The 57,671-nt window shown below is 73.4% G+C and carries 50 protein-coding genes (2 of these 50 running past the window's edge); 30 read left to right on the plus strand and 20 right to left on the minus strand.

Annotated features, from left to right (window positions below; all coding sequences use genetic code 11):
- From ychF to HS045_RS12825, 11 genes are all read left to right on the plus strand, one after another.
- Nucleotides 1-845: the 3' portion of a redox-regulated ATPase YchF gene (gene ychF / locus HS045_RS12775; RefSeq protein ID WP_196451514.1), read on the plus strand. The gene continues 244 nt to the left of window position 1, outside the view; 845 of the gene's 1,089 nt are visible here — the last part of the coding sequence; its start codon lies off the left edge, out of view; its stop codon occupies nt 843-845.
- A 449-nt stretch (nt 846-1,294) separates the two neighbouring features.
- On the plus strand, nt 1,295-2,329 hold the full coding sequence (locus tag HS045_RS12780; protein WP_196451515.1) for a conjugal transfer protein: 1,035 nt from the start codon (nt 1,295-1,297) through the stop codon (nt 2,327-2,329).
- A gap of 163 nt (nt 2,330-2,492) precedes the next feature.
- On the plus strand, nt 2,493-2,771 hold the full coding sequence (locus HS045_RS12785; protein ID WP_307827599.1) for a hypothetical protein: 279 nt from the start codon (nt 2,493-2,495) through the stop codon (nt 2,769-2,771).
- 44 nt (nt 2,772-2,815) lie between these two features.
- Nucleotides 2,816-5,128 carry a TcpE family conjugal transfer membrane protein gene (locus HS045_RS12790; protein ID WP_196451517.1) on the plus strand — a complete coding sequence of 771 codons (2,313 nt, stop codon included), beginning with the start codon at nt 2,816-2,818 and terminating at the stop codon, nt 5,126-5,128.
- 117 nt (nt 5,129-5,245) lie between these two features.
- The gene (locus tag HS045_RS12795; protein WP_196451518.1) at nt 5,246-7,738 is read left to right on the plus strand and encodes an ATP-binding protein; all 2,493 of its coding nucleotides are present in this window, start codon (nt 5,246-5,248) and stop codon (nt 7,736-7,738) included.
- 311 nt (nt 7,739-8,049) lie between these two features.
- Nucleotides 8,050-10,359: a type IV secretion system protein gene (locus tag HS045_RS12800; protein WP_307827494.1), complete on the plus strand. Its 2,310-nt coding sequence runs from the start codon at nt 8,050-8,052 to the stop codon at nt 10,357-10,359.
- Between the two features lie 6 nt (nt 10,360-10,365).
- Complete coding sequence (locus tag HS045_RS12805; protein ID WP_196451520.1) at nt 10,366-11,049, plus strand: hypothetical protein; 684 nt, start codon at nt 10,366-10,368, stop codon at nt 11,047-11,049.
- The gene (locus HS045_RS12810; protein WP_196451521.1) at nt 11,046-12,137 is read left to right on the plus strand and encodes a C40 family peptidase; all 1,092 of its coding nucleotides are present in this window, start codon (nt 11,046-11,048) and stop codon (nt 12,135-12,137) included. Before HS045_RS12805 ends, HS045_RS12810 begins: the two co-directional genes overlap by 4 nt.
- Nucleotides 12,138-12,179: 42 nt before the next feature.
- Entirely contained in the window at nt 12,180-12,578 is a 399-nt protein-coding gene (locus tag HS045_RS12815) for a (deoxy)nucleoside triphosphate pyrophosphohydrolase (RefSeq protein WP_196451522.1), read from the plus strand.
- Nucleotides 12,579-12,687: 109 nt separating this feature from the next.
- On the plus strand, nt 12,688-13,746 hold the full coding sequence (locus HS045_RS12820) for a hypothetical protein (protein ID WP_196451523.1): 1,059 nt from the start codon (nt 12,688-12,690) through the stop codon (nt 13,744-13,746).
- Nucleotides 13,747-13,807: 61 nt separating this feature from the next.
- Nucleotides 13,808-15,247 (plus strand): hypothetical protein, encoded by a 1,440-nt coding sequence (locus HS045_RS12825; protein WP_196451525.1) that lies wholly within the window; start codon nt 13,808-13,810, stop codon nt 15,245-15,247.
- 189 nt (nt 15,248-15,436) lie between these two features.
- Here the strand turns inward: HS045_RS12825 and HS045_RS12830 are convergent, their stop codons facing one another.
- The 8 genes from HS045_RS12830 to HS045_RS12865 all read right to left on the minus strand — a co-directional run bounded on the left by HS045_RS12830 (nt 15,437) and on the right by HS045_RS12865 (nt 25,188).
- On the minus strand, nt 15,437-16,198 hold the full coding sequence (locus HS045_RS12830) for a succinate dehydrogenase/fumarate reductase iron-sulfur subunit (RefSeq protein ID WP_196451526.1): 762 nt from the start codon (nt 16,196-16,198) through the stop codon (nt 15,437-15,439).
- 4 nt (nt 16,199-16,202) lie between these two features.
- Nucleotides 16,203-18,116 (minus strand): fumarate reductase/succinate dehydrogenase flavoprotein subunit, encoded by a 1,914-nt coding sequence (locus HS045_RS12835; protein ID WP_196451527.1) that lies wholly within the window; start codon nt 18,114-18,116, stop codon nt 16,203-16,205.
- A 9-nt stretch (nt 18,117-18,125) separates the two neighbouring features.
- The gene (locus HS045_RS12840) at nt 18,126-18,911 is read right to left on the minus strand and encodes a hypothetical protein (protein ID WP_196451528.1); all 786 of its coding nucleotides are present in this window, start codon (nt 18,909-18,911) and stop codon (nt 18,126-18,128) included.
- A 228-nt stretch (nt 18,912-19,139) separates the two neighbouring features.
- Nucleotides 19,140-19,580, minus strand: coding sequence for a response regulator (locus HS045_RS12845; protein ID WP_196451529.1), 441 nt, complete (start codon nt 19,578-19,580; stop codon nt 19,140-19,142).
- A gap of 73 nt (nt 19,581-19,653) precedes the next feature.
- Nucleotides 19,654-20,811 carry a PP2C family protein-serine/threonine phosphatase gene (locus HS045_RS12850; RefSeq protein WP_196451530.1) on the minus strand — a complete coding sequence of 386 codons (1,158 nt, stop codon included), beginning with the start codon at nt 20,809-20,811 and terminating at the stop codon, nt 19,654-19,656.
- A gap of 327 nt (nt 20,812-21,138) precedes the next feature.
- Nucleotides 21,139-22,752, minus strand: coding sequence for a methyl-accepting chemotaxis protein (locus tag HS045_RS12855; RefSeq protein WP_196451531.1), 1,614 nt, complete (start codon nt 22,750-22,752; stop codon nt 21,139-21,141).
- A 261-nt stretch (nt 22,753-23,013) separates the two neighbouring features.
- Complete coding sequence (gene chvE, locus HS045_RS12860) at nt 23,014-24,108, minus strand: multiple monosaccharide ABC transporter substrate-binding protein (protein WP_307827495.1); 1,095 nt, start codon at nt 24,106-24,108, stop codon at nt 23,014-23,016.
- Nucleotides 24,109-24,255: 147 nt separating this feature from the next.
- On the minus strand, nt 24,256-25,188 hold the full coding sequence (locus HS045_RS12865; RefSeq protein WP_196451533.1) for a LysR family transcriptional regulator: 933 nt from the start codon (nt 25,186-25,188) through the stop codon (nt 24,256-24,258).
- 266 nt (nt 25,189-25,454) lie between these two features.
- Between HS045_RS12865 and HS045_RS12870 the strand changes: the two genes are divergently transcribed.
- From HS045_RS12870 to HS045_RS12895, 6 genes are all read left to right on the plus strand, one after another.
- Entirely contained in the window at nt 25,455-26,228 is a 774-nt protein-coding gene (locus HS045_RS12870) for a succinate dehydrogenase cytochrome b subunit (protein ID WP_196452756.1), read from the plus strand.
- A gap of 65 nt (nt 26,229-26,293) precedes the next feature.
- Entirely contained in the window at nt 26,294-28,222 is a 1,929-nt protein-coding gene (locus HS045_RS12875) for a fumarate reductase/succinate dehydrogenase flavoprotein subunit (RefSeq protein ID WP_196452757.1), read from the plus strand.
- 88 nt (nt 28,223-28,310) lie between these two features.
- Entirely contained in the window at nt 28,311-29,048 is a 738-nt protein-coding gene (locus HS045_RS12880; protein WP_196451534.1) for a succinate dehydrogenase/fumarate reductase iron-sulfur subunit, read from the plus strand.
- Between the two features lie 554 nt (nt 29,049-29,602).
- On the plus strand, nt 29,603-29,956 hold the full coding sequence (locus HS045_RS12885) for a winged helix-turn-helix domain-containing protein (RefSeq protein WP_196451536.1): 354 nt from the start codon (nt 29,603-29,605) through the stop codon (nt 29,954-29,956).
- Nucleotides 29,953-30,237 carry a hypothetical protein gene (locus tag HS045_RS12890; RefSeq protein ID WP_196451538.1) on the plus strand — a complete coding sequence of 95 codons (285 nt, stop codon included), beginning with the start codon at nt 29,953-29,955 and terminating at the stop codon, nt 30,235-30,237. Before HS045_RS12885 ends, HS045_RS12890 begins: the two co-directional genes overlap by 4 nt.
- On the plus strand, nt 30,234-31,262 hold the full coding sequence (locus HS045_RS12895) for an NAD(P)-dependent alcohol dehydrogenase (RefSeq protein WP_230884016.1): 1,029 nt from the start codon (nt 30,234-30,236) through the stop codon (nt 31,260-31,262). The genes HS045_RS12890 and HS045_RS12895 overlap by 4 nt, the downstream gene beginning before the upstream one ends.
- 28 nt (nt 31,263-31,290) lie before the next feature.
- On the opposite strand, the gene HS045_RS12900 is transcribed toward HS045_RS12895, so the two are convergent.
- Both HS045_RS12900 and HS045_RS12905 read right to left on the minus strand, forming a co-directional pair.
- A complete protein-coding gene (locus tag HS045_RS12900; protein WP_196451540.1) occupies nt 31,291-31,851 on the minus strand; it encodes a Clp protease N-terminal domain-containing protein in 561 nt (186 codons plus the stop codon).
- A 2-nt stretch (nt 31,852-31,853) separates the two neighbouring features.
- On the minus strand, nt 31,854-32,087 hold the full coding sequence (locus tag HS045_RS12905) for an RNA polymerase subunit sigma-70 (protein WP_068901296.1): 234 nt from the start codon (nt 32,085-32,087) through the stop codon (nt 31,854-31,856).
- Between the two features lie 137 nt (nt 32,088-32,224).
- Between HS045_RS12905 and HS045_RS12910 the strand changes: the two genes are divergently transcribed.
- Nucleotides 32,225-33,913 (plus strand): ABC transporter ATP-binding protein, encoded by a 1,689-nt coding sequence (locus tag HS045_RS12910; protein ID WP_196451541.1) that lies wholly within the window; start codon nt 32,225-32,227, stop codon nt 33,911-33,913.
- A gap of 141 nt (nt 33,914-34,054) precedes the next feature.
- The gene (locus tag HS045_RS12915) at nt 34,055-35,806 is read left to right on the plus strand and encodes an ABC transporter ATP-binding protein (protein ID WP_196451543.1); all 1,752 of its coding nucleotides are present in this window, start codon (nt 34,055-34,057) and stop codon (nt 35,804-35,806) included.
- A gap of 39 nt (nt 35,807-35,845) precedes the next feature.
- Here the strand turns inward: HS045_RS12915 and HS045_RS12920 are convergent, their stop codons facing one another.
- The gene (locus HS045_RS12920) at nt 35,846-37,915 is read right to left on the minus strand and encodes a S9 family peptidase (RefSeq protein WP_196451545.1); all 2,070 of its coding nucleotides are present in this window, start codon (nt 37,913-37,915) and stop codon (nt 35,846-35,848) included.
- 185 nt (nt 37,916-38,100) lie between these two features.
- Between HS045_RS12920 and mshB the strand changes: the two genes are divergently transcribed.
- From mshB to rraA, 5 genes are read left to right on the plus strand one after another with little or no spacing between them, the layout of a single operon-like run.
- Complete coding sequence (gene mshB / locus HS045_RS12925; protein ID WP_196451547.1) at nt 38,101-39,006, plus strand: N-acetyl-1-D-myo-inositol-2-amino-2-deoxy-alpha-D-glucopyranoside deacetylase; 906 nt, start codon at nt 38,101-38,103, stop codon at nt 39,004-39,006.
- Nucleotides 39,007-39,017: 11 nt separating this feature from the next.
- Nucleotides 39,018-39,518 (plus strand): DUF6113 family protein, encoded by a 501-nt coding sequence (locus tag HS045_RS12930; RefSeq protein ID WP_196451548.1) that lies wholly within the window; start codon nt 39,018-39,020, stop codon nt 39,516-39,518.
- A gap of 36 nt (nt 39,519-39,554) precedes the next feature.
- Nucleotides 39,555-40,031: a flavin reductase family protein gene (locus HS045_RS12935; RefSeq protein WP_196451550.1), complete on the plus strand. Its 477-nt coding sequence runs from the start codon at nt 39,555-39,557 to the stop codon at nt 40,029-40,031.
- A 17-nt stretch (nt 40,032-40,048) separates the two neighbouring features.
- Nucleotides 40,049-40,498, plus strand: coding sequence for a hypothetical protein (locus tag HS045_RS12940; RefSeq protein ID WP_196451551.1), 450 nt, complete (start codon nt 40,049-40,051; stop codon nt 40,496-40,498).
- Between the two features lie 23 nt (nt 40,499-40,521).
- Nucleotides 40,522-41,001 (plus strand): ribonuclease E activity regulator RraA, encoded by a 480-nt coding sequence (rraA, locus tag HS045_RS12945; RefSeq protein ID WP_196451553.1) that lies wholly within the window; start codon nt 40,522-40,524, stop codon nt 40,999-41,001.
- A 216-nt stretch (nt 41,002-41,217) separates the two neighbouring features.
- Here rraA and HS045_RS12950 read toward each other — a convergent pair whose 3' ends face one another.
- From HS045_RS12950 to HS045_RS12985, 8 genes are all read right to left on the minus strand, one after another.
- A complete protein-coding gene (locus tag HS045_RS12950; protein WP_196451555.1) occupies nt 41,218-41,694 on the minus strand; it encodes a GNAT family N-acetyltransferase in 477 nt (158 codons plus the stop codon).
- 108 nt (nt 41,695-41,802) lie between these two features.
- The gene (locus HS045_RS12955; RefSeq protein WP_196451556.1) at nt 41,803-42,888 is read right to left on the minus strand and encodes a hypothetical protein; all 1,086 of its coding nucleotides are present in this window, start codon (nt 42,886-42,888) and stop codon (nt 41,803-41,805) included.
- Between the two features lie 48 nt (nt 42,889-42,936).
- Complete coding sequence (locus HS045_RS12960) at nt 42,937-44,784, minus strand: sigma factor-like helix-turn-helix DNA-binding protein (protein WP_196451557.1); 1,848 nt, start codon at nt 44,782-44,784, stop codon at nt 42,937-42,939.
- Nucleotides 44,785-44,832: 48 nt separating this feature from the next.
- Entirely contained in the window at nt 44,833-46,899 is a 2,067-nt protein-coding gene (locus tag HS045_RS12965) for a UvrD-helicase domain-containing protein (protein WP_196451558.1), read from the minus strand.
- 3 nt (nt 46,900-46,902) lie between these two features.
- On the minus strand, nt 46,903-49,185 hold the full coding sequence (locus tag HS045_RS12970; RefSeq protein ID WP_196451559.1) for a hypothetical protein: 2,283 nt from the start codon (nt 49,183-49,185) through the stop codon (nt 46,903-46,905).
- A 121-nt stretch (nt 49,186-49,306) separates the two neighbouring features.
- Nucleotides 49,307-50,059 (minus strand): methyltransferase domain-containing protein, encoded by a 753-nt coding sequence (locus HS045_RS12975; RefSeq protein WP_196451560.1) that lies wholly within the window; start codon nt 50,057-50,059, stop codon nt 49,307-49,309.
- Nucleotides 50,060-50,188: 129 nt separating this feature from the next.
- Nucleotides 50,189-51,274 (minus strand): ABC transporter substrate-binding protein, encoded by a 1,086-nt coding sequence (locus tag HS045_RS12980; protein ID WP_307827496.1) that lies wholly within the window; start codon nt 51,272-51,274, stop codon nt 50,189-50,191.
- A 65-nt stretch (nt 51,275-51,339) separates the two neighbouring features.
- Nucleotides 51,340-51,513 (minus strand): hypothetical protein, encoded by a 174-nt coding sequence (locus tag HS045_RS12985; protein WP_307827497.1) that lies wholly within the window; start codon nt 51,511-51,513, stop codon nt 51,340-51,342.
- Nucleotides 51,514-51,673: 160 nt separating this feature from the next.
- Here HS045_RS12985 and fdxA point away from each other — a divergent pair, with 160 nt between their 5' ends.
- The 3 genes from fdxA to HS045_RS13000 all read left to right on the plus strand — a co-directional run bounded on the left by fdxA (nt 51,674) and on the right by HS045_RS13000 (nt 53,900).
- Nucleotides 51,674-52,000 (plus strand): ferredoxin, encoded by a 327-nt coding sequence (fdxA, locus tag HS045_RS12990; RefSeq protein ID WP_062339033.1) that lies wholly within the window; start codon nt 51,674-51,676, stop codon nt 51,998-52,000.
- A gap of 107 nt (nt 52,001-52,107) precedes the next feature.
- Complete coding sequence (gene dapC, locus HS045_RS12995) at nt 52,108-53,187, plus strand: succinyldiaminopimelate transaminase (protein ID WP_196451563.1); 1,080 nt, start codon at nt 52,108-52,110, stop codon at nt 53,185-53,187.
- 11 nt (nt 53,188-53,198) lie between these two features.
- On the plus strand, nt 53,199-53,900 hold the full coding sequence (locus HS045_RS13000) for a DUF4178 domain-containing protein (RefSeq protein WP_196451564.1): 702 nt from the start codon (nt 53,199-53,201) through the stop codon (nt 53,898-53,900).
- Here HS045_RS13000 and HS045_RS13005 read toward each other — a convergent pair.
- Entirely contained in the window at nt 53,897-54,718 is an 822-nt protein-coding gene (locus HS045_RS13005) for a hypothetical protein (protein ID WP_196451566.1), read from the minus strand. The two genes, HS045_RS13000 and HS045_RS13005, sit on opposite strands and share 4 nt — an antisense overlap.
- Before the next feature lie 123 nt (nt 54,719-54,841).
- On the opposite strand from HS045_RS13005, the gene dapE reads away from it, so the two are divergent.
- The 3 genes from dapE to HS045_RS13020 all read left to right on the plus strand — a co-directional run.
- Nucleotides 54,842-55,903, plus strand: a complete 1,062-nt coding sequence (gene dapE / locus HS045_RS13010; RefSeq protein ID WP_196451567.1) for a succinyl-diaminopimelate desuccinylase — start codon at nt 54,842-54,844, stop codon at nt 55,901-55,903.
- Between the two features lie 617 nt (nt 55,904-56,520).
- A complete protein-coding gene (locus tag HS045_RS13015; RefSeq protein WP_196451568.1) occupies nt 56,521-57,315 on the plus strand; it encodes a TIGR00730 family Rossman fold protein in 795 nt (264 codons plus the stop codon).
- 9 nt (nt 57,316-57,324) lie between these two features.
- Nucleotides 57,325-57,671, plus strand: the 5' portion of a protein-coding gene (locus tag HS045_RS13020; protein WP_196451569.1) for a TIGR00730 family Rossman fold protein. It continues 241 nt past the right edge of the window; the window shows 347 of its 588 coding nt (coding positions 1-347); it begins with the start codon at nt 57,325-57,327; its stop codon lies off the right edge, out of view.

The following is a 57,671-nucleotide window of genomic DNA, read 5'->3' on the forward strand; positions in this document are numbered from 1 at the left end:
CCGAAGGACAGGGCCGGGGTAACCAGTTCCTCGCCAACATCCGGGAGACCGACGCGATCTGCCAGGTCATCCGGGTCTTCAGCGACCCGGACGTGACCCACGTGGACGGCGCGATCGCCCCCGAGCGCGACATCGAGACCATCAACACCGAGCTGATCCTGGCCGACCTGCAGACGCTGGAGAAGGCGGTCCCGCGTCTGCAGAAGGAGTCCAGGACCAACAAGGACCGCAGGGCGGCGCTGGAGGCGGCCGAGGCCGCGGTCAAGCTCCTGGACGGGGGCACGACGCTGTACGCCGGGGCCAAGGGCGCCGGGATCGACCCGGCGGACCTGCGGGACCTGCACCTGCTGACCGCCAAGCCGTTCCTGTACGTCTTCAACCTCGACGCCGACGAACTGGTCGACACCGAGCTGCGGGACCGGCTGTCGGCGCTCGTCGCGCCGGCCGAGGCCGTCTTCCTGGACGCCAAGATCGAGTCCGAGCTGGTCGAGCTCTCCGACGAGGAGGCGCTGGAGCTGCTCCAGTCCGTCGGCCAGGAGGAGTCGGGTCTGGCGCAGCTCGCCCGGGTCGGCTTCGCGACCCTGGGCCTGCAGACCTACCTGACGGCGGGGCCCAAGGAGACGCGGGCCTGGACGATCCCCAAGGGCGCGACCGCCCCCGAGGCGGCCGGCGTCATCCACACGGACTTCCAGCGCGGCTTCATCAAGGCGGAGGTCGTCTCCTTCGACGACCTGGTGGAGACCGGCTCCATCGCCGCGGCGCGGCAGGCGGGCAAGGCCCGGATCGAGGGCAAGGACTACGTGATGCGCGACGGCGACGTCGTGGAGTTCCGCTTCAACGTCTGAAGCGTCCGGCCGGAGGCTCCTCCCGCCCTCCTCCGGGAGCGCGGACCCGCACGGGGCGGGCATAGACGGGCACGGGGCGGGCACGGGGCGGGCACGGTCCGGCGGGATCGTGCCCGCCCCGTGCCCTGTCACGCTCCGTGAAGACGGATCCGGCAAATACGCAGGTCGGGACAGTGGGCACGCTTTTTGGATAGCAATGGGTGGCGTTTGGGTAACCGATAGGGGCGCTGGCCAGGAGGAATGCGCTTTGTCCGCCATGCCGGTAGGAGACGGGGAGCCCGGACGGTTCCAGACCCGGTTTGCTCAGTCCATACGATGACTGCAGCATGGGCGTGGTTTTCCTGGAAGAATCGGCGAGGCAGTTAAGGCAGACGCTTCACCATGGCTAACGGGGTCAGGAGCAGTACGACACCGCGCCGGCCGGGGGGATCGGCGCGAGCGGAGGCGTGATGGCTCGAAGGTCAACCGTCCAGCAGGATCCTCGGACCGCTGGTGACCCTGAGCTTTCGGCGTACCCGGGGGCGCCCGACGATTTCGATCTCGATCCCGCCGCCACCCGGGGGCGGGGCGTTCCGCGCCGCGGCCGCTGGTCGGGCGGGGGCGGTCGCTGGCTGGTCTGGGCCGGCCGCGTCATCCTCTGGGCGCTGATCGTGGTCATCCTGGTGAACGGCATTCGTGCACCTTTTGAGCGATTTACCCGAGAAAATGCCAATACGGGCTCAACGCCCGTTTCTGTCGACGCCGGATTCCCGACCACGAAGGCCACGTCCTTCGCCAGTCAGTTCGCGACCGTCTACCTGAATTTCGACGCCGTGCGCACGGCGGAGCGGGCCGGGCGACTGGCTCCGTTCCTGCCCGACGGAGCCGAGCCCCAGTTCGGCTGGGACGGCCTCGGCCGGATGAGCGCCGGGGCGATCCAGCCCTACGGGATCGAGGTCGCCGACGCGGAGAACGCCGTCGTGACGCTGGCGTTCCAGTCGGGCGACCGCCGGCAGCTCCTGTCCGTCCCGGTCTTCCATGACAAGGAGACCGGCAGGTTCGTGGTCTCCGGGCGTCCGGGCATCCTGCCGGCGCCGGCGCCCGCGGTCCTGCCGCCCGTCGCCGAGCCCGACCGCGACCAGGCCGCGGAGCAGGAACTGCGCACGCCCATGGCGAACTTCTTCAAGGCCTACGCCGCCAGCGACACCGCCTCCCTGCAGCAGTACGCGGCGGAGGGGACCGTGCTCCAGGGGTTCGGCGGGTCCCTGGCCTTCCTGGAGTTCAAGGACCTGCTCGTGCCGCTGACCACGGGCGCCACCCGGGAGGTGACCGCGACGGTGGTCTGGGGGGTGCCCGCGGGCGCGGCCCCGTCCGCCGGTCCCACGCCGAGCGACCCGGGGGGCGTGAGCGGCAGGCTGGAGCAGGCCTACGTCCTCACCGTGGTCAAGCAGGGCGACAAATGGTTCGTCCAGAGCATCCGTGGCGCCGGACGGTCCGTGGGGTGACGCATGATCGAATGGTGGCAGTCCACAGTGAACAGACCCCCCTGGCCGACGAGCCGGCGGTGCGGCGGTCGGCGCGCACGCGCCGCGGCCCCGCGTCCCCCCCGGCGTGGGCGACCGTGAGCACGGAGGACGAGAAGTGACCCTGAAGACCATCCTGCTGAGTGTGATCGACTTCGCTCAGCAGCCGACCGGCCAGCCGACCGCGCCTCCGGCAGGTGTGAACACCGAGGGGCTGGCGGACTTCCTCCGCCGGTTCTTCGCCCCGCTCTTCCTCGTCATCGTCTCCGTGGTGGCCCTGTTCTTCCTGTTCACCCGTGAGATCACCAGGTTCGTCCAGTTCATCATCCTCGCGATCGCCATCGGCGTGATCTTCTACGTGCCCAACATCATCGAGGTGACGGCCAAGGCGATCGCGGGCGCTCTGGGCATCACGGGGAGCTGAGGCCGCGCGGCGGCCGGACGACGAGAGGCGGAGAGGAGGAGCGCATGGACCTGCCCACGTATACCAATATCTGGCGGATCGAGAAGCGGCTCTACAAGCTGTACGACCTACGGCTGCCGATGCCGCTTCCGATCGTCTGGATCGGTGTGTTCGTGGGGGTGACGGCTCCGTGGTCGTTCCTGCTCGCGATGCTCGGCCTGCCCTTCGACGCCCCCTGGCACGTGGTCTACCTGGTGCCGCCGGGGGTGGTGACGTGGCTGTCCACCCGCCCGGTGATCGAGGGCAAGCGGCTCACCGAGCTGCTCCAGTCGCAGTCGCGCTACCTGGGGGAGCCGCGGACCTGGTGCCGGATGGCCCCCGCGGCCGAACCCTCGGAGATCACCCTCGTCGGGCGGGTCTGGCGGACGCTTCCGCAGCAGGCCGCGCCGGTCCGGGTGAAGGCCGCACGCCGTGCCCGCCACGCCGCGCCGTCCAGGCGCGCCGCCGAGGCGTCCCGCGCGGTCCGTCCCGCGGTGGCCGCCGCGGCCGCCGCCGCGGCGACCGCCCCGGTCACCGGTGATCGCCTCACCTGGGGTGCGGTCGCTCCCCGCAGGGGCACCGCCCCGGCTCTGGGCCAGGCGGTCCCGCCCGCCGGTACGGCCTCCGCGGTGCCGGCCGGGCCCGCGCCGACCGGGTCCTCGGCGTCCCCGGCGTCCCCGGCCGCGTCTTTCGCGGCGGTCGCACCGGCCGACGCGTCCGCGCCGTCCACCCCCCCCGAGGCGTCGGTGTCCTCCCCCGAGGCACCGGCGTCCCCTGCGGTGTCGGCGGTGGTCGGCGTCTTCGGTGAGAGACCACAGGGGTCCGCACCGCTGGAGGCGCCTGCGTCCGCGCCGGAGCCGGAACAGGTCCCCGCCACCCCGATCGACAGCGAGGCGCTGCGACGCCTGCGCCGGCTCGCCGCCTCCGCGGAGGCCGGGAGGGCCGAGCCCCCGCCGCCGTCCGGCCCGGTCCCCTCCAGCGCAGCGGGCCTGCCGGCCGTCTCCGGGCAGGGCCGGGAGCGTCCGTCCGTTCCGCCCGTTCCGCGCATCATGCCGAGGTTCGTCGGTCCGGCGCAGGAGGTGCGGGCCGAGGACGTGCGGGCCGTACCGGACCAGGCCGAGGAGGTGCGGGCCGAGGGTGCGCGGGCCGTACCGGATCGGGCCGAGGGTGCGCGGGCCGTACCGGATCGGGCCGAGGAGGTGCGGGAGCGTCGCCGCGAGGGGGAGCGGCAGGAGAGCGGCCGGCGTTCCGGGGACGAGCGGAGGTCCTGGCCGCAGGAGCGGCCGACGGTCGTGCCGGGCGGATTCTCGATCCGGGCCGTGCCCGCCGGTCCCGCCGCCCAGGTCACCCCCGCGGCGCCGGTCCCCGCCGCTCCCGCGGCGCCGCCTGCCCAGGCGGAGCCCAGGGTCCGCCGGGTGGAGTCGGTCATCGGCCGCGACTCCGAGGGCGGCTGGCGGCGGCTGGCCCAGGTGGTGATGGGGCCGGGGAGCGGGAGCCGTACGGACGGCTCGGAGGTCGACGAGGCGCGCGCCCGGGGGGCCTTCGGCGGCAGCCGCCGGGTGGTGGTGCTGGGCTGCACCGGCGGTGCGGGGCAGACCACGACGGCGCTCATGCTCGGCCACACGCTCGCCCGCCTCCGCGGTGACCGGGTGCTGGCCATCGACGCCAGCACCGGCGCGCACGCCCTGTCCGGCCGGATCCGGGGAGAGTCGCCCGAGACGCTGAGCTCCCTGCTGGCGGGCCTGGACGGCGTCCAGGGGTACCTGGGCATGCGCGCCTACACCAGCCGCTGCGCCTCCGGCCTGGAGGTCCTCGGCGGCGACAGCGACGCGGGCGCCGAGCAGCGGCTGTCGGACCGGGCGCTCTTCTCCGACCGCAGGCTCGGCCAGGCGATGGACCTGCTGGACCGCCACTACAAGCTGGTCGTGGTGGATCCGGCCGCGGCCCTGGCGGCGCGCGTCCTGCCCTACGCCGACCAGTTGATCATGGTGGCCCCCGCCAGCGAGGACGGGGCCGACGCGGTCGCGATGACGTACGAATGGCTCGACGGGCACGGCTGCACGGACCTCCGGCGCAGGGCGATCATGGTGGTCAACGGGGTGAGCCGCCGCAGCATGGCCGACGTGGAGCAGGCGGAGGCGGTCGCGCGCGGCCGGTGCCGGGCGATCGTGCGGGTGCCCTGGGAGGACGAGCTGGCCCCCGGCAGGTCCGAGCGGGTGGAGCCGTCCCATCTGCGGGCGCCGGGCCGCCGGGCCTACCTGGCCCTGGCCGGGGTCGTGGTGGCCGGACTGGGAGCGATGCGGACGAACCGAACGAGCGAGGAGGAGCTGGCCCAGTGAGACCCGGCGCGGGAGAAGACGTGATGTTCCTGTGAGGGAACGGTTCGTACGGACGGCGGAGGGGGCCGCGGGCGGGTACGGCGGCCCCCGGTCCGCACGACCGGCGGAGGGGGGCGCATGAGCCGCGCGTCGCGGGCCCGCAGCCGCCTCGCCGTCCGCTACTTCGACGACCGGATCCTGCTGACCGACTCCGCGGCGTGGGCCTACTTCCGCCTGCCGACCGTGAGCTACGAGTTCATCACCTCCGAGGAGCGCGAGGCGCTGGCCACCAACATCACGATCGCACTGGCCGCGATCCGGATGCCGGACGCCGAGGTGCACCTGCGGGTGGCCCACCGCACCTACCCGGCCGCCGAGTGGGCGCTGGCGCTCAACACCACCTCCGACGAGGGCCCCGGCTGGCGCGACTACCTGGAGGAGCTGTACCGGCACGTCTGGGCCAAGGACTTCTGGACCAAGGAGGTCTACCTCGGCGTACGGCTCGGCCCGCGCGGCGCGCAGCTGGGCGACGGGGTGTTCTCCCAGCTCTTCGGCTTCTACCAGCGCGGGGAGAAGGCCCTGGGCCTGGAGGACGACCACGTCCCCAAGGCCGAGGTCGCCAAGTGGACCGGCCACGCCGAACGGCTCGGCCGGGCCCTGGCCGCCAGCGCCCTCTACGCCCGGCACGCCGCCTCCACCGAGATCGCCTGGCTCTTCCAGCACGCCGCGACCGGCTCCCTCGGGGACCCGCCGCCCTCGGCCAGCCCGAAGCGGCGCTGGGGCAGGGGCGAGATCGAGTCCCTGGTCGAGGGGCAGATCCACAACGGCAGGTCGCTGCTGAGGGTCGAGCAGCCGCACGGCGAGTCCTACGTCGCCCACCTGTCCTTCGCCCGGTTCCCGGACCTGATGGCCTTCCCCGACGGCGAGCCGTGGATGCACTTCGCCGACCAGCTGCCCTTCCCGGTGGAGATCAGCTCCCGGATGCGGCTGATCTCGCCGGTCAAGGCCAGCAAGGACGTCGCGCGCAAGCTCGCCCACGCCCGCGACATGGACATCCACATCCGGGAGGCGGGCGCGGAGGCGCCGCTGGCCCTGGCCGAGCAGATCGACGCGGCCCGGATGCTGGAGCACGGCATCACCAAGGAGCGCCTGCCCTTCGTGTACGGCTGGCACCGGCTGATCGTGTCCGCGCCGACCGAGGAGATCTGCGTGCAGCGGGTCGAGGCGGTCGTCGAGCACTACCGCGACATGGGCATCGACATCGTCAACTCCACCGGCGACCAGTTCTCGCTGTTCTGCGAGGCGCTGCCCGGTGAGCGGGTCCGGGTCAACGCCTACGCCCAGCGGCAGCCGCTGCGCACCATCGCGGGCGGCATGGCCACGGCCACCGTGGACCTCGGCGACCGGGTGGACGAGACGAACGCCGGCTGGATGGGACCGTACATCGGCGAGACCCTGGGCCGGGCCCGCAGCATCGTGCACTTCGACCCGCTGGTGGCGGCGGCGCGCAACCGGCCGACGGCCATCGCGATCACCGGCGAGCCGGGCGGCGGCAAGACGACGCTGGCGCTGCTGATGATCTACCAGATGGCGCTGCGCGGGGTCACGGTCGCGGTGATCGACCCCAAGGGCGACGCCGACTCCCTGGTCCGGCTCCTGCAGGAGCGGGGCAGGAAGGCGCGGATCATCCCGCTCGGCTCGGCCGCGCCCGGCCTGCTCGACCCGTTCTCGTTCGGCGACGACCTCGCGGCCAAGAAGACGATGGCCACCGAGACCCTGCGGCTGCTGCTCCCGCGCATGTCGGAGGAGCGCGAGTCGGCGATGATCCAGGCGGTCGCGGCGGTCTCCAACGGGCCGGACCCCTCGCTCGGCAAGGTCGTCGACTTCCTGGAGCGGGCCGGGGACGCCGCCTCGAAGAACCTGGGCGCGGTGCTCCGCTCGATGTCGGAGATGCACCTGGCCCGGCTCTGCTTCGACCCCTCCGGCGGCGACCAGATCGACACCGAGGGCTGGACCACGGTCTTCACGCTCGGCGGGCTGATCCTGCCGGACGCCGCCACCGGCCGCGACGACTACTCCTACGAGCAGCGCCTGTCGGTGGCGCTGCTCTACCTCGTCGCGCAGTTCGCCCGGGGGCTGATGAACGGTCTCGACCGGCGGGCGCCGAAGGCGATCTTCCTGGACGAGGCCTGGGCGATCACCTCCACGCCGGAGGGCGCCAAACTGGTGCCCGAGGTGAGCCGGATGGGCCGCTCGCGCAACACGGCGCTCGTGCTGGTCTCGCAGAACGCCGGCGACCTGCTGAACGAGCAGGTGACGAACTGCCTGTCGTCCGTCTTCGCCTTCCGCTCCACCGAGCGGATCGAGGTGGAGAACGTGATGGCGCTGCTCGGGGTGGACCCCTCCGAGGAGCACAAGGCGGTGCTGCGCTCCCTGGGCAACGGCGAGTGCGTCTTCCGCGACCTGGACGGCCGGGCGGGCCGGATCGGGGTGGACCTCGTCTCCGGTGAGCTGCTGAGACGACTCGACACCAATCCGACACATGACAAGCCCGACGACAACGTGCACGATCTGTCGGGGGGCGACAGAGTCGGCAGGCCGGGGACGACGGCGCTGGAGGCGAGGTCATGAAGGGCTCCGACGAGGGACTGAGGCGTTCCGGGCTGGGACGTTCCAGGTCGAGGCGTTCCGGATCGGGACGTCCTGAGCCGGGACGTTTCGGGCTGAGGCGTTCCCTGAGGGAACGGTGGACGGACCGGGCGGCGCGCGGACCGTTCCGACGGCCGGAGGGTCCGCGGCCGGAGGGTCCGCGGCCGGAGGGTCCGCGGCCGGGACTCCGGGGATCCGGCGGGCGGCGGCTGAACCGGCGATCGGGCCGGCGACTGGGCCGACGACTGGGCCGACGACTGGGCCGGCGGCTCGCCGTCGCGCTGGTGGCGGTCGTGGCGCTCACGGCGCTGCCGCTGGCGTTCCCGACCGGCGGGTCGATCGCCGCGGCGGCGGCGCCCTGCGACCTCTCCCCGGACCTGGCGCCCGAGGTGGTGGGCGGCGGGGTGGACGGCCTGGTCAAGCCGCCGCCCCCGGACGCGGCCGTGGGGGCCGCCGCGCCGCCCCCGGCCGTCCAGACGAACTACGCCACCTACGGCATGAGCGGCCTGTTCTGGCACACCCACGAACTGGGCTGCGACGACGTCGCCGCGGTGCTGGGCAACGCCTGGGCCAACACGGTCTTCTCCTGGGCCAAGGCGCTGGACCGGCTGACCATCACGACCTACCAGGCGGCGGCCAGCGAGGGCCCGCTGGAGGCGATCAAGAACGTCGTCGACGACATCGTGATCAGGCTCTCCGACGCGATGTACTGGCCGTTCCTGCGGCCGGTGGTGATCCTCGGCGCGATCTGGCTGGCGTGGTACGGGCTGATCCGCAAGCGCGCGACCACGACCGCCGAGGGCGTCATCTGGATGGTCCTCGCGGTCACCGTCGCGGTCTGGTTCTTCAGCCGCCCCGGCGACTTCACCGGATTGGGCAAGACCGTCACCGACAAGACCGGAGAGGTCGTCAACTCGGCCTTCTCCGGCCTGCCCGGCGCGGGCGGGGCCTCGTGCCTGCCCGCCAAGGGGGAGACGGCCCCGCAGGCGCAGCCCGGCGGCTACGGCCGGACCGGCACGCCGAGCATCGACCAGAACGCCGACGCGCTCTGGTCGACCCTCGTCTGCAAGCCGTGGCTGATGGGCATGTTCGGAACCGCCGACCCCGAGTCCCCCGCGGTGAAGAACTTCGGCGCCAAGGCGCTGGACATCCAGGCCCTGGACCTGGCCGAGCAGAAGGCCACCCAGACGCCGAACACGAGCGCCCACCAGGCCCGCTACGAGGAGGAGATGGCCAAGTACATCGAGAGCAGCCCGGTCTACTTCCTCTTCCAGGGCAAGGACTGGACGAACCGGCTGGGCATCGCGATCGGCGCGCTCCTGGCCGCGATGGTCGCCGGGACGCTGATCTTCCTGGTCGCGGTCTCGCTGCTGGCGCTCAAGGTCGGGTTCCTGCTCCTGCTCATCCTCGCCCCGGTCTTCCTGCTGATCGGGGTGCATCCGGGCTCCGGCCGGATCATCGCGATGCGCTGGGTGGAGATGCTGGTCGGCACGCTGCTCCGGCAGGCGGTGCTGGCCCTCGTGCTGGGCGTGCTGGTGTACGGCTACGCGCTGATCATCTCCACCGCGATGCCGTGGGGCATGCAGGTCATGTTCATGGCACTGCTGACGATCGCGGTCTTCTTCTACCGGCGGCCGTTCCAGCACCTGTTCGCCTCGATGGACGGGCACACCCTCACCACCCGCATGCTGGGCGACGCGGCCAGCGCGCCGACCCTGCAGCGCGCGGCGGGCGTGCTCCCGCCGGTCGCGGCGGCCCGGGCCGGCCGGTGGGGCATGCGCAAGGCCGAACCCCTGCTGCAGGCGGCCGCGGTCGCCGGCGGCGCGGGCGCGGGCGCGGCCGCGGCGGTCGCCCAGGGCCGGGTCCGGGGCCAGGAGGACGCGGGGGGCACCCCCTCGGGCGCCCGGGTCCCCGTCGCGGCGCAACCCGCGCCGCTGGACGCCGACGCCAAGGCCGCCGGGCGCCGGGCCGCCGCGGGCCGCCCGGTCACCACGGCCCGCCCCGGTGCGGCGCCTCCGCTCGACCTCTCCGGGAACCGTACGGCGGGCGGCGCGGCTCCCACGCGCTCGGGCGGCTCCGGCGGGGGCGGCGGCTGGTTCGGCGGGCGGGCCGGCGGCTGGGCCCCGCGCGGTGGTTCGGGGTCCGGCGGGGGAGCGGCCCCGGCTCCGTCGGGCGGGCGGTCCTCCTCCGGAGGCGGCGGCCGGTCCGGCGGGAGCGTCTTCGGCGGGTCCCGGGGGTCGTCCGGGTCGGGTTCGCGCGGCTCCTCGGCGGGCGCGCGGAACGGCGGCGGGTCCCGGAGCTCCTCGGGATCGGGCGGGAGCATCTTCGGCGGCGGGTCCCGGAGCTCGTCCGGGTCCGGGGGGAGCGTCTTCGGCGGCGGGTCCCGGAGCTCGTCGGGTTCGCGCGGCTCGTCCGGGTCCGGCGGAAGCGTCTTCGGCGGCGGGTCCCGGGGCTCTGCGGGAGGCCCGTCGAGGAGCGGCGGCGCGGACAGGCCGTCCGAGGCGCCCCCGCTCTGGCTGCCGAGCAGGTCGGACCGGGGCCGACGGGCCGACGAGGCCCCCACGCCGTTCTGGCTGCGCCCCTCCGGACCGGACGGGGACTGACGGACGATGGCCAAGATCGGTGGCCGCAGGGGGATCGTCTTCGCGGTCCTCGTCGGGCTCCTGGCGGCGGTCGGGATCTACCTGACCATGTGGGAGAGCGGGTGGGAGAAGGAGACGGACGGCGGGCGGGCGCAGGCCGGGCCGGCGGGCGTCAGCGGCACCGGGACGGAGCCGGGGGCGGGGCGGCAGGCGAGCCCGGAGCCGCCGCGCCCGTCGGCGACGGCCAGCGACGCGCCGTTCGACGTCTACTCCTACCTGCCGATGACCAAGCAGGAACTCGCCGCCGCCGCCGACTACGCCGAGCGGTTCACGGCCGAGTACGGCACCTACGCCCATGACGAGGACCCGGCGGCCTACGGGGACCGGCTGAAGGGCTACGCCACGACGGAGTTCGCCGAGGTCCTGGTGCGGGCCCGCACGTCGCCGGGGTTCGTCGAGGCGAACCGCGCCGACGAGGTGGTCTCCACCGCTTCGGCGAAGGTGCGGCAGATCCGGCAGGTCCAGGACTCCTCGGTGGTGTTCGTGGTCGCCTGCACCGAGCGGGTCGCCGCGAAGAGCGGCGCGACGGAGCGCACCGACGAGTACGCCGTCACGCTCGTCCCGGTCGGAGCCGACTGGCGGGTCCACGACCTGCAGCCCGCCGACGAGGGCCAGGAGGGGGACGAGCGGCCCTCCGGGACCGGCGGATGAGCGACGACGGCAGGAAGGTCCGGATCGGAGCGGTCCTGGCCGCGGTGGGGCTCTGCCTGGTCGGGCTGATCATGGCTCCGATGATGATGGTGAGCACCTTCCCGACGATCACCGGCGGGGGGCTGCCCGACTGCGAGGAGACCGCCGGGCGGGCGGACGGCGAGTCGCAGACGGCGGTGTCCGACATCCCGCCGGAGTACCTGGAGCTCTACCGCGAGCACGGCGAGGAGGTCGGCGTCCAGTGGAACGTGCTCGCCGGGGTCGGCAAGCGCGAGACCGACCACGGGCGCTCCACGCTCCCGGGCGTGCGCAGCGGCACCAACAGCGCCGGGGCGGCCGGGCCGATGCAGTTCCTGATCAGCACCTGGGGCGGGAAGGCGAAGATCAAGATCCCGTCGGAGTTCAACGGCTACGCCTCCGACGGCGACGGCGACGGATGGGCCGACGTCTACAACCCGGCCGACGCCATCCTCGGCGCGGCGAAGATGCTCAAGCGCAACGGCGCGCCGGAGAACGTGCGGCGCTCGCTGTTCGTCTACAACCGGGCCTGGTGGTACGTCGACCAGGTCATGGAGATCGCCGGGAGGTACGCCGAGGACGGCGCGGTCAGCGTCCCGCCCGAGGCGGAGCCGGCCTGCGACGAGCCGCTGGTCGAGGCGGCCCCGGACGACGTGGTTGCGCAGATCCTGGAGTACGCGCTGGCTCAGCGCGGCAAGCCGTACCTGTGGGGCGGAACCGGACCGGACGCGTTCGACTGCTCGGGGATCGTCTACATGGCCTACCGGAGCGCGGGCCTGTCCATCCCGCGCACCACGTTCGGCCAGTGGCCGTTCGGCGTGCAGGTCTCCGCGGGCGAGGAGCAGGCGGGCGACCTGGTCTTCTTCAACTCCGGCCCCGGTACCGGCCCGGACCGGCCCGGGCACGTCGGCATGGTGGTCTCGCCCGGCAAGATGATCGAGGCCCGGTGCCGCCTGTGCGGGCCGATCAAGGTCACCTCCTACCGCGGGCGGACCGGCATCGTCGGCTTCACCCGCCCCCTGCAGAATCCGGCGGTCCAGGAGCAGCTCAGGCTGAAGGCGCAGGGCTGAGCCGCGACGCGCAGCGTCGCCGTTGATGCAGAATCAGGGTCCATGAGAAAAGTCGTCGTGGGAGCGGCCATCGTCGACGGGGCGGGCCGGCTGCTCGCCGCGCAGCGCGCCGAACCGCCGGAGCTGGCGGGGGGCTGGGAGTTCCCCGGAGGGAAGGTCGATCCGGGGGAGGACGACCACACGGCGCTGGTCCGGGAGTGCCGCGAGGAACTGGGCGTCCTGATCGAGGTCGGGGCGGCGGTCGGCGGCGACTGGCCGCTGAGCGGGGACTCCGTGCTGCGGGTCTGGCTGGCGTCGGTGGTGGAGGGGGTACCGGAGGCGAAGGAGCACCGGGAACTGCGCTGGCTCACCCTCGACGAGGTGGACGGGGTCCCCTGGCTGCCCGCGGACCTGCCGATCGTCCGAGCCGTGCGAGAACTGCTCGGCGGGATTGAACGGTAGCTGATCGTGACATAACTGCTACAGAGCGTGTTGTCGTCATGCGTTCGCATCGGGGGATCGGAGACGCGCGGTGACCGTACTGTACAGAAGATGGTGGAAGTACGCGGCGATGGTGTCGGCGCTGGGGACGGGGGTGCTGCTCCCGGCCGGCTGGCCGGCCGGGCACGCGTTCGAGCCGGAGCCCGTCGCCCCCCCGCTCGATCTGCTCGGAGCGGCCGTGCCGGTCCCGTCCCTGGTGCCCGTCCCGCCGGTGCCGCCCATCGCGCCGGTCCCGCCCGTCCCGTTCCGGCCGCCCACCCGGCTGCCGGGCAAGCCGTCCCCCAAACCGTCCCGGCCCGCACCGCTGCCCGACCGGACGATGCCGTCCAGGAGTCCGGGGACCCTCCAGGAGGACGTCGGGGAGGGCGCGGCGGCCGTTCCCGCGCCGGGGCATCTCACCTTTCCGGTTCCCACCGGCGCGATGGTCCCGCCCGTCCCGCTGCTCACGCCGCCGGAGGCGGACGACGGGCGGCCGTGCGCGTGCGGACCCGAGGATCTGCTGCCCGTCCCGGGGGAGACGGAGGAGGGGGCCGGCGCGGAGCCGTACGAGGTCTTCTACGACTTCCAGGGCGTGGAAGGGCTGCCGGGGACGGGGCGTCCGCGCCGTCCCGGCAGGGGCGGGGCGGCGCCGAAGCGGCCGAGGGCGCAGACCGGTGCGGAGACGGCGGCGCAGGGGGAGGCCCCGGCCGCCGAGGAGCCCATGGGGGTCGCCGGGACCGCGGGCCTGGCGGCTCCCGCCCCGCTGCCCGCACCCGCACCCGCACCCGTACCCGCACCCGCTCCGGCTCAGGCTGCGGCTCCGGCGTGGGTCTGGCCGCCCCCGCCGTGGGCGTGGCCGGCTCCGGCGGGGCAGCCGCCCGTGACCTGGCCCACCCCGGAGATCCGGATGCCGACGGCCGTGCCCTCTCCGACCGAGGCCCGGTCGCAGGGTGGCGCGCCGCTACCGCTGGAGGTGAGCGGCCGGAGCCGGGAGATCGAGATCACCGCGGAGACGGAACCGGCGGTGGAGATGCGGGGACTGCCCGCCACGGGGGTCGCGATCGGCGGCCTGCTCTGCCTGCTCTGGCTGCAGGCGAAAGTGCAGCAGAAACGTGCCATGCGGGCGATGCGCGAAGAACAGCTTTGCTGATAATTTTACCCGGCTGGTATTTTCTTGACTGAGTCGCCCGGGAATCGCACGGAGGCAGCCGGTGACGAGATCCCACCGCACGGCAGCCGTCTCGGCCGTGCTCGTGTCGCTGGGGCTGAGCGCGGTGGTCGTGACCGCCGCCGCCTCGCTCGCCGGGGCCGGTGAGGCCGCCGCGGCCACCGGGACGGTCCGCGCCGAGCCCTCGCAGATCCCCGGATGTGACGTCGATCCCGCGGCCGAGTGCCAGGACCTGCCCGAGGAGCCCGAGGAACCCGCACCGGTCGTCACGGTCACGGTGACCGCCAACCCCGACGGGACCGTGCCCAAGCCCGCCACCAGCACGCCGGGACAGGTGACGGTCACCGCCACGGTGACCGCGTCGCCGAAGAAGCCCGCCAAGGCGACCGCGACCGCCGCGACCACCACCTCGGCTCCGCCGCCGGCGCCGACGCAGACCGTCCAGCAGCCGGTTCAGCCGCCGGTTCAGCCGCCCGTGAACCCCGTCGAGCCGCCGGTGACCCCAACTCCCGAGACCGAGGCGGCGGAGCCGCAGTTCCCCGTCGCCGAGCCGAGCCCGACGGGGACGCTGCCGACCGCGGCGCCCGAGCAGAGCCCCAGCACGTTCGCCGAGTCCGACCCCGCCGCGGTGCCGTACGAGATCCGCAACGCGACCTCCGGCACCAGTCCGGCGGTGCTGAGCCAGCAGCTCGGCATTCCGGCGCTGATCCTCGTGCTGCTCGTGCTGTTCGGGGTCCTGATCTTCGAAGGGAGGCTGCGCCGCCTGGCGCACGCCGCCGCCGTCCGCAGGGCCGGTCCCCGGGTGGCCGATCCCCGCGGCTACCCCGTGGGGCCGGGTTACGCCGCCGCTCCGGGACTGCCGTACGGGAGCCACCAGGGGGGCACGGCCTACGCCCCGATCATCAGCTTCGTCCCGATGCAGATGTATCCGCAGGTCCACCCCGAGGCCTATCCGGCCGGCCGGCCCTACGACCCGGCCGGCGCGTACCTGCCCCCGCCGGGTTTCGCCGAGCCGTACCCGTACGGCGCCTCCGAGCAGCACCCGTACGAGCAGCACCCGTACGGGCCGTCCGAGCAGTATCCGCAGGGGCCGTCCGAGCAGCGCCCGCACGGGCCGGAGGCGGCGGGGGAGATGTTCCAGGGACAGGCACCGTCAGGAGCGATGTTCCGGGAGCAGGCGCCGCCGGCCGGGCCCGCGCCCTCCGGGGAGTTCCGCGGCGGACCGCTTCCGCCGTACGGTGACCCGTTCCCGAGGGATCCCGCCCTGTCCGATCCGCTGCCCCGGGACCGCTTCCCCCAGGATCCGGCGTCGCCGGGCGGCGACCGGCTCCCGCAGGATCCACCGCCTGCCGAGGACCGGTCTCCGGCCGGTCCGGAGGGCGACGCGCCTTCGCCCGCGGGTCCCGCGGCCACGGCCGTCTACCCCCTGCCGGGGCAGGAGCCGAAGAAGAAGCGCCGCCTCTTCGGCCGCGGCCCGAAGTAGCGCGGAGGCGGCCGGGCCGTACGCCCGGCCCTGTACGGCCCGGCCGTACGCCCGGTCCCGTACGGGACGACGGGACGCCCGGCCGAACGGGGACGCGGCTCGGAGTGGTGCGGAGGAGCCTGACCGGACGCGGACGGCCGGTCACGCGGGAACGTGACCGGCCGTCGGGGAAGGGCCGCGGGACGGAACCTAGCTCTTCGAGCCGGAACGCTTGAAGATCTTGTTGCCCAGCCAGACCAGCGGGTCGTACTTGCGGTCGACGACGCGCTCCTTCATCGGGATCAGCGCGTTGTCCGTGATCTTGATGTGCTCGGGGCAGACCTCGGTGCAGCACTTGGTGATGTTGCAGTAGCCGAGACCGTGCTCCTCCTGCGCGGCGTCCTTGCGGTCGACCACGTCGTAGGGGTGCATGTCCAGCTCGGCGATCCGCATCAGGAAGCGCGGACCGGCGAAGCCGGGCTTGTTCTCCTCGTGGTCGCGGATCACGTGGCAGACGTTGTTGCACATGAAGCACTCGATGCACTTGCGGAACTCCTGGCTCCGCTCGACGTCGATCTGCTGCATGCGGTACTCGCCCGGCTTCACGTCGGCCGGCGGGGTGAAGGACGGGATCTCCCGGGCCTTCTGATAGTTGAACGACACGTCCGTGACCAGGTCCTTGATCACGGGGAACGTCCGCATGGGCGTCACCGTGATGGTCTCGTCCTCGGTGAAGGTGGACATCCGGGTCATGCAGCCGAGCCGGGGCTTGCCGTTGATCTCCATCGAGCAGGACCCGCACTTGCCGGCCTTGCAGTTCCACCGGACGGCCAGGTCGGGGGCCTGGGTGGCCTGGAGCCGGTGGATGATGTCGAGGACGACCTCGCCCTCGTTCACCTCGACGGTGAAGTCCTCCAGCCTGCCCTCGCCGCCCTCGCCCCGCCAGACGCGGAACTTCGCCTTGTAGCTCACGGCTCTACTCCTTCACCAGCGCGTCGAAGTCGGCCAGTTCCTCTGAGGTGATGTACTTCTCCAGCTCGGCCCGGTCGAAGAGGGTGATCAGGTCGTCCCGCATCGCGGGCTGGACCTTCTCCTCGACGGTCACCGCCGAGCCGTCGGGGGAGGCTCCGCAGACCAGCAGCCTGCGCCGCCACTCGGCCGACATGCCGGGGAAGTCGTCGCGGGTGTGGCCGCCGCGGCTCTCCTCGCGCAGCAGCGCCGCCCTGGCCACGCACTCCGACACCAGCAGCATGTTGCGCAGGTCCAGCGCGAGGTGCCAGCCGGGGTTGTAGATCCGGCCGCCGGCCGCGCCGACGTTCCGCGCCCGCTCCTTGAGCTTCCCGACCGCCTCCAGCGCCTCGGTGACCTCGTCGGCGTTGCGGATGATGCCGACCAGTTCGTTCATGGTCCGCTGCAGCTCCTGGTGGACCTCGTAGGGGTTCTCCCCCGAGCGCTCCAGCGGGGCCAGCGCCTCGGTCCTGGCCGCGGCCACCGACTCCTCCGGGACCGACGGCCGGGCCGCCAGCCGGTCGACGTAGGCGGCGGCCCCGGCCCCGGCCCGGCGGCCGAAGACCAGCAGGTCGGAGAGCGAGTTGCCGCCCAGCCGGTTGGACCCGTGCATGCCGCCGGAGACCTCGCCCGCCGCGAACAGGCCGGGGACGGCGGCCGCGCCGGTGTCCGCGTCGACCTCGACGCCGCCCATGATGTAGTGGCAGGTCGGGCCGACCTGCATCGGCTCGGCGGTGATGTCGACGTCCGCCAGCTCCTTGAACTGGTGGTGCATCGACGGCAGCCGCCGGACGATCTCGGCGGCCGGGAGCCGGGTGGAGACGTCGAGGTAGACGCCGCCCTGGGGCGAGCCGCGCCCGGCCTTGACCTCGGCGTTGATGGCGCGGGCCACCTCGTCGCGGGGGAGCAGCTCCGGAGGGCGCCGGTTGTTGGCCTGGTCGGTGTACCAGCGGTCGCCCTCCTCCTCGGTCGTGGCGTACTTGTCCTTGAAGACCTCGGGGATGTAGTCGAACATGAAGCGCCTGCCCTCGGAGTTGCGCAGCACGCCGCCGTCGCCCCGGACGGACTCGGTGACGAGGATGCCGCGGACCGACGGCGGCCAGACCATCCCGGTCGGGTGGAACTGGATGAACTCCATGTTGATCAGCTTCGCCCCGGCCAGCAGCGCCAGCGCGTGGCCGTCCCCGGTGTACTCCCAGGAGTTGGAGGTGACCACGTAGGACTTGCCGATGCCGCCGGTGGCCAGCACCACCGCGGGTGCGTCGAACAGGATGAGCCTGCCGTGCTCCCGCCAGTAGCCGAACGCGCCGGCGATGGCGCCGCCGGGGCCGTGCGCGGGGCCGTGGTCCTTCAGCAGCCGGGTGATCGTGCACTCGGCGAAGACCTTGATGTACGCCTCGGCGTCGCCGTGCAGCCGCTCGTCCTCCTGCTGGAGCGCGACCACCCGCTGCTGGAGCGTGCGGATCATCTCCAGGCCGGTACGGTCGCCCACGTGGGCCAGCCGGGGGTACTCGTGCCCGCCGAAGTTGCGCTGGCTGATCTTCCCGTCCTTGGTGCGGTCGAACAGCGCGCCCCAGGCCTCCAGCTCCCAGACCCGGTCCGGGGCCTCCTTGGCGTGCAGCTCGGCCATCCGCCAGTTGTTGAGGAACTTGCCGCCGCGCATGGTGTCGCGGAAGTGCACCATCCAGTTGTCGTCGCTGTTGACGTTGCCCATGGCCGCCGCCGCGCCGCCCTCCGCCATGACGGTGTGCGCCTTGCCGAACAGCGACTTGCAGACGATCGCGGTGCGCTTGCCCTGCTGCCGGGCCTCGATGGCCGCCCGCAGCCCTGCCCCGCCGGCGCCGATGACGACGACGTCGTATTCGTGACGCTCGATTTCCACAGGTGATCCTTATGCGAACGGGAAGGAGACGATGCCCTTGGCGACCAGCCGTACGTAGAGGTCGGCGCCCATGACCGAGAACATGGAGACCAGGGCCAGTTCCTGGTGCTTGGCGTTGAGCTTGGAGACGACGGTCCACGCCTTGTAGCGGACGGGGTGCCGGGAGAAGTGGGTCAGGCGGCCGGCCGTGATGTGGCGGCAGGAGTGGCACGAGAGCGTGTAGAGGTTGATCAGGATCGCGTTGGCGATCAGGATCCACGTGCCGAGGCCCGCCGGCTTGTGGACGAGCGCCAGCACCGCGTCGTAGGCGAGGATCAGGCCGATCACGATCGCCGCGTAGAAGAAGTAGCGGTGCACGTTCTGCAGGATGAGCGGGAACCGCGACTCACCGGTGTACGTGCGGTGCGGCTCGCCGACGGCGCACGCCGGCGGGGAGAGCCAGAAGCCCCGGTAGTAGGCCTTGCGGTAGTAGTAGCAGGTGAAGCGGAACCCCGCGGGCAGGCCGAGGATGAGGATGCCCGGCGGCCAGGTGTACCAGTCGCCGAACGGGGCGAGGCCGAACAGGCGGGCCTCCTCGGGACAGCTCGTCGCCAGGCACGGCGACGCGAACGGCGCGTGGTACGGCGAGACGAAGTAGTCCATATCGAAGATCGCCCACGTGGCGTAGACGAGGAACGCCGTGAAGATGATGAAGGTGACCAGCGGATAGCGCCACCACTGGTCGGTGCGTAGGGTGCGCTCCTTGATCTGTGCGCGCTGCCTTCTGGCCGGGCTGTCGGCCGCTGTCTGGGTCATCGAGACCTCTCCACCTCCCGCGGACCCTGCTCGCAGGGGGTCCGGGTCGTTTTCAGTCGTGCCGCGCGCCGAGCCGCCGCGGCGGCTCACACGGGCGCGCGGACGTTGGTGGGGGATACGTTACGACGGGACCCGGAGCTTGTGTGAGAAGCATCACTCACATTTTCACGGACCAGGTGTGATTCCTGTCACTTCGGTCCGGCGGCGGAGGCGGCGCGCGGGAAGCGCTCAGTCGGCGCTGGGCAGCTTCACGACGGTGACGAAGAAGTCGTCGATCCGCCGGACCACGCTGATGAACTGCTCGAAGTCCACGGGCTTGGAGACGTAGGCGTTGGCGTGCAGGTTGTAGCTGCGCAGGATGTCCTCCTCCGCCTCGGAGGTGGTCAGCACGACCACCGGGATGCGGCGCAGGTCCTCGTCGCCCTTGATGTCCTGGAGCACCTCGCGGCCGTCCTTGCGGGGCAGGTTGAGGTCGAGCAGGATCAGGTCGGGACGGGGTGCGTCGGCGTAGCCGTCCTCCCTGCGGAGGAAGGCCATGGCCTGCTCGCCGTCGTTGACGACGTGCAGCTTGTTCCTGACCTTGTTGAGCTCGAACGCCTCCTTGGTCAGCAGGATGTCGCCCGGGTCGTCCTCGACCAGCAGCACGTCGATCCAGCGCATCTCGTTCATTCGCGTCTCCAGGAGGAAGGGCCGGGCGGACCATGGTCCCACGGGCCGGCGGTCGGGAAGGGGACGTCGGCCGTCAGGCGCTCCGCGGCCCCCTGGCGATGAGCACGGTGGCCAGGTCGTCGGTGAGCGCCTCCTCGTTCAGCTCGATGACCCGCTCGATGAGCCGGTCGAGGTGGACGCCGCCCTGGTCGGCGATGAGCCGCAGCAGGCCCTCGGTCCCGAGCAGGTCGGGGCCGCCTCCCACGGTGGCCTCGATCAGGCCGTCGGTGTAGAGCAGGACGGACCACTCCTGGCCGAGCGAGACGTCGATGGGCGTCCAGTCCACGTCCGGGAAGATGCCCAGCGGCGGCCCGGAGGGGGTGCCCGGCGTCACCTCGGTCACGCCGTCGCGGATCAGCACGGGCGGCGGGTGACCGACGACGTGCAGGCGGGCGTGCTCCAGCGACGGGTCGACGGTCATCGTGCAGAGCGTGGTGAAGATCTCCGCGGACTTGCGTTCGAGTCGGAGGACCGCGTCGAGCGTGTGCAGCACGTCGTTGCCGGTGTGCCCGGCCAGGACCAGCGTGCGCCAGGCGATCCGGAGCGCCACCCCCAGCGCGGCCTCGTCGGGACCGTGCCCGCAGACGTCGCCGACCACCACGTGCACGGCGCCGTCGGGGCTCTGCACGGTGTCCCAGAAGTCCCCGGCGAGCAGCGTCCGCTGGCGGCCGGGCAGGTAGCGCGACTCGTGGTGGAGGGTTCCCGGCTCCAGCAGGGGGACGGGCAGCAGCCCGTGCTCCAGGCGGGAGTTCTCCTTGGTGACGAGCTCGGCCTCGACCAGCCTGCGCTGGGCCATGTCGGCGCGTTTGCGCTCCATGGCGTAGCGGACCGCGCGGATCAGCAGGCGGGCGTCGATGTCCTGTTTGACGAGGAAGTCCTGGGCTCCGGCGGCGACCGCCTCCACGCCCACGTGCGAGTCGTTGAGCCCGGTCAGCACGAGCACGGCGGCGTGCGGGGCCATCGCCAGCACCTGCTGGAGCGCCTCCAGGCCGTGGGCGTCGGGCAGGGAGAGGTCGACCAGCACGCACGCGACCTCGTCGGTCAGCCGGATCAGGCTCTCCGCGAGGCTGCGCACCCAGATGATCTTCGGAGGGTTCTCCGCCTCGTTGAGCAGCTCTTCCACGAGGAAGGCGTCACCCGCGTCATCCTCGATCAGGAGGATCGTGAGTGTTTCGTTGGGAGGGGCGGTCACGAACGCCTCTTCGTGGGGTCGGGGGAAACATGGCAGCTCTACGAGAATAGTGCTGCCACCCCGGTGATGCGGATGGGTGATCGAATCCGCCGTCCGGCCGGGGTCCCCTCGGCGTCCGGCTCCGGGCGGCGTTCGGCTCCGGGTGGTCCTCGGTGTCCGGCTCTGAGCGGTGTCCGGCTCTGAGCGGTGTCCGGCTCCGGGCGGCGTCCGGCTCCGGGCGGCGTCCGGCTCCGGGCGGTGTCCGGCTCCGGGGGGTCCTCGGCGCCCGGACCGCCGGGATCCGGGCGCCGAGGACACGGGCGGGCCCACCCGGGGCCACCGACGACCTCAGCAGCGGAAATGCGCCACCAGGTCGCGCAGCTCGCCCGCCATCACGTTCAGCTCGCCCACCGCCTGCTGGGAACGCGCCACGCTCTCGGTGGTCGTCTGCGACGCCCGCGCGATCTCGGCGATGTTCACCGCGATGTCGCGCGAGCCCTCGGCCACCGCGGTGACGCTGCGGCTCATCTCGTTGGTCGTGGCGGTCTGCTCCTCCACCGCGCTGGCGATGACCCCCTGGGAATCGTTGATCTGCCCGATCACCGAGCTGATCCGGCCGATCGCGGTCACCGCCCCGGCCGTGTCGTCCTGGATCGCCTGCACCCGCCGGGAGATGTCCTCGGTGGCCCGCGCGGTCTCCTGCGCCAGTTCCTTGACCTCGCTGGCCACCACCGCGAAGCCCTTGCCCGACTCCCCGGCCCGCGCCGCCTCGATGGTGGCGTTGAGCGCCAGCAGGTTGGTCTGCTCGGCGATCGAGGTGATCAGCGCGACCACGGTGGCGATCTCCCGGGAGGACTCGCCCAGCTTGCCGATCTGCACGGTCGTCTGGCCGGCGACCTCGACGGCCTGCCCGGCCACCCGGGCGGCGCCCAGCGCGCTGCCGGCGATCTCCTGGATCGAGGCGCCCATCTCCTCCGACCCGGTGGCGACCATCTCGACGTTCTGCGAGACCGACGCGGCGGTGTCGGAGACGGCCTGGGCCTCGGTGGCGGCGCGGCGGGCCGAGGCGGCCACCGCGTCGGTGGCCGAGGCCATCTCCTGGGCGGCGGCGGCCACCGCCCGTGCCGAGGCCGACACCGAGGCGACCACGTTGCGGACGCTGGCCTGGGCCTGGTCCATGGCGCGGGCCATCTGGCCGACCTCGTCGGTGGTGGTCACGTCGCTGGTGACGGTCATGTCGCCGTCGGCCATGGCGGTCAGGGAGCGGCGCACCCGCAGCAGCGGGCGGGTGATGGAGATGACCACGACGCGGGCCAGGCCGGCCAGGATGACGGCGGTGACGAGCACGGTGATGAGGATCAGCCGGGTGGCCTGCTCGCGGCTGGCGGCGGCGTCGGCGGTGGCCTGCTCGATGCTGCGGGCGAAGAAGGCGCGCTCGTTGCGGGTGACGGCGCTGGTGAGGTAGTTGTCGACGCCGATCTGCTCCCAGCTGCGCCGGGCCTGGGACTGGTCGGCGGCGGCGCTGTCGACGAAGCGGCCGATCACGTCGGTGTAGTCGGTGAAGGCGGTGGTGATGCGGGTGATGGAGGCGCGCTGGTCGGCGGGCACGTCGATGGCCTGCAGGTGCTGCAGTGTCTTGTGGGTGGCGGTGGTCTGGGCCTGCAGGGTCTGGCGCTGCTGGGCGGGGGTGTCGCGGATGACGGCTTCCAGGCCGTTGACCTTCAGGTCGGCGGCCAGGCGGTCGAGTTGCAGGACGACGGCGTTGGCCTCGTTGAGGCGGCCGAGGCGTTCGTTGGCGGTGTCGACGGCGCGGTTGTTGACGACGGTGACGGCGAAGCAGGCGGTCAGGGCCAGGAGGCTGGCGCCGACCAGGGTCATGAGTTTGACGGCGATGGGCCGGTTGAGGAAGCCGGTGGCCAGGCGGCCTCGGCGTCGGGGGGCGGGGTGGGGCGGGGTGTTCATGGAAGAGGGCTCCTTAGGCGACAAGCGTCGGGCGTCGGTGGCGCTGCACGGTCACGGGGCAGGGGGCGGCGGCCCGCCGGGCCCGCCGGGGCGCGGACCAGGGCCGGGGCGGGGCGCGGATGCGGCGGCCGGCCGGGCGGACGGCCGGGCCCGCCGGTCGGCGAGGTCCGGCCGCACGGCGGTCCGGCGGATCCGGTGGGACCGGCGGACCCCGCAGGGCCGACCTGCCGGGCGGTCCGCCGGATCCGGCCCGAGAGGCGGTCAGCCGCTGAGCTGCTCGGCGGTGTAGTAGCCGCCGTCGACGAGGATCCGCTGGTAGTTCGACTTGTCGACCTCCACCGGCTGCAGCAGGAAGGTGGACATGACCTTCACCCCGTTGTGGTACTGCTCGGTGTCGTTGACCGGGGGCGTCTCGCCCCGCAGCAGCATGTCGGTCATCCGGACCGCGACCTTGGCCAGCTCACGGGTGTCCTTGAACACCGTCTGGACCTGCCCGCCGCCGCCGGCGATCAGCTTCACCGAGTCCACCTCCACGTCCTGCCCGGTGATGACGGGCAGGGGCTTGGCGGCGGTGCCGTACCCGCCCGCCTTGAGGGCATCGGTGATCCCCAGGGACATCCGGTCCAGCGGCGAGAGCACCGCGTGGAGGGGGGCCGAGCCGTAGTGCTTGGTCAGCAACCCGGCCATCCGGGTCTGGGCGAGCTTCCGCTCGTAGCCGACGGTGCTGACGTCGGCGAACTCGTGCTTGCCGCTTCTGAGCACCAGCTTCCCGGAGGAGATGTGGGGCCGCAGCACGCTCATCGCGCCGTTGAAGAAGAACGTGGCGTTGTTGTCGGTGGGCGACCCGGCGAACAGTTCGAGGTTGAAGGGGCCCTTGGCCGTGGCGAGCTTGAGCCGGTCGACGATGGCCTTGCCCTGCAGCACGCCGACCCGGAAGTTGTCGAAGGTGGCGTAGTAGTCGACGTTCGGGGTGCCCCGGATCAACCGGTCGTAGGAGATCACCGGGATGTCGTCCGCGGCGGCCTTCTCCAGCGCGTCCTTCATCAGAGGACCGTCGATGGCGGCGATGATCAGAGCCTCGACCCCGTTGTCCACCATCTCCTCGACCTGGTCGGCCTGGGCGGCGGCGTCGTCCTCGGCGTACTTCAGATCGGTCGTGTAGCCGAGCAGCTCGAACTGCTTCTTCATGTTGTCGCCGTCCTTGACCCAGCGCGGCCGCGCCGTCGTGGGCAGCGTGATCCCGATGGTGCCCTGGGCGGCCGGTTCGGCGACCGCCGCACCGTCGACGGCGCAGCCCGCCGCCGACAGCATCAGCGCGCCCATCGCAATGGCGATCTTCGAAATCGTGCCACGCACCTTCGTCCTCCAGCAGGTCGTTCGGGGAGTTCACCCGCCGGAGGACGTCCTCCGGGGGCAAGGAGCGGAGACCACCGCTCTTCCAGGCAAATCGACTCCCCGGACTGCGAACTGAACGAAACCCGGCAACGGATCACGGCGGCGGGTTCAGTTCTCGGCGACCAGCTCGACCCCTGGCGGGAGGCTGCCGTCGTGGGCGGCCTCGGCGAGGAAGAACAGCAGCGTGGCGCGGAACGCCTGGGCGGCGCGGGTGGGTTCGACGTCCTTGCGATGGGCGATGGCGATCGTACGGCGCAGCCCCGGCGGCGCCAGCGGCGTCCCGGTCAGCCCCGGGCGGCCGTCCAGGACCATCGAGGGCACGAGCGCGACGCCCAGGCCCGCCTCCACGAAGCGGAGCACGGCGTCCATCTCCCCGCCCTCCACCGTGAAGCGCGGTTCGAACCCCGCCTGGCGGCACGCGCTCAGCGTGGCCTCCCGCAGGTCGTAACCGCGCCGGAACATCACCATCGGACGCCCGCGCAGGTCCTCGATCCGCAGGTACGGCCTGCGCGACCGGGTGATCGAGGGGGAGACGACCACCAGGTTCTCCCGCAGGATCTCCTCGGTGACGAGGGAGGGGTCGTCGCTCTGCAGCGGCATGATGATCAGTGCCAGGTCGAGCTGGCCCCGGGCCAGCGCCCGGACCAGGTCGCGGGAGCCGTCCTCCTCCACGAGCAGCTCGATGCCGGGGTAGGCGCGGTGGAAGCGGGCCAGGGCGTCGGCCATCAGCCCGGCGCAGAGCGAGGGGGTGGCGCCCAGCCGTACCCGGCCCCGGCGCAGCCCGGCCAGCTCGCCGATCTCCCGCCGGGCGGTGTCGGCGTCGGCGAGCATGCGGCGGGCCAGCGGGAGCAGCGCCTCCCCCGCGGGGGTGAGGGTGACGTTGCCCCGGGCGCGGCTGAGCAGCGGCGCACCGAGCTCGGCTTCCAGGGCCTTGATCTGCTTGCTCAGCGACGGCTGTGCGACGCGCATCCGCTCGGCTGCCTGGGTGAAGTGCCGGGCCTCGGCGACCGCCACGAAATAGGCCAGTTGCTGGAGCTGCACGCTTCCCTAGCGTAGGGATCCCCCGGCCCCCGATCCGGGGCGGGGTCGCCCACGGGGGAGAACGGTCACCGCGGCCTCCCGGCCGCGACGCGCAGCGTCGCCGTGAACGTCGCCGTGAACACTGTGAGATTGCTCGCACCCGCTGACACGGTGTCATCGCCCAAGCTCCAGGACGCAGAAGCAATAGCCGTCGGCTATGGAAACCACGCCCGTGATGACTTGGACGGGACCAAAGTCCTTTTCTTAGCTTCTGGGTCGTGACTGCCATGATTGAGCGCGGAGCCTCCACCGCGCAGGTCGACCCCCCCGCGGGCGCTCCCGCGAAGCCCGTGACGCCTCCCAGGGCCGCACCCGCCAGGAAGAAGGGCGGGTTCCTCGGTTCCTCCAACGGGAGGAAGGCCGTGATGGCCGTCACGGGCGCCGTCCTCGTGCTGTTCCTCGTCGGCCACATGGTCGGCAACCTCAAGGCGTTCCTCGGTGCCGACTCCTTCAACGAGTACGCCACCTTCCTGCGCACCATGGGCGCACCGCTGCTCACCTACCGGGTGGCGCTGACGGTCGTGGAGGTGGTGCTCGCCGTCGCGATCGTCCTGCACATGTGGGCGGCGATCACGCTGGCCCGCCGGGCGGGCAGGGCGCGGCCGGTCAAGTACGCGGCCAGGCGCAAGTCCCAGGCGAACGGCTACGCCGTCCACACCATGCGCTACGGCGGCGTCATCGTCCTGCTCTTCGTGGTCTACCACCTGCTCGACCTGACGATCGGCGTGGTCAACCCGGCCGGCTGGGGCGGCACGCCGTACGAGCGCCTGGTGGCGAGCTTCGCGCCCGAGCGCTGGTGGGTCACCGCCTTCTACGTGGTGGGCGTCGTCATGGTCGGCCTGCACCTGCGCCACGGCCTGTGGAGCGCCCTGCAGACCCTCGGCCTGGCGAGCGGCCGCAGCCACCGTCCGCTGAAGGCCGCGGCCGCCGCGGTCTCCGCGGTGCTGGTCCTCGGCTTCCTCGTGGTCCCCGTCGCGGTCATGATCGGAGTCATCAAGTGAGCGAGCGTAGCGAACACGTCGGCGAGCACAGCGGTTCTGCGAACGTGCCCGACGAAGGAGGGCGCGTGGGCAGGCACTACACCGAGGGCGAGCCGATCCGCGACACCAAGGCTCCGGCCGGTCCGATCGAGGAGCGCTGGGAGAAGCGGAAGTTCGGCGCCAAGCTGGTCAACCCGGCCAACAAGCGCAAGATGCACGTCATCGTGGTCGGCACCGGCCTGGCCGGCGGTTCGGCCGCCGCGACCCTCGGCGAGCTCGGCTACAACGTCACGTCGTTCTGCTACCAGGACTCGCCCCGGCGCGCGCACTCGATCGCGGCGCAGGGCGGCATCAACGCCGCCAAGAACTACCGCGGCGACGGCGACTCGATCTACCGGCTGTTCTACGACACCGTCAAGGGCGGCGACTTCCGCGCCCGCGAGTCGAACGTCTACCGCCTGGCCCAGGTCAGCGTGAACATCATCGACCAGGCCGTGGCGCAGGGCGTGCCGTTCGCCCGCGAGTACGGCGGCCTGCTCGACACCCGCTCCTTCGGCGGGGCCCAGGTCTCCCGGACCTTCTACGCCCGCGGCCAGACGGGTCAGCAGCTGCTGCTCGGCGCCTACCAGGCCCTGGAGCGGCAGATCGCGGCCGGGACCGTGAAGATGAACACCCGCCACGAGATGCTCGACCTGATCGTCAGCGACGGCCGGGCGCGCGGCGTCATCGTCCGCGACATGGTGACCGGCGAGATCGAGCGGCACCTCGCCGACGCGGTCGTGCTGGCCACCGGCGGCTACGGCAACGTGTTCTTCCTGTCCACCAACGCCAAGGGCTGCAACACCACCGCGATCTGGCGGGCGCACCGGCGCGGCGCGATGTTCGCCAACCCCTGCTACACGCAGATCCACCCGACCTGCATCCCGGTCAGCGGCGACTACCAGTCCAAGCTGACCCTGATGTCGGAGTCGCTGCGCAACGACGGCCGCGTCTGGGTGCCGGTCAAGGCCGGCGACACGCGCCCCGCCGCGGAGATCCCCGAGCAGGAGCGCGACTACTACCTGGAGCGCATCTACCCGGCGTTCGGCAACCTGGTCCCGCGCGACATCGCCTCCCGGGCCGCCAAGAACGTCTGCGACGAGGGCCGCGGCGTCGGCCCCGGCGGGCTGGGCGTCTACCTCGACTTCGCCGACGCGATCAGCCGGCTCGGCCGCGACGCCGTGGAGAAGAAGTACGGCAACCTGTTCGAGATGTACGAGCGCATCACCGGCGAGGACCCGTACAGCCAGCCGATGCGCATCTACCCCGCCGTGCACTACACGATGGGCGGCCTGTGGGTGGACTACGACCTGCAGTCCACCATCCCGGGCCTGTTCGTGGTCGGCGAGGCCAACTTCTCCGACCACGGCGCCAACCGCCTCGGCGCGTCCGCGCTGATGCAGGGCCTGGCCGACGGCTACTTCGTGCTGCCGACCACGATCGGCGACTACCTCGCCAACGGCCCCTACGGAGAGGTCGACGACGAGGCCGTGGCCGAGGCCGAGGCCGCGGTGCAGAGCAAGATCGAGAGGCTGCTCTCGGTGAACGGCACCCGCACCGCCGACTCCTACCACCGCGAGCTGGGCAAGCTCATGTGGGACTACTGCGGCATGGAGCGCACCGAGGAGTCCCTGCGCAAGGCGCTGGAGCGGATCCCCGAGCTCCGCGAGGAGTTCTGGCGGAACGTCAAGGTGTCCGGCACCGCCGACGAGCTCAACCAGGCGCTGGAGCGGGCCGGCCGGGTCGCCGACTTCTTCGACCTGGCCGAGCTGATGTGCATCGACGCCCTGCACCGCACCGAGTCGTGCGGCGGCCACTTCCGGGCCGAGTCGCAGGACGCCGACGGCGAGGCCCTGCGCGACGACGAGAACTTCGCCTACGTCGCGGCCTGGGAGTACGGCGAGCAGGGCCCGGTCCTGCACAAGGAAGCCCTGGAATACGAGTACGTCACGATGAGCCAGCGGAGCTACAAGTGAGCGAGCGCAGCGAGCGAGCCAATAGGCACAGCAATATCATTCGTGCCCGCGATCTTGGGCGAGTGAGCGTAGCGAGGGAGCCGCGGGCATGAATCTCACACTCAAGGTCTGGCGCCAGCGCGGGCCGCAGGACAAGGGCCGCATGGTCACCTACCGGGTCGAGGACGTGTCCCCGGACATGTCCTTCCTGGAGATGCTCGACGTGCTCAACGAGCGGCTCATCCTGGAGGGCGACGACCCGATCGCCTTCGACCACGACTGCCGCGAGGGCATCTGCGGCATGTGCGGCATGGTCATCAACGGCTACGCCCACGGCGAGCAGGTGGCGACCACCACCTGCCAGCTGCACATGCGGCACTTCGAGGACGAGGCCGTCATCACCGTCGAGCCGTGGCGCGCCGCGCCGTTCCCGGTGGTCAAGGACCTGGTCGTGGACCGCTCGTCGTTCGACCGGATCATCCAGGCGGGCGGCTTCATCTCCGTCCCCGCCGGATCGGCCCCCGACGCGCACAGCGTCCCGGTGAAGAAGGCCGACGCCGACGCCGCGTTCGACGCGGCCACCTGCATCGGCTGCGGCGCCTGCGTGGCGGCCTGCCCGAACGGCTCGGCCTCCCTCTTCACCGCCGCGAAGATCACCCACCTGTCCCTGCTCCCGCAGGGCCAGCCCGAGCGCGACTCCCGCGCCCGGGCCATGGTGGAGCAGATGGACGCCGAGGGCTTCGGCGGCTGCACCAACACCGGCGAGTGCACGGCGTCCTGCCCCAAGGGCATCCCGCTGGACACCATCGCGCAGATGAACCGGGACTACCTCAGGGCGTCCAAGTGACCTGAGGGGCGTATGCTCCCTTCCTGCCGGGCGGTGGCCCGGCCTCCGGCGTGAGCCACCGCGGGCCGCACCTTCGTGGGGAGGTGCGGCCCGCGGGGTCTTCCGGGGCGGTCAGCGGATCCCGCGGGTCTCGAAGGCGGGATGACCCGGCGGCAGGGCGTCTGCCCGCCTCCGGCGACCTCCCGGAGCAGCGGCCGCGTCGTCCGGGCGGGCCCGGGAACTCCTCCGGCGCGCTCGCCGCCGCCCGGCGGTGCCGCAGACGCCTCCTCGTCGGAACCGGCCCGCGGAGCGAGCAGGCGGGGATCCTCTGTGCGATCCACCGCTCCTCCTTCTCCTCTCTTCCTTTCTCTTCCTTCTCCTTCTCCTTCTCCTTCTCCCCGGACGTCGCGTTCCCCTCGAACGCGCCGAGCCCGCCGTGGCGCGCTCGCAGCCGCGCGCGGCCGGCACGGTCGTGGCGCGTTCCCGGCACTCCCCGGCGCAGTCGGTCTGTCGCCGTCCGGCGTGGCATGCTACGGTTTCACCTATAAGAAAATTCTTACAGGTGAAGGAATGCGATGACGGAGGATCGGCCGACAGGCGACGACCTGGTCGCGGTGCTGGCCGCGCTGGCCAATCCGCTGCGGCTGCGCATCGTCGCGCGCCTGGCCGGCGGCCGTGACTACGTGAGCCGCCTGGCCCGCGAGATCGGCATCAGCCGCCCGCTCCTCCACATGCACCTGCAGCGGCTGGAGGCCGCCGGCCTGATCGTCGGCACCCTCGAGCTGTCGGAGGACGGCAAGGCCATGAAGTACTACGAGGTCGCGGACTTCGACCTGCGGCTGACCCCCCCGGCGCTCGCCGAGGCGGCCGAGACCCTGACCAGATCGGACCCGGAGAAGGGTCCCACCCCCAAGGAGCAGCGCTCATGAACCTCGGTGCGGCCGAGACGACCACCTGGCCCGGTACGGTCCTCATCCTCGGAGTGCTGCTCCTGGCCCTGGTCTTCCTCATCGCCGTCATGGCGAACTTCCAGGAGCTCCGCAAGACGAAGCTGCTGGCGGCCCGGGAGGAGGACCTGCGGCAGCTCGTCCGCCGTTACGAGCAGCTCGCCGAGAACACCCTCGACGCCCAGCAGCGGACCGCCGCCGACCTGGCGGAACTGCGGTCGCGCACGACCTCGATCGAGCAGATCCTGCGGACCGTCGAATGACGGAGAACGGAGAGCACGCCGTGTCCACACCCGAGACGGGCCAGACGACCACGATGAGGGCGATCGTCCGGGACCGGTACGGTTCCCCCGACGTCCTGCGCCCGGAGGAGACCGGCAGGCCGGTGGCCGGGGACGGCGAGGTGCTGGTGCGCGTCCACGCGGCCGCCGTCAACTCCGCCGACGGCAAGCTGCTGCGGGGCGAGCCGTCGCTGATCCGCCTCATGGGGTACGGCGTGCTCCGGCCCAGGCAGCGGATCCTGGGCCGGGACTTCGCCGGCCGGGTCGAGGCGGTCGGCCGGAACGTGCGGGATCTCCGTCCCGGGGACGAGGTGTTCGGCGAGGCGGACGGCGGGGCCTTCGCCGAGTACGTCTCCGTCCGGGAGGGCGCGCTGGGGCCGAAGCCGGAGAACCTGACGTTCGAGCAGGCGGCCGCGGTGCCCCTGGCGGGGAGCACCGCCCTGCAGGGCCTGCGCGACCGGGCAGAGGTGCGGCCGGGGCAGCGGGTCCTGGTCAACGGCGCGTCGGGGGGCGTGGGCACGTTCGCCGTGCAGATCGCCAAGGCGCTCGGGGCGGAGGTGACCGGCGTGTGCAGTGCGAGGAACGCCGCCCTGGTCCGCTCGCTCGGCGCCGACCACGTCGTCGACTACGCGGCGGAGGACTTCGTCCGGGGCGGGCGGCGCTACGACGTCGTCCTGGACGTGGCGGGGAACCGCTCGCTGCGGGATCTCCGGCGCGTACTGACCGCCTCGGGGACGCTCGTCCTGTGCTCGGGCGACGGAGGCCGCCGGATCGGCCCCATGGGCCGCATCGTCGGCGCGCTCGCGCTCTCGCCGTTCACGGGCCGGCGCCTGCGCCCGCTCGCGGCGAAGACGACCGCGGAGAGCCTGGCCGCCCTCAAGGAGCTCGTCGAGGCCGGGAAGGTCGTCCCGGCCGTCGACAGGACGTATCCGCTGAGCGGGGTCCCCGAGGCCATGCGCTATCTGGAAGAGGAGCACGCCCGGGCGAAGGTCGTCATCACCGTGTGAGTCGCGGCCCTCCGCCCGGCGCGGCGGCTCAGCCCAGTTCGGCGACGAGCTCCTGGCGCAGGGTCTCCAGGTCGATGCCCGCCCCGGACAGGACGCGGTGCGCCGGGCCGGGACCGGCGCGCAGGACGCCCAGGAGGAGGTGGCCGTCGGAGATGTGCCGGTGCTTCAGGGCCAGGGCCTCGCGCAGGGACAGCTCCAGGGCCTTCTTCGCCGGGGCGGTGAAGGCGATGTGCCGGCCGCTGACCAGGCGGCCCCGGTGGGTGCGCTGCGGCGGCCGGTCCAGGGCGCCGGGGCCGAAGGCGGCCTCGACCCGCTCCCGGATGGCGGACAGGTCGATGCCGATCGTCTCCAGCGCGTCGGCGTCGAGCCGATCGCCCGCGCGCGGCGGGATCATGTCGAAGACGGACCGGTAGGCCCGCTCGTGGTCCAGGCCGTGCCGGGTCAGCAGCCGGGCCGAGACGCTCTCCGGCCGGTCGAGCAGGCCCAGCAGGAGGTGCTCGCCGCCGATGAAGTGGTGGTTGAGCCGCCGGGCGTTGTCCTGGGCGAGCTTGACGGCCTGGCGGGCGTCCTGGGTGAACCGTTCGAACATGCCTACTTCTCCCTTCTGAGGAGACCGCGGCCCCCCGCGTACTTCTTGTGCACCGCCTGTTTGGAGACCTCCAGGCAGTAGGCGATCTCCTGCCAGGACCAGCCCTGCTCGCGCGCGTTCTCCACCTGGAGGGCCTCCAGTCGGTCGACGAGCATCCGCAGCGCCCGCACGGCCCGCAGGCCGACGGCGGGGTCGCGGCTGCCGGCGTCGGAGGCCAGCTGTGCCGTATCGCTCATGACGTCAATGTAAGTTGACGGAGGCCTTTAGTCAACTCTTGTTGACGAAGGGCCGGCGTGCGGGCCGGCGTGCGGGCCGGCGTACTGACGGAAAACGGTTTGCTGCTCAGAGGGGAATTTGTCAACCTGGACGGGCCATGCGCTCCTTACCCGCCGCTGATCCCGGCATCCCCGACGCCCGAAGCCCGGTCCGCTACCTGCTCTGGATCGCCCGCAACCAGGCCGGTCCCCTCGCCGTCGGCATCGCCTACGCCGTCCTGTGGTGGCTGGCGATGGCGCTGGTCCCCGCCGCCGTGGGCAACGGCATCGACGCCATCGCCGGCAAGGACCTGCCCGGACTGCTCACCTGGAGCGCCCTGACGTTCGCCCTGGGCGTCGCGCAGGCGGTCACCGGGGTCATGCGGCACCGGATGGCCGTCTACAACTGGCTGAGCGCCGCCTACCGGACGGTCCAGGTCACCGTCCGGCAGGCGACCCGGCTGGGGGCGACGCTGCCCCGCCGGATGTCCACCGGCGAGGTGGTCAGCGTCGGCAACTCCGACATCGCCCACATCGGCAACGCGATCGACATCCTGCTCCGCGGCACCGGCGCGGTCGTCGCCGTCGCCGCGGTGACCGTCATCATGTTCCGGATGTCGCCGGTGCTCGGCCTGACGGTGCTGGCCGGCGTCCCGCTCATGGCGGTCGCGGTGGCGCCGCTGCTCAAGCCGCTGCACCGGCGCCAGCACGCCCACCGCGACCTGCAGGGCGAGCTGTCCACCCGGGCCGCCGACATCGTCGCCGGCCTGCGCGTGCTGCGGGGCGTCGGCGGCGAGCAGGTCTTCGCCGACCGCTACGCCGCCGAGTCGCAGCAGGTACGGCGTGCGGGCGTCCGGGTGGCCGCGGTGGACTCGGCGCTGGAGGGCGCGCAGGTCCTGCTGCCCGGCCTGCTGATCGCCGCCGTGACCTGGCTCGGTGCGACCCTCGCGCTCCAGGGCCGGATCACCCCGGGCGGCCTGGTCACCTTCTACGGCTACGCGGTCTTCCTCGTCGCCCCGATGCGGACCCTCACCGAGGCGGCCGACAAGCTGACCAAGGGGCACGTCTCCGCCCGCCGGGTGGTGCGGATCCTGAGCCTTGCGCCGGAGATGACCGGCGGCGCCGCCCGATCGGACGGCGGCCTGCTCCGCGACGTGGCCTCCGGGGTCGCGGTCCGCCCCGGCGCGTTCACCGCCGTCGCGGCGGCCACGCCCGAGGAGGCCGTCGCCGTCGCGGAACGGCTCGGCCGCTACGCCGACGGCGACGTGGACTTCGGGGACGTGCCGCTGGACACGCTGCCGCTCGCCGAGGTCCGCCGCCGGATCCTGGTGGCCGACAACGGCGCGCGGCTGTTCGCCGGGGTGCTCCGCGACGAGCTGGACGCCGCGGGCACGGCCTCCGACGACGATCTGGCCGAGGCGTTGCACGCCGCGTGCGCCGAGGACGTCGTCGAGGCGCTCCCCGGCGGCCTGGACGCGCCCGTCGCCGAGGCCGGCCGGGAGTTCTCCGGCGGCCAGCGGCAGCGGCTCCGGCTCGCCCGGGCCCTGGCGGCCGACCCGGAGGTGCTCATCCTGGTCGAGCCCACCAGCGCCGTCGACGCGCACACCGAGGCCCGCATCGCCGACCGGCTCGCCAAGGCCCGGCAGGGCAGGACCACGCTGGTCTGCACGACCAGCCCGCTGGTGCTCGACCGCGCCGACCACGTGATCTACGTCGAGGACGGCCTCGCGCGCGCCCAGGGCACCCACCGCGAGCTGCTGGCCGCCGCGCCCGCCTACGCCGCCACCGTCACCCGAGGAGAGGACTGATCCGTCGTGAGCGAACGAGCGGACGGACCGGTCACAGGACCCGCCGCAGGACCGGCGACAGGACCGGCGACAGGACCCGTCGCAGGACCGGCGACAGGACCCGTCGCAGGACCCGTCGCAGGACCGGTCGCAGGACCGGCCGTGCCGGACGGCGGGCGGATCCTGCCGGTCGCCGACCGGGCGCAGGTCCGCGCCTACGCCCGGCGGCTCACCCTGAAGTACCCCCGGGCGCTGGCGGCGGCCCTGGCCCTGCACGGCCTGGCCGCCGCCTGCGGCCTGGCCGTGCCGTGGCTGCTGGGCGGGCTCGTCCAGGACGTGCACGACGGCGCCGGGGCCGATCCCGCCGCGGTGGCGCTGGCCGTGGCCGGCTTCCTGGCCGGCCAGGCCGTGCTGGTCAGATACGCCGTCTACGCCTCCTCCGCGCTCGGTGAGAAGGTCCTCGCCGAGCTGCGCGAGGAGTTCGTCGGCCGGGTGCTCGGGCTGCCGCTCTCGGTGGTCGAGCGCGCCGGGTCGGGCGACCTCATCACCCGGACCTCCCGGGACGTCGACTCGCTGTCGCGGACCGTGCGGCACGCCGTCCCCGAGACGCTGATCGCGCTGGTCACCTGCGCCGTCACGGTCGGCGCGCTGGTGCTGGTGGGCCCGCTGCTGGTGCTGCCCTCGCTGCTGGCCGCCCCGGTGCTCTGGTTCGCCACCCGGTGGTACCTCAGGCGCGCCCGGGACGGTTACCTGCGGGAGAGCGCCGCCTACGCGGACATGACCGACGGCCTCGCCGAGACCGTCGACGGCGCCCGCACGGTGGAGGCGCTGGGCCTGCAGGAGCGGCGCCACCGGCGCACGGACGCCGACATCGCCCGGTCGTGGGCGGCCGAGCGCTACACCCTCGGCCTGCGCACGGTCTGGTTCCCGGCGGTCGAGTTCGGCTACGTGATCCCGATCGTGGCCACGCTGGTCGCCGGCGGCGCGTTCTACATCGAGGGCTGGGCCTCGATCGAGCAGGTCACCGCGGCCGTGATCTACGTGCAGCAGCTCATCGACCCGCTCGACCGGCTGCTCATGTGGATCGACGAGCTCCAGGTCGGCGGGGCCTCCATGGCCCGCCTGCTGGGCGTCTCCGAGGTGCCGGACGACCGGGAGGCCGGCACCGCCGCCCCGGACGGCCGGGAGCTGCGGGCCGAGGGCGTGCGCTACGCCTACCGCGGGGGCCGCGACGTGCTGCACGGCATCGACCTGGCGATCCGGCAGGGGGAGCGGCTGGCCGTGGTCGGCCCGTCCGGCGCGGGCAAGTCCACGCTGGGCAGGCTGCTCGCGGGCATCCACGGCCCGCGTGCGGGGAAGGTCACGGTCGGCGGCGCGCCGCTGGTCGAGCTCCCCCTGGACGACCTGCGCGGCCAGGTGGCCCTGGTGACCCAGGAGCACCACGTGTTCCGGGGCACGCTCCGCGACAACCTGCTGATCGCCCGCCCGGAGGCGGACGACGACGCCATCCGGGTGGCCCTCGCGGCGGTGGACGCCGGAGAGTGGGTCGCGGCGCTGCCGGACGGCCTGGACACCGCCGTCGGCTCCGGCGGCGCGGAGGTCTCCCCGGCCCGGGCCCAGCAGCTGGCGCTGGCCCGCCTGGTCCTGGCCGACCCGCACACCCTGGTCCTCGACGAGGCGACCTCGCTGATCGACCCGCGCGCGGCCCGCCACCTGGAGCGGTCGCTGGCCGCGGTCCTCGACGGCCGCACGGTGATCGCCATCGCGCACCGCCTGCACACGGCGCACGACGCCGACCGGGTCGCGGTGGTCGAGGGCGGCCGGATCAGCGAGCTGGGCTCCCACGACGAGCTCGTCGCCGCGGGCGGTTCCTACGCCGCCCTGTGGAGCAGCTGGCACGGCACGCCGCGGTAGCCGTACCCGCCCGGACCGGGTACGGCGGGCCGGACCGGCTCAGCCGACGCCGAGGGACCTCTTGAGGAAGTCGACCTGGAGCAGGAGGAGGTTCTCGGCCACGACCTCCTGCGGGGTCATGTGGGTCACCCCGGACAGCGGGAGCACGTTGTGCGGGCGGCCCGCCGACAGCAGCGCGGAGGACAGCCGCAGGGTGTGCGCGGCGACCACGTTGTCGTCGGCCAGGCCGTGGATCAGCAGGAGCGGCCGGTCGAGCTTCTCGGCGTCGGCGAAGAGCGACGAGGCGTCGTAGTGGCCCTCGTCCGGCTGCCCGAGGTAGCGCTCGGTGTAGCAGGTGTCGTAGAGCCGCCAGTCGGTCACCGGCGCTCCGGCGATGGCCGCGTGGAACACGTCGGGGCGGCGCATCACGGCCAGGGCCGCGAGGTAGCCGCCGAAGGACCAGCCCCGGATGGCCACCCGGGACAGGTCCAGGTCGTCTCCGAAGCGCTCGGCGACGCCGTGCAGGGCGTCCACCTGGTCGTCGAGGATCGGCCCCGCCAGGTCGTGCAGGATGGCCCGCTCGAACTCCGGGCCCCGTCCGGGGGTGCCCCGGCCGTCGGCGACGATCACCGCGAACCCCTGGTCGGCGAACCACTGGCTGGTCAGGTAGGCGTTGGAGGCGGCCAGCACGCGCTGGGCGTGCGGCCCGCCGTACGGGTCCATCAGGACCGGGAGCCGGGCCGAGCCGGGCACGTGGCCGCTGGGCAGGACCACGGCGGTGGACAGCTCGCGCTCGCCCGCGCGGATCAGGGAGACCCGCAGGTCCAGGCCGTGCCGTTCGGCGTGCGAGGCGATGTGGCCGCGCGACCGGTGGTGGTGCAGGACCTGGACCGCCGGGCCCTCGGTGCCGAGCGTCTGACCGACGAGCACAAGGGTGCCGCCCGCGGCGCGGCCGGTGTAGACGCCGCTCTCGGGCGGGCTGACCAGGGTGATCCGGCCGTCGCGGTAGGCCCAGACGGCGATCTCGGCGGGGTCGCCGCCGCTGGCCCGGAAGAGCACGGTGTCGCCGTCGACGTCGAGGACCTCGCGGACCTGGAGGGTGGGCGGGGTGACCGGTTCGTCCCCGATGACCAGCCGCCGCCCGCCGCCGGAGTCGGCGACCCAGACCAGGGCGCCGTCGGACAGGTGGCCGGGCACGCCGGTGACGATCTCCACCCAGGCGTCGTCGGTGTCCTCGCGGACGAGGGCCGACCCCCCGGTGGCCGGGTCCACCCTGAACAGCTTCATCGACCGCTGGTCGCGGGAGAGGGTGACGATCGCCAGGCCGTGGGCGTCCCAGCGGGCGTCGACGAGGTACTCGTCGGTGAAGGGGACCGGGACGCGGGAGCCGCTCAGGCCGAGGACGAAGAGCTCGACCGTCGCGTTCGGGGTGCCCGCGGCGGGGTAGCGCTGCGGGACGGCGGGCCGGGACGGGTTCGCCGGGTCGGCGACGAACCACTCCTGGACCGCCGACTCGTCGGCCCGCGCGACCAGCACCGCGTCACCCGCCGGGGACCACCAGTGGCCCCGCATGCGGTTCATCTCCTCGGCCGCGATGAACTCCGCCAGGCCGTAGGTCACCCCGGCGCCCTCGGGACGGGCCAGGGCGTGGTCCACCCCGTCCGCCAGGTCCTGCACGTGGAAGGCGCCGCCGGTCACGTAGCCGACGTAGCCCCCGTCGGGGGACAGCCGCGGATCGATCACCGGGCCGGGCGTGGTCAGGCGGCGCACGCCCGCGGTCTTCAGGTCCACCGCGTACAGCCCGCCGGCGAGGGTGAAGACGGCCGTGGCGACCGCGCCGTCGGTGCTGTAGCCGACGATGCCGCCGGCCTGCTCGCGGCTGCGCTCGCGGCGGGCGCGCTCCTCCGGGGGCAGGTCCTCCTCGTCCGCGGCGAGCGCGCGCGGATCGGCGATCAGCCGCTCGCGGCCCCCGGCGACGTCGAACTCCCACAGGCAGGTGACCGGGTCCGAGCCGCTCCTCGTCCGCAGGAAGACGACCCGGGAGCCGTCGGGCGAGATCGTGAAGCCGCGCGGCACCCCCAGGGTGAAGCGGCGGGTGCGGGCGTGCAGACGAGGGAAGCTCTCACTCATGCCGCCCATCCTGCCAGCTTGACAACGCATTCCACGGTGCGCGCAGGCGTTCGAGTGAAGGCTGTTATGAAAGAAAATGGGCATACGAGACTTACGGCGCGAATTACCTGTCCCCGGGGGGCGCCTGCGGCCCATACGTTCCTCCGCGCCCCGGCCGTCCGCGACGCCCCGATACGCTCTGAGTCATGAACGATCGGCGCCTGCTGCTGGTACACGCCCATCCCGACGACGAGACGATCGGCACCGGGGCCACGATGGCCAAGTACGCCGCGGAGGGCGCCCACGTCACCCTGGTCACCTGCACGCTGGGCGAGGAGGGCGAGGTCATCCCGCCGGAGCTCGCCCATCTGGCCGCCGACCGCGACGACACCCTGGGCGCGCACCGCGTCGGCGAACTGGCGGCGGCCTGCGCGGCGCTCGGCGTCGCCGACCACCGCTTCCTGGGCGGCGCCGGGCGCTGGCGCGACTCGGGCATGATGGGCGCGGCCTCCAACCACCGCCCGAACGCCTTCTGGCAGGCCGACCTCGACGAGGCCGCCGGGGAACTGGTGAAGGTGATCCGCGAGGTGCGCCCCCAGGTCCTCGTCACCTACGACGCCAACGGCTTCTACGGCCACCCCGACCACGTCCAGGCCCACCGCGTCTCCTGGCGGGCCTTCGAGCTGGCCGGCGACCCCGCTTTCGGCGAGGGCGAGCCGTGGCGGATCGCCAAGTTCTACTTCACCGCGATGGCCAGGTCCGCCATCCGCCGGGCCACCGAGGTGATGCGCGAGACGGGCGCGGCCTTCCGGATCGCCGAGGTCGAGGACCTGCCCTACGGCTGCGCGGACGAGGACGTCACGACCGAGATCGACGCCCGCGAGCACGTCGGCGCCAAGCTGGAGGCGATGCGCGCGCACGCCACCCAGATCAGCGTGGACCCGCCCTGGTTCGCCCTGTCCAACGGCGTCGGGCAGCAGGCGTTCGGGGTCGAGCAGTACATCCTGCGCCGCGGCGTGCCCGGACCCGCCGGACCGGGGGCGCCGGTCGAGTCCGGCGGCATCGGCGAGCCGTACGACCGCGAGGACGATCTGTTCGCGGGCATCCACTAACCTCGGTGGTCGTGGAGGGAATTCCGGAGAGGGGCCCCGAGACGGGCCCTGCGACGGGCCCCCGGGCGGGCGGGGGGCGGACGCCGACGGCCGCGGGGCCGTCCTCGGCGCCGGTCGCCGTGGCGGCCTACGCCGTCCTCGGCCTCCTCGGCGCCCTCATGGGCCTCCTCGGCGGCTTCCAGCACTCGTGGTACCTCCGGCCGGTCCCGGCCTCGGCCATCGGCTGGGTCCTGGCGCTCTTCGCCGTCTGCCACGGCGCGGGGCGCGCGATGGGCGGCCGGGGCGGGGCCATGGCGCCCGCGGGGGGCTGGCTGGCGGTCACGACGCTCTGGCTGTCGGCGCGCCCCGAGGGCGACCTGGTCATCGCCGACGACGTCTCGGGCTACGTCTACCTGTACGGCGGGCTGCTCGCCGTGCTCGCGGGCGTCCTGCTCGTCCCGGCGGGCGCCGGGTCGTGGCTGCTCAGCGGCTACCCGCACGGATCGCACCCGGTGAGATCGGATTCGCCCTGATTGCGTAGGGTGGCGTGCGTGCAAGGTGAGCAGCCAGTGGACCGTGACGCCTACCGCAGGGCCGTCGGCCGTTTCGCGACCGGCATCGCCGTCGTGACCACCAGGCTCGACGGGATCGACCATGCGATGACCATGAACTCCTTCGCGTCGGTCTCCCTGGACCCGCTGCTCGCGCTGTTCTGCGTGGAGAAGATCGCCCGCTTCCACGCCGCGGTGCTCGCCGCCGGAGTGTGGGGGGTCTCGGTCCTGCCCGACACCGCCGAGGACGTCTCGCGCCTCTTCGCCCACCGGGGCCGCCCGCTCGAAGGCCAGCTCGACGGCCACCCGCACCACCGCGGCGGGCTCGGCGTCCCGCTGCTCGACGGCGCGCTGGCCACCCTGGAGTGCCGGACCACCGCCGTCCACGACGCCGGGGACCACTCCATCCTGGTCGGCGCGGTGCTCGCGGTGGCGACCCCGGCGGAGGGCTCGCCGCTGCTCTACCACGAGGGCCGCTACCGCCGGCTGGCCTGAGGGCGCACAATCGCCGTATGCGACGGTGGCACCGGGCGCGGCGGGCGCTCAACTACGCGAACCTCTCCACCCCGCTGGGGCTGCTGGTGGCCCGCCTGGGCCGCGCCCGGCTGACCGCCGGTCCGGACGGCCTCCTGCTGGCGTACGGCTACCGCATCCCGTTCCCGGTGGCCGGGGCGTTCACGGTCGGCAACGTGGTCCTGACCCGGCACGGGGAGGGCTACCTGACCGGCGCCCTGCTCCGCCACGAGGCCCGGCACGCCTCGCAGTACGCCGCCTGCGCCGGCCTGCCCATGCTCCCGCTCTACGCCGCCGCGGTGGCCGTCTCGGTGCTGGTCTGCGGGAACCCCGGCTCCTGGAACGCCTTCGAGCGCCTGGCGGACCTGGAGGACGGCGGCTACCCCCGCACGCCGCCGTGGTGGACCCGGGCGCGGCGCGGCGGACGACCCGGGCGGGACGGGCCGTGACCGCGTCCGGGAGAATGCGGCCCATGGAGTTCACGACCGCCGACCTGATCGACGCCCACGGCGACGTCCTGGCGAGCTGCGTGACGCAGTTCCGCTCGTACGGCCTGCGCGCCCGCTTCGCCGGGCCGATCGCCACCGTCCGCTGCCTGGAGGACAACGCCCTGGTCAAGCAGGTCCTGGCCACACCCGGAGAGGGCCGGGTCCTGGTGGTGGACGGCGCGGGCTCGCTGCGCACCGCGCTGATGGGCGACCTGATCGCCGCCTCCGCCGTCGCCTCGGGCTGGTCGGGGGTGGTCGTCAACGGCGCGGTCCGCGACACCGCCGCCCTCGCCGGGCTCGACCTCGGCGTCAAGGCGCTGGGCTCCAACCCCCGCAAGAGCGCCAAGGCGGGCAGGGGCGACCTCGACGTCCCCGTCACCTTCGGCGAGGTCGCCTTCACCCCCGGCGCCTGGCTCTACAGCGACGAGGACGGCATCGTCGTCAGCCCGCACGCCCTCCCGTAGGCTCCGCCGGCTCCGCGGGCACACTCGGGCTCGCCCACCATGACGGGCACCTTGGCGCGTTCGCGTCGCCCGATCACCACGGCGTCGATCCCGTCCTGCCCGTCGGCCCGCCACCACGGACCGGCCGCGATCACCGGGGGACCGGGTCGTCTGCTCCTGCGAGCGAACTGACACGGCCCGTTGCCGACGTACGGCGTCGGTTGCGTGTCATGCCGGTCAGAGGGTCGCCTCCAGGACCGTGGAGCGGGTCGCGAAGCCGTGGCGCAGGTAGAAGCGCACGGCGCCCTCGTTTCCCGCGTAGGCCGTCACCCCGGCGTACTGCGCGCCGTGTTCGCGCGCCCAGGCCCGGAACTCCGCCACCAGCCGGGCTCCGACGCCGCGCCCCCGGTAGGGCGGCTGGACGTACATGCTGCCGAGCGTCGCGACCGCGACCGGCCGCATCGCGGTGGGACCGGACAGCGATCCGGTCAGGTGGCCGACGATCCGTCCTGCGTCGTCGGCCACCAGGACCAGGCGGGCGGGGTCGTCCATCGCCGCGGCGAACCGGGCCGCGCCGTGCTCGCGCGGCCAGGCGATGTTCAGCGACGGGTCCCGCGTCCCGGCGTCCTCGGCGAACAGCGCCGCGCTGCAGGCCACCACCCCGTCCAGGTCCTGCGCCTGGGCGGGCCGTACGACAACACCGATCTCACTCATGATCGGGACACTAACCGGCGGGACCGACATTCAGCCTGGATCGGGCAGGACGTCAGTACCAGGACTGGCCCTGCGGGGCGTCAGTACCAGGACTGGCCCTGCGGGGCGTCAGTACCAGGACTGGCCCTGCGGGGTGTCGGCGACCTCGACGCCCAGCGCGGCCAGCTCCCGCGTGAGCAGGTCGCAGGCGGCCTGGTCGCCGGACCCGCGCGCGACGCGGCGCCGCTCCAGCAGCTCGGCGGCGCCCGGCGGCAGGGTCCTGGGCCGGCCGATGTCCAGCGGCAGGTCCAGGCCGAGGACCTGGTCCAGGTGGAGGAAGGCCTCGAAGCGCGAGCCCGGGGCGAGCGACGGGTCCGTCTCCATCTCGTCCAGCAGCCGCAGCGCCAGCGGCGTGTCGAGGTCGTCGTCGAGGGCGGCCTCGATCCGGGCGACGTGCTCGGCGGGCATCGGCCGGCTCGGGGACTCCGACCACTCCGCGACGCGGGCCCGCCGGCGCCGCAGCGCCCGGTCGGCGGCGCGCAGGGCGTCCCAGGTGAGGTCCACCGGCTCGCGGTGGCGGTGCTCCAGCAGCGCCAGCCGTACGGCGAGCGGATCGAGGCCCGCCGCGGCCACGTCCCCGAGGGACACGTCCGCCGTCCCGCCCTCGAAGCGCAGCGGTGCGGTGCGGACCGGCCGCCGGGCCGCCCCCGGCACGGCCGCCTCCAGCAGGACGGTCTCCTCGGGGGCGCGCAGGGGGAGGTCCTCCCCGGCGAGGAGGGGAGTCCCCGGGACGACGGCCATCTCGGCGAGCAGGACGGCCGCCTCGCTCCCGCGGGGGGAGTGCTCGGGCGGACGCAGGTTCAGCGCCGTCGTGTCCGCGCCGAACCCCTCGCCGCGGGTCCCACCGGGAGCTCCGCGGTCCGCCCCGCCGTAGGTTCCGCCGGAGGTCTCCGCAGCCCCGCCGGGAAGCCTGCCGGAGGTCTCCGCAGCCCCGCCGGGAAGCCCGTCGGCGTCCCCGGCCACGCGGTACAGGACCACCCGGAGCCGGTGCCGCTCGCACACCCGCCGGACCAGGTCGGCCAGGAGGTGCGCCCGCAGGTCGCCCAGCCGGGCGGGACGGCCGGCGGGCGGGGCGCAGGTGTACATCCGCAGGGAGCGGGCCCCCTCGGGCACGACCCGCTCGGCCCGGCCGCCGGGATCACGGAGTCGCAGCACGGAGCGGCTCCCGTCGGCGGGTCGGGCGGCGTGCGCCGGAAGGGGTCATCAGGCGGTCCCCTCCAGGAAGGCGAGGATGTCGCGGTCGCCGCGGTCCCGCAGCCGGGCCAGGACCTCGTCGCGGGCGGCGCCCTCGGACAGGCCGATGCGTCCGCCGATCAGGCGCAGGCCCTCGGCCTCCGAGGCCACCGGGGCGGTGTAGCCGATCAGGTGCAGGGCCCGGTTCAGCACCGGGATGCCGGGGACCGCCGCGGGCAGGTAGCGGGTGAGCAGCTCGCCGCCGTCGGAGACCGTCAGGAAGACGTGGTCGCCCTCGGAGGCGCCCGCCGCCACCAGGACCGGGCGGATGGAGCCCATGGTCGGCTGGTTGTGCCAGCTGATCACCACGTCGCCCGACGGGGTGGAGGCGGTGAGCTGGCCCCCCGGGGCCATGCCGAGGTAGGCGGCGAAGCCGGTGGGCAGCGGCGAGCCGGAGCCGCGCAGGTGCTCGGCGTTGACGTCCACCCGGTGCCACCAGCGGCCGTCCCTGCTGCGGAAGCAGCGGCGGGTCGAGGCGACGTCGCGGCGCGGCTGGTAGTCGCTCGGCTCGGCCCCGGCCACCCGGATCCACCCGCGCTGGGTGCGCTCGAAGCCGGGACCGCCCGCGTAGGCGCGCACCGAGCTCTCGCTCACGTCGTAGCGGGAGGTCAGGCTGGTGACGATCGTGTTGACCGGCGCCTCTCCACCGGCCCGCTCGATCTCCCGGGCGATCATCTCGCGGATGCCGAGGTACTGCTCGCCGCCCCAGCGCGTCAGGCCGTACTTGTTGCGGTCCAGCCGCAGGAAGCGGTCGTCGGCGGTGAGCTGGTTGCGGATGCCGACCAGGCTGTAGTCCTCGCCGATGCGCTCCTGGATCTCCTCGGGGGTCAGCGCGCCGCCGGCCACCGCGAGCACGGCCTCCGCCTTGTCGTTGACGCTGCGCGGCCAGGGCACCACGTGGTCCTCCAGCACCCGCAACTGGGGCACCGAGACGAGCCACCGCTCGGCCACGTCCTCGCGGATGCCGAGCTGACTGGCCAGCGTGACGGCCTCCGCCAGGGGCCGGGGCCCGTCGGTGAACAGCTGCCGGGTCTTCTCCCGCAGCTCGTCGGCGCCCCCCGCGACCAGCCACCCGTCGACCTGCTCGTAGCCGGTCAGCAGGGTCCGCACGAACCGCCAGGCCGGGATGGAGAGCGTCTTGAGCTCCGTGCGGTGCCACGGCACCGCCGCCGCCAGGTCGTCGGCGGGGACCGCCGAGCCGAGCCGGCCGCGCAGCCACGACACGTGCGCCACCAGCGGGGCCGCGTCCGGGCCGGAGAGCCAGGTGTCCACGTGGTCGCGCAGGTCGCGCTCGATCTGCCGGATGCGCTCGCGCGTCACCGAGAACCGCTGCGCCAGCTCGTCCAGCGTGACCCGCTGGGAGGCGTACAGGCGGTCCCGGGCGATGGCGCGCTGGCGCTCGTCCAGGGTGGCGAAGACCTCGTCGATCAGCTCCGGCAGCGGCCGGTCCGGCCGCGCGGCGGGGACGGGGGCGACGCTGTCCTCGGTCACCGGTTCGAGCAATCGCTCCAGCACCCCGGTGAAGAGTTTGTGCACGGTCTCGCGGCCGAGCCCCTCGGGCGTGTGCACGCTCGACGCCGGGTCGGCGAACCTGAGCAGGGGCAGGACGTCGCCGAGCATCAGATGGCCCCAGCACGACAGGGCGAGGTCGGCGAGCCGCCCCGCGACCTCGGGGGTCCCGACGATGGAGCAGGCACGCTCCAGCGGAAGCGCCTGCCACCACGCCTCGGGGAGGCGGGGATCGTTGGCGATCGGCGCTACCTGGCCGGGAGAGGTCCAGCGCAGGGGTGGCGCGATGTCGCTCAGGCTGAGGTTCATTGAGGTCCAACCGGCAAGGGGAATGTATCCGCAGTTCAGAGTATGTGATCAGAGGGGAAGGAACGGGCTGGCCCGCCCGGAGTGGGAGACGTAGAGCAGCTCCCGCGCCCGGGTGCAGGCCACGTACAGCAGGCCCCGTTCGCGCTGGAGGTCGTGCGCCCGGGCCGAGAGGTCCTCCCCGGCCGGGGTGAGCGAGTCGGGGGCGGGCACCACCCCGTCGGCGACGCCGATCACGGCCACCCGCCGGAACTCCCGCCCCTTCATGCCGTGCAGCGTGCTCACCCGTACCCCCGAATCGCCCAGGGCGGCCCTGGCCTCCCGGACGAGCCCGGCGGTCCTGGCGGCCACGGCGATCTCCGCCGGAGGCACGCCGTCCTCCCGGATCCACCGCCAGACGTGTGCGACCAGGCCGTTCAGCTCGTCCTCCGGTGAGTCGTAGGCGCGGACCACGGGATGCGGGCCGTGTCGGGTGGCGCGGAAACCGTACAGCTCCTGCACTCCGGCCACCAGCCCGTCGGCCGGTCCGCCCCCGCGCAGCCGTACCCCCCAGGAGAGGATTTCCCCCGGAAGGCGGTAGGACACCTGAAGCCGCTGCTGGACCGCGTCGATCCCGAGCGAGGCGAGCGAGACCCGGGTGTCGAGGACGCGCTGGTGCGGGTCGCCCACGATGAACAGGTCGTCCGGCGCGTGCGGCACCGCGGCGCGCAGCAGCCGCCACTGCACCGGGTGCAGGTCCTGCGCCTCGTCCACCACGATGTGCCGGTACGGCTCCCGCCGGGGCGCGGCCTCCTCCAGCAGGTCCCCGGTGGTCTGGCCGAGCAGGAGCGACGCCTCGGCCGCGAGCTGGAGCAGGGTGCGCTTGCCGCGCTCGGCCAGCCGCCCGGTGACGTGCTCGACCGCCGCCCACACGGCGGTCCGCTCCTCGGCGGGGAGCGCGACGCCGCGGCCCGGCCGGGGGGCGGACAGGTACTCCTCCAGGGTGCGCAGGTTCTGCGCCAGGATCACCTGCTCCCACTCGCGCAGCAGGAACGCCGGGCTGCGTCCGCCGGCCGCCTCCCGCCAGAGCGCGCCCAGCTCCTCCGAGCCGACCAGGACGGGCGGGTGCCCCTCGGCGCCGGAGACGATGCGGTGGGCCAGCCGGTCCACGTTGCCGACCTCGACGCGCTTGCGGACCGCCCCGTCCTCGATCAGCAGGTCGAGCCGGGAGGAGAGCTCGGCGCTCAGCCCCTGGGAGAAGGCGACCAGCAGGACCGGGCCCGCGCCGCGCGCGGCCAGGAAGGCGGCCCGGTGCAGGGCGAGGAGGGTCTTGCCGGTGCCCGCGCCGCCGGTGACCAGGACCGGCCGGTCGTAGGACTCCCGGTAGGCGAGCCGGTGCTGGGCGGGGTGCAGGAACACGCACCAGCCGGGTGCGTCGAGCACGTGGTTCAGCTCGCGCGGGTCCGCGGCGAAGACGGCGCGGTCCGGGCTGCGCACGAGCGCGGCGGCGAGGTCGTCGGGGTCGATCGGGGCGGGATCGGGAGCGGGGTCGACCGCGCGGCAGGCGTCCAGTTCCCGCCAGGCCGCGGCGACGGACGCCCCCCGGGCGAGCGCGGCCAGCGGGGCGTACTGCGTCGGCGGCAGCAGCGGCTCCAGCGCCTCCAGCCGCAGCTCGTCGGTGATCGACCGGACCAGGGGCAGGAAGCGGTGGTCGACGCCCAGCTCGATCAGGTCGGTGTCGCAGGTGTCGGCGAACAGCCGGGCCGGGGACGAGGCCGCCGACCGGCGGACCGCCGCCTCCGCCCGCTCCAGGGCCTCGGCGTCCCACACCTCGACGACGCCGAGCACGGGGTTGACCCCGAAGCGGTACCGCTGCGCGTAGGCCCACGCCTCGGCGTCCGGCAGGATCGTCAGCAGCCAGTAGACGTCCCGCTGCCGGACCACCACCCCGCGGTGCCGCTCGGCGAGGCGGAGCGTCGCCACGCGATCGTCCCGGGCGCCCCTGACCCGCTCCGGATGGGGCGCGCCGGCGGCGTTCTGCAGGAACCTGCGCACGGAGACCAGTGCGTCCCGGCGCGCCGGCTGGGGCAGTGCGCCGAGCTCCGCGGGGAACTCCGGGGCGATCGCGAGTCGGGGCATCGGCTACGCCAGCAGGGACTGCAGGTCGCGGTCGCCGCGCTCGCCCAGGCGGGCCAGGAGGTCGGCCTGGCTCACCGGTCCCGTCATCCCGATCCGGGTGGCGATGACCCGGGCGGCCTGCTCGGCCGTGCCGCTCGGCGCGGTGTAGCCCACCAGCCGCAGGGCCCGGGCGATCGGCTCGGTCCCGGGGACCGCGGCGGGCAGGTGCCTGGCGCGCAGGACCCCCTCCTCCGACAGCGTCAGGAACAGGTGGCCGCCCTCCTTGGCGCCCACGTCGTGCAGGAGGAGCACGAGCGACTCCAGGGCCGGCCGGTCGCGCCAGCGCAGCGTCATCTCCCCCACCATGCTGGTGACCGTACGGCCGTCGCCGGGCGCCAGGCCCAGATAGGCGGCGAACCCGCTGGGCAGCGGGCACTCGGCGCCCGCGAGGTGGTCGGCGGTGATGTCGACCCGCAGCCACCAGCGGCCGTCCGGCTGGCGGAAGCAGCGCCGGGTGAGCGACACGTCCTTGAGCGGCCGGGCGACGGCGTCGGGCGGGAACGAGGCCTCGAAGAAGCCGGCGCCGGGGGAGCCCGCGTCCTCGGGCGGGGCCGGCGGTCCCGCGTCGCCGGCCGGTTCCCGGGCGGGCGCCGGAGCGGGGCGCGGGGAGGGCTCCGGGTCCGCGGCCGGGCGGGGTTCCGGGGCGGGGCGGGGTTCCGGGGCGGGCGGGGCCTGCCGCGGGGACGCGCCGTTGGCGCGGCGGGCCGACTCGCCGGCGCCGAGGATGCGCAGCTGCGGCACGTTCTCCAGCCACTCCTTGGCGACCTCGGGGTGGATGCCGAGGGTGGAGACCAGTTCCAGGGCCCGGCCGACGGTCGGCGGGCGTTCGGCGCCGCTGATCAGGTCGCGGGTCCGGTGGCGCAGGTCGGCGATGTCGCCGTCCACCAGCCAGTCGCCGACCAGGTAGTAGTCGGGCAGGGTGGCCAGCACGAACTGCCAGGCGGGCACGTCGAGGGAGTGCAGCTCCCAGGCGTGCCAGTCGGCCGCGTCGATCAGCCGGTCGACGGGCGCGGCCTTGCCGAGGGTCTTCCTGAGCGCGGTCAGGTGGTCGCGGTACGGCGCCGCCTCATCGGAGGCGAGCCAGCGCCGCAGCCGCGCGCGCAGCTCGGCCTCGGCGTCCCGGACCACCTCGGGCTGGACCGCGAAGAGCTTGGACAGCGACTCCACCGCCGCGGGGTCGTCGGTGAAGACCCTGTTCTGCGCGACGGCCCAGCTCAGGTCCTCCAGGTCGAGGAAGACCGCGTCGAGCAGGGCGTGCAGGTCCGACACGCGCCGCGGCGCGGCCGTCCCGGAGGCCCCGTCCTCCGCCCGGTCCGCCTCCTGGGCGTCGTCGTCCTGGGCGTCGTCGTCCTGCGCGTCGTTCCCCGCGTCCTCCGCCGCGTCGTCCGCCCGGTCCGCGGGCGCCGGGACGGCGGCCCGCTCCTTCGGGACGTCGCCGGCCCCGGAGAGCGAGGGCCCGTGCTCGGGCTCCGCTTCGGGCGCGGCCTCCGGCTCCGGCCCGGCCGCGTGCCCGGGGAAGGGCAGGGGCTCGAAGACGCTGAGCCTCGGGGGGCGGCCGGACCCGTGCACGGGTCCGGGGGCGCTCTCGGATGCGGGCGCGGCCTCGGGTTCGGGCGCGAGCACCGGTTCGGGCGCGGCCTCCGGTTCGGGCGCGAGCACCGGCTCGGGCACGGCCTCCGGCTCGGGCGCGCGTACGGGTTCGGGCGTGTGCGCGGGCTCGGGCTGAGGGGCGGCCTCGGGCTCGGGCCGGGGCGCGGGTTCGGGCGTGTGCGCGGGAGTGCGCCCGGACCGGGGGGCGGTCTCGCGCACCGGTTCCGGAGCGGCGCCCCGGGAGCCGCCGGGCACCGGGGAGAGCCGGGCGAAGACCGCGCCGAAGAGCGTGCGCAGCAGCGGGCGGGGCTGGACGAAGGGCTGGTCCCGCAGGTCGTGGCCGGTGAAGGAGAGCAGCCCCGCCCAGGAGCCGGCCCGGTCGAGGGCGATGGCCGTGCAGGGCTCGTCGGCCTCGTCGGGGTCCAGGACGTACAGGGCGGGCAGGACGTCGCCCACCGACGCGGCGGGCCAGTGCTCCAGGGCGATCTCCGTGACGATCTCCGCGAGCCGCTCGGGCCCCAGCACGACGAGCACCGCGGGCAGGGGCAGGCTCCGCCACCAGGCGTCCGGCAGGTCGGGCTGGTCGCGCAGGAGCGGTATCGCGGCCGCGTCGCTCCAGCGCAACGGCGGCACGAGGTCACTCAGACAGACGTTCATCCGCACCCTTCACCAGCACCTCTGATTTGCCCGAGTCACTCCTCGTCGCTGGAGAACGAGACTCATGGAACAGACCATAGTCTGGCAAATCGCCTTAGCGCATCGGGTGGTATCGGCGGGCTCAGCGGCGGACGGCCGCGAACCGGAGCCGCACGTAGTCGGCCATCCACCCGGTCTCCCGCCGCAGCGCGGGCGCTGCCAGCTCGTTCACCCGCCGCAGCAGGGATTCGATCAGCTCCGCCGGGAGCGGGTGCAGCAGCGAACCGGCGAACATCCGGACCCAGTCCGCCGCTCCGTTGGGGCACTCGTCAAGTGGAGTCGGCCGGTCGAAGTACTCGAGAATGCGGACGACGAAGCCGCCCTTCTCCAGCCGGCCGGCGTACTCGGCGGGGGTCGGGAAGTACCACGGGAGGTCCGGATCGGGCAGCCCGTGCTCCCGCCAGGCGGTGGAGACCGCCGCCGTCAGCGCGGCGCAGTTGCCCGCCCCGCCCATCTCGGCCACGAACCGGCCGCCCGGGGCCAGCGCCTCCCGGACACTGGAGATCACCGCGTCCGGCTCGCTGCCCATCCAGTGCAGGGCCGCGTTGGAGAAGACCGCGTCGTAGGGCTGGGCGACCACGAAGTCGCGGCCGTCGCCGACGATGAAGTCCAGCCCGGGGTACTGCGCCAGCGCTTTCTCGATCATGGCGGGGGAGCCGTCGAGTCCCAGGACGCAGGCGCCCCGGGAGGCGATCTCCGCCGTCAGCACGCCGGTGCCGCAGCCGAGGTCGACGATGCGCTCCCCGGGCCGGGGGTCCAGCAGGTCGACCAGGGGGGCGCCGTGCGCCGAGACGTATCCGAAGCCGCCGTCGTAGGTGCGAGCGTTCCATGTCATCAGGCTCGGCGTGTCGTATCGCACGATGATCAGCTCACATTCCGAGGCCGTCCGGCCCCACGCCGGTACCCACCGGACACTTTAGAGCCTCGGACATCGTGCGACGTAGCAGTCACGCCTGTCCCGCGGTCACCCGGCGTCGCGGTCCCACTCCCGCATGATCACGGCCTTCGCCGCGTCGGTCTCCGGAACGGTGAGGACCACCGGCCGGGCCTTCGTCGCCGGGAGCCGGGCGGCGAGCTCGGCGTCCAGGGTGCCGGCCATCCGCATGGCCTCCATCCGGACGGGCCGGGCGTACCCCTTCAGGAACAGGTTCTGCCCCCGGTCGGAGAACAGGAACTCCTGCCAGAGCCGGGCCGCGGCCGGGTGGGGCGCGGTGGCGCTGACGGCCTGGACGTAGTAGGAGGCGATCACGGCGTCGCCGGGGATCGCCACCTTCCAGTCGGGCCCGCCCGCCTCCGGCCTCCCGGCGGCCCGCGCGGCGTTGAGGAAGTCCCAGTCCAGCACGACCGAGGGCGGCCGCCCGCCGGTCGCGAGGTTCCCGGCCGCCGCCAGGTCGTCGAAGAACCGCACGCCCCGCGCCGCGTCGGCCCGGCCGCCGCGCAGGGAGGCCGTCATCACGGCGCCGAAGGCGGCCGCGTTCCGCCGCGGGTCGCCGGGGAGCCACACGCCGTGGCCCGGCTTGAGGAGGTCGGCGTAGGAGGCCGGGGCCGCGACCCGGCGCGCGTCGTACCCGATGGACAGGTAGCCGCCGTAGGCCGCGTACCACGTGCCGGAGTGGTCCTTGAGGTGGTCGGGGAGGTCCTGCCAGCCGCGGACCTTGTACGGGGCCAGGGAGGCCGCCTCGGCGACCGCCACCTCCAGGCTCAGGTCGAACACGTCGGGCTTGAGGTGCCCGGCCGCCTCGATCGCCCGCCGGCCGCTCGCGCCGGGTTCGAGCTCGTGCACCTCGATGCCGTACTCGTCGGAGAAGGCGTCGATGACCTCGCCGTAGTTCACCCAGTCCCGGGAGAGCCCGACCACGTTGAGCGAGCCCTCCTTCCTGGCCGCCTCGACGAGGCGCTCCATGCTGGTGAAGCCCTCCTCCAGGGAGGCGGCCTGGAGCTTGACCGGGGGCAGCGGCGTGCCCTCGGTGGCCGGCGCACCGCCGCATCCGGTGATCGCGGCGGCGAGGATCACGGCGGTGGCGATGGCGAATCGGGTGCATGCAGTCACACCGCGCATACTCTTGGCGGTGATCGGGGCGGGTCGAGGAGGCGCGGCCGTTCTTGGTGAACGGCTTACGCCCGGCCCGGGACGACTTTGGCCGCCACGAGCGTCCGCTCGTCGATCTCGACCAGGGAGCCGTCGCGCCTGCGCACGCCGAGCACGCCGTCCCGCCAGAATTCCAGCTCGCCGACGGCGTCCCGGAAACCCTCCGGGACCTTTCTCCGGGTCGTTACTCTTTTCCCCACGTCAGAGAGGGTTATCGTGATACTGAGGCGGGCGCCGAGGCCAGGGTTCATCGCGTTTGCCCCCCTCCCGTTTCAGAGTCCCGGTGAGCACGGCAATACTAGGGCGTAGCAACCCGCGGTCGAAGTCGTGCCTAGGTGCGTAAAGAAGAAGGAGCCCGAGGTGACCTACGTCATCGCGCAGCCTTGCGTGGACGTGCTTGACAAGGCGTGCATCGAGGAGTGCCCCGTCGATTGCATCTACGAGGGCGAGCGCATGCTCTACATCCACCCCGACGAGTGTGTGGACTGCGGTGCGTGCGAGCCTGTCTGCCCCGTCGAGGCGATCTTCTACGAGGACGACCTTCCCGAGCAGTGGAAGGACTTCTACAAGGCCAACGTGGACTTCTTCGAGGACCTCGGCTCGCCCGGCGGCGCCTCCAAGGTCGGCAAGATCGAGAAGGACCACCCGATCGTCGCGGCCCTGCCGCCGCAGGCCGAGGACCACTAGCCGGCCGCGGGCGGGGGCGGCGCGCGAAGCCGCGGCCCCCGCCGACCGGACCCACCGACGACCTTTCCCCCGCTCGCCCCGGGCCGGGGGCGCTAGCGGAGAGAACTGTGATCGGGCTGCCTGACTTCCCCTGGGACCGCCTCACGCCGTACAAGGAGCTGGCGCTGCAGCATCCCGGCGGGATCGTCGACCTGTCGGTGGGCACCCCCGTCGACCCGGTGCCCGACGTCGTACGGCGGGCGCTGGCGGACGCCTCCGACAGCCCCGGCTACCCGCTGACCTACGGCTCCGAGCGGCTGCGCGCCGCCGCGGCCGGGTGGCTGCGGCGGCGGCACGGCGTGGTCGTCGACGCCGCGGCCGTGCTGCCGCTGATCGGCTCCAAGGAGTTCGTGGCCTGGCTGCCGACGCTGCTCGGCGTCGGGCCCGGCGAGCGGGTGATCTTCCCCGAGCTGGCCTACCCCACCTACGACGTGGGCGCCCGCCTGGCCGGCGCGGAGCCGTACGCCACGGACGGGCTGGTCGCGCTCGGGCCGGAGCGCGTGCCGCTGGTCTGGGTGAACTCCCCGTCCAACCCCACCGGCCGGGTCCTGCCCGCCGAGCACCTGCGCAAGGTCGTCTCCTGGGCGCGCGAGCACGGCGCGGTCGTCGCCTCCGACGAGTGCTACATCGAGCTGGGCTGGGAGGAGGAGCCGATCTCGATCCTCCACCCCGACGTGTGCGGCGGCTCCCACGAGGGACTGCTCGCGGTGCACTCGCTGTCCAAGCGCTCCAACCTGGCGGGCTACCGCGCGGGCTTCGTCACCGGCGACCCCGCGCTGGTCAAGCGGCTGCTGGAGGTCCGCAAGCACGCGGGCATGATGGTCCCGGCGCCGGTCCAGGCGGCGATGGCCGCGGCGCTGGACGACGACGCGCACGCCGCCGAGCAGCGGACCCGCTACGCGGCCCGGCGGGCGGCGCTGCGCCCCGCGCTGGAGGCGGCGGGCTGGCGGATCGAGCACTCCGCCGCCGGGCTCTACCTGTGGGCGTCCGACGGCACCGGCTGCTGGGACCAGGTGCGCACCCTGGCCGAGAAGGGGATCCTCGTCGCACCCGGGGAGTTCTACGGCACGGCCGGTGGTGGACATGTCCGGATCGCCCTGACGGCGAGTGACGAACGGATCGGTGCGGCGGTGCTCCGCCTCCAGTAGGATCGCGCGGCATGACCCCTGAGGTCGCCGTGATACTCGGCCTGAGTGTGCTGACCGTCGTCCTGCTGCTGGGCGCGTTCTACGCGACCACCCGCCAGGACCGCAGGACGACGGGGTCCGGGCCGTCCGGCGAGACGCCCACCGCTCCGGCCGGGAGCGCGCGACCGCCGCGGTCCGCGGCGCCGTCCCCTCCGGCGTCCGGGCCGCAGGACCCGGGCCACGTCGGCATCGACTACCCCGACCCCCGCACGATCAAGGTCGGCGACACGATCGACCACCAGGGCGTGCGGGCCCGCGTGCTCGGTGCGATGCACCTGTCGTGGCAGGGCGTGCAGTGGACGGAGTACCTCCTCGACGACGGGACCCGCCGGCGCCAGTGGCTCTCGGTCGAGATGCGCCCCGGCGCGGCTCCCGGCGACGCGCCCCACCTGGAGGTGCTGCTGTGGACGCCGGTCCCGTCCGAGGGGATGGTCCCGGCCAAGACGATGATCATCGTGGAGGGCGTGGAGTTCTTCCCCGCCGACCGGGGCACCGCGGCGTTCCGCTCGGAGGGCTTCACCGGGATGCCCGACCGCGGGCTGCTGGACTTCGCCGACTACCGCGCCGCCGACGGCCGGCTGCTCTCCTTCGAGCGGGTGCAGGGCGAGGGCTGGAACCCCTCCTACGCCCGGTCGCTGCCGCCCGGGTCGATCACGATCCTGCGCAGGGGCTAGGAGATCCGGACCGCGCTGCGGGAGGCGTCGGGGTCGGCCGTCCAGCCCTGCTCCTCGCCGCCCTCCGCGCTCCAGGCCCGGCCGTCGTAGCCGATGCGGCGCAGGCCGTACCTCTGGGCGTGGGCGAGGGACCAGGAGGCGATCAGCCAGCCCTGCCTGCGGGAGGAGGCCTTCAGGGTGGTCCCGGCGCCGAGCGTGCGGGCCAGTTCCTTGACCGCCTTGGCCGGCGCGGGCGCCGGGACGGGCGTCTCGCCGCCCTCCAGGGGGAACCAGCAGTGCAGCGCGCCGGGAACCCGCCCGGTGAACGCCGCCGCGAGGATCTTCGCGTTCTCCTCGTGCTGGGCGTACAGCGAGCCGTCGGCCGAGCGCTGCACCTCCTGGGCGGCCTCGTGCAGCGGGATCTTCCGGTAGTCCTTCACCTTGACCAGCGCCGAGAAGAACCTGCCGGCGGTGTAGGCCGGGTCGAGCAGCTGCTCGGGGGTGCCCCAGCCCTGCGAGGGCCGCTGCTGGAACACCCCCACGGAGTCGCGGTCGCCGAACGGCAGGTTGTACAGCTTGGACTCCTGGATGCCCGTGGCGTAGGCGATCACGACGGCCCGCTCGGGCAGCCTGCGGCGGTGGGCCACACCGGCGATGGTCGCGGCCACCTGGGCCTGCTCGAGCTCCAGGTCGAGGGTGCCGCCGGCCGCGGTGACCCGGCAGCCCTCGTCCGTCGAGGGCCGATCGAACAGCGCGAACAGGCCCACGGTGATGGTCACCGCGAGCACGGCCACGATCGCGATGATCGCGATGGCACCTGGGGAGAACCGCCGTCGCACGGTGAAGAACCTACCGGGCGCCGGAGCGGCGTGCGGCCCGCCGGAGCCGGGGCCCGGAGCCGCGGAATGCCCCGTCCGGGGACGGGAGGGGCCGGGCCGCCGGGCGGATGTAGGGTCGCCTGCATGGACACGCGGCTGGACCTCACCCAGGACGTCGGCGCGCTCACCGCGCGGATCGTGGACGTCGCGTCGGTGAGCGGGAACGAGAAGGCGCTCGCCGACGCGGTGGAGGAGGCGCTGCGCGCCCTGCCGCACCTGCGGGTGGAGCGCGACGGCGATGCGGTCGTGGCCCGCACCGGGCTCGGCCGGGGCGAGCGGGTGGTGATCGCCGGGCACATCGACACGGTCCCGGTGGCGGGCAACCTGCCCAGCCGGGTCGAGGGCGACCTGCTGTACGGCTGCGGCGCCTCCGACATGAAGAGCGGCGTCGCGGTGGCCCTGAGGCTGGCCGCCGCCCTGGAGGCGCCGAACCGGGACGTGACCTACGTCTTCTACGACTGCGAGGAGATCGAGGCCGAGCGCAACGGGCTGCTCCGGCTCAGCCGGGAGCACCCCGGCTGGCTCGCCGGGGACTTCGCCGTGCTGATGGAGCCGACCGACGGGGTGATCGAGGGCGGTTGCCAGGGCACCCTGCGGGCGCAGGTCGTCACCCGGGGCAAGCGCGCGCACAGCGCCAGGTCCTGGCTCGGCGTCAACGCGATCCACGCCGCCGGGCCGGTGCTGGACGTCCTGAACGCCTACCGGGCCAGGACGCCGGTGGTGGACGGGCTGGAGTACCACGAGGGCCTGAACGCGGTCGGCGTCGCCGGCGGCGTCGCGGGCAACGTGATCCCCGACGAGTGCGTGGTGACGGTCAACTACCGCTTCGCCCCCGACCTGTCGCTGGAGGAGGCCCGCGAGCACGTGCGCGAGGTCTTCGACGGGTTCGAGCTCCGCTTCACCGACGGCGCCCCGGCCGCGCGGCCCGGCCTGACCCACCCGGTCGCGGCGGCGTTCGTGACGGCCGTCGGCGGCGTCCCGCGGGCCAAGCTCGGCTGGACGGACGTCTCGCTCTTCTCCGGGCTGGGCGTCCCCGCCGTCAACTACGGCCCCGGCGACCCGAACCTGGCCCACCAGCGCGGGGAGTTCGTCTCCCTGTCCAAGATCGCCGAAGCCGAACGGCGCCTGCTCGCCTGGCTCTCCTGAGCCCTCGGGAACGGACCCGCGAGGGGGCTCCGTCGTCTGGACCGAGGAGCGCGCGCAGCCCGCGAGGGGGCTCCGTCGTCTGGACTGAGGAGCGCGCGCAGCGAAGCGAGCACGTGACGAGGGAAGACGGCGGTTACCGGCCCCCGAGCCGCGACGCGCAGCGTCGCCATGTCACAGCGAGCACGTGACGAGGGAAGACGGCGGTTACCGGCCCCCGAGCCGCGACGCGCAGCGTCGCCATGTCACAGCGAGCACGTGACGAGGGAAGACGGCGGTTACCGGCCCCCGAGCCGCGACGCGCAGCGTCGCCATGTCACAGCGAGCACGTGACGAGGGAAGACGGCGGTTACCGGCCCCCGAGCCGCGACGCGCAGCGTCGCCATGTCACAGCGAGCACGTGACGAGGGAAGACGGCGGTTACCGGCCCCCGAGCCGCGACGCGCAGCGTCGCCGTGAAAACGAGAAAGTGGCTTTCCTCGCCGGCCATTTGGCGGGGAAAGCCACTTTCAGTCCCGAGCAGCACCCTCGCCGATTAGACGCGGGCCCGTCGGAATCCGGTTCCGTGTTTTCGCGGAGAATTTTCAAGATTTTTCCCGGCGCGGCGCTAGCGTGATCGTATGAGGAAGACACGTCCGGAGCGCCGTCAGGGATCCGCAGTGGTCCGCGGTGACTTCGTCCCCGATTCCACCTATGACCAGCGACTTCTCGACCGGCGCGGGCCGGCCGACTGGCTGCACATGGACCCGTGGCGGGTGCTGCGCATCCAGGCGGAGTTCGTCGAGGGGTTCGGCCTGCTGGCCGAGCTGCCCCGGGCGGTGACGGTCTTCGGCTCGGCGCGCACACCGGTGGACTCGCCGGACTACGAGCTGGGCGTGCGGCTCGGCCGGGGGCTCGCCGAGGCGGGGTACGCCGTCATCACCGGTGGCGGGCCGGGCTGCATGGAGGCGGCGAACAAGGGAGCGGTCGAGGCGGGCGGGATCTCGGTCGGGCTCGGCATCGAGCTCCCCTTCGAGCAGCACATGAACGAGTACGTCGACCTCGGGATCGAATTCCGCTACTTCTTCGTCCGCAAGACCATGTTCGTGAAGTACGCCTGCGGCTTCGTCGCGCTGCCGGGCGGGTTCGGCACGCTGGACGAGCTGTTCGAGGAGCTGACCCTCGTCCAGACGCGAAAGATCACCTCCTTCCCCGTGGTGCTGCTGGGCACGGAGTTCTGGGGCGGCCTGCTCGACTGGATCAGGACGACGCTCGTGTCCACGGGGAAGATCTCCCCGGCCGACGTCGAGCTGATCCACGTCACCGACGACCCGGCCGAGGCCGTACGGATCATCGCCGAGGCGGACGCGGGCCGGTCGGAGCAGCTGGAGAAGGAGCGGGAGGCGGCGGAGAGCACGGTGGCCGCCGCCGAATAGGGTTGTCCGGTGTTCATCTGCGTTTTCCTGGCATCGAGCCAGCGGATCGATCCCAAGTACCTGCGACTGGCGGAGGAGGTGGGCGCCGAGCTCGCCCGGCGCGGGCACACGCTGGTCAGCGGCGGGGCCCGGGTGTCGTGCATGGGCGCGGTGGCCCGCGCGGTCCGCGCGGGCGGCGGCCGCACGGTGGGGGTCATCCCGCAGGCCCTGGTGGACGTCGAGGTGGCCGACACCGACTCCGACGAGCTGATCGTCACCGCCGACATGCGGGAGCGCAAGGGGGCGATGGACGCCCGCTCCGACGCCTTCCTCGTGCTCCCCGGCGGCATCGGCACGCTGGAGGAGCTCTTCGAGAT

It is taken from the genome of Planomonospora sp. ID82291, assembly GCF_015711645.1.
Classification (GTDB): domain Bacteria; phylum Actinomycetota; class Actinomycetes; order Streptosporangiales; family Streptosporangiaceae; genus Planomonospora.

Bases quoted from the DNA above. Each gene is read 5' to 3' on its own strand.
- HS045_RS12840 (WP_196451528.1), bottom strand. From the start codon at position 18,911: ATGACCCAGACAGCGGCCGACAGCCCGGCCAGAAGGCAGCGCGCACAG.
- HS045_RS12885 (WP_196451536.1), top strand. From the start codon at position 29,603: ATGACGGAGGATCGGCCGACAGGCGACGACCTGGTCGCGGTGCTGGCC.
- HS045_RS12900 (WP_196451540.1), bottom strand. From the start codon at position 31,851: ATGTTCGAACGGTTCACCCAGGACGCCCGCCAGGCCGTCAAGCTCGCC.
- HS045_RS12810 (WP_196451521.1), top strand. From the start codon at position 11,046: ATGAGCGACGACGGCAGGAAGGTCCGGATCGGAGCGGTCCTGGCCGCG.
- HS045_RS12880 (WP_196451534.1), top strand. From the start codon at position 28,311: ATGAATCTCACACTCAAGGTCTGGCGCCAGCGCGGGCCGCAGGACAAG.
- HS045_RS12855 (WP_196451531.1), bottom strand. From the start codon at position 22,752: ATGAACACCCCGCCCCACCCCGCCCCCCGACGCCGAGGCCGCCTGGCC.
- HS045_RS13000 (WP_196451564.1), top strand. From the start codon at position 53,199: ATGACCCCTGAGGTCGCCGTGATACTCGGCCTGAGTGTGCTGACCGTC.
- HS045_RS12820 (WP_196451523.1), top strand. From the start codon at position 12,688: ATGGTGTCGGCGCTGGGGACGGGGGTGCTGCTCCCGGCCGGCTGGCCG.
- HS045_RS12965 (WP_196451558.1), bottom strand. From the start codon at position 46,899: ATGCCCCGACTCGCGATCGCCCCGGAGTTCCCCGCGGAGCTCGGCGCA.
- HS045_RS12815 (WP_196451522.1), top strand. From the start codon at position 12,180: ATGAGAAAAGTCGTCGTGGGAGCGGCCATCGTCGACGGGGCGGGCCGG.
- HS045_RS12780 (WP_196451515.1), top strand. From the start codon at position 1,295: ATGGCTCGAAGGTCAACCGTCCAGCAGGATCCTCGGACCGCTGGTGAC.
- HS045_RS12905 (WP_068901296.1), bottom strand. From the start codon at position 32,087: ATGAGCGATACGGCACAGCTGGCCTCCGACGCCGGCAGCCGCGACCCC.
- HS045_RS12970 (WP_196451559.1), bottom strand. From the start codon at position 49,185: ATGAACGTCTGTCTGAGTGACCTCGTGCCGCCGTTGCGCTGGAGCGAC.
- mshB (WP_196451547.1), top strand. From the start codon at position 38,101: ATGAACGATCGGCGCCTGCTGCTGGTACACGCCCATCCCGACGACGAG.
- HS045_RS12975 (WP_196451560.1), bottom strand. From the start codon at position 50,059: ATGACATGGAACGCTCGCACCTACGACGGCGGCTTCGGATACGTCTCG.
- HS045_RS12845 (WP_196451529.1), bottom strand. From the start codon at position 19,580: ATGAACGAGATGCGCTGGATCGACGTGCTGCTGGTCGAGGACGACCCG.
- HS045_RS12895 (WP_230884016.1), top strand. From the start codon at position 30,234: ATGACGGAGAACGGAGAGCACGCCGTGTCCACACCCGAGACGGGCCAG.
- HS045_RS13015 (WP_196451568.1), top strand. From the start codon at position 56,521: ATGAGGAAGACACGTCCGGAGCGCCGTCAGGGATCCGCAGTGGTCCGC.
- HS045_RS12790 (WP_196451517.1), top strand. From the start codon at position 2,816: ATGGACCTGCCCACGTATACCAATATCTGGCGGATCGAGAAGCGGCTC.
- HS045_RS12870 (WP_196452756.1), top strand. From the start codon at position 25,455: ATGATTGAGCGCGGAGCCTCCACCGCGCAGGTCGACCCCCCCGCGGGC.
- rraA (WP_196451553.1), top strand. From the start codon at position 40,522: ATGGAGTTCACGACCGCCGACCTGATCGACGCCCACGGCGACGTCCTG.
- HS045_RS12920 (WP_196451545.1), bottom strand. From the start codon at position 37,915: ATGAGTGAGAGCTTCCCTCGTCTGCACGCCCGCACCCGCCGCTTCACC.
- HS045_RS12795 (WP_196451518.1), top strand. From the start codon at position 5,246: ATGAGCCGCGCGTCGCGGGCCCGCAGCCGCCTCGCCGTCCGCTACTTC.
- HS045_RS12890 (WP_196451538.1), top strand. From the start codon at position 29,953: ATGAACCTCGGTGCGGCCGAGACGACCACCTGGCCCGGTACGGTCCTC.
- HS045_RS12960 (WP_196451557.1), bottom strand. From the start codon at position 44,784: ATGAACCTCAGCCTGAGCGACATCGCGCCACCCCTGCGCTGGACCTCT.
- HS045_RS12805 (WP_196451520.1), top strand. From the start codon at position 10,366: ATGGCCAAGATCGGTGGCCGCAGGGGGATCGTCTTCGCGGTCCTCGTC.
- HS045_RS12910 (WP_196451541.1), top strand. From the start codon at position 32,225: ATGCGCTCCTTACCCGCCGCTGATCCCGGCATCCCCGACGCCCGAAGC.
- HS045_RS12950 (WP_196451555.1), bottom strand. From the start codon at position 41,694: ATGAGTGAGATCGGTGTTGTCGTACGGCCCGCCCAGGCGCAGGACCTG.
- HS045_RS12940 (WP_196451551.1), top strand. From the start codon at position 40,049: ATGCGACGGTGGCACCGGGCGCGGCGGGCGCTCAACTACGCGAACCTC.
- dapE (WP_196451567.1), top strand. From the start codon at position 54,842: ATGGACACGCGGCTGGACCTCACCCAGGACGTCGGCGCGCTCACCGCG.